The 57,671-nt window shown below is 56.0% G+C and carries 50 protein-coding genes, 2 tRNA genes, 1 other RNA gene and 1 CRISPR repeat array (2 of these 54 running past the window's edge); of the genes, 24 read left to right on the forward strand and 29 right to left on the reverse strand.

Features of this window, described 5'->3' with window-relative positions; all coding sequences use genetic code 11:
* The 4 genes in view from QS713_RS00670 to QS713_RS00685 are tightly spaced (at most 36 nt apart) and all read left to right on the forward strand, a layout consistent with a single transcriptional unit that may run on beyond the window.
* Window positions 1-465, forward strand: partial view of an ABC transporter ATP-binding protein gene (locus QS713_RS00670; protein WP_285470745.1) — the final stretch only. 1,284 nt of this gene lie to the left of the window's left edge; only the last 465 of its 1,749 coding nucleotides appear in the window; the start codon falls outside the window, past its left edge; the stop codon is at window positions 463-465.
* Between the two features lie 36 nt (window positions 466-501).
* Window positions 502-1,098 carry an MptD family putative ECF transporter S component gene (locus tag QS713_RS00675; RefSeq protein WP_285470744.1) on the forward strand — a complete coding sequence of 199 codons (597 nt, stop codon included), beginning with the start codon at window positions 502-504 and terminating at the stop codon, window positions 1,096-1,098.
* On the forward strand, window positions 1,091-1,777 hold the full coding sequence (locus tag QS713_RS00680; RefSeq protein WP_034370647.1) for an energy-coupling factor transporter transmembrane component T family protein: 687 nt from the start codon (window positions 1,091-1,093) through the stop codon (window positions 1,775-1,777). Before QS713_RS00675 ends, QS713_RS00680 begins: the two co-directional genes overlap by 8 nt.
* Entirely contained in the window at window positions 1,774-3,186 is a 1,413-nt protein-coding gene (locus tag QS713_RS00685) for an ABC transporter ATP-binding protein (RefSeq protein WP_313271613.1), read from the forward strand. The genes QS713_RS00680 and QS713_RS00685 overlap by 4 nt, the downstream gene beginning before the upstream one ends.
* A gap of 511 nt (window positions 3,187-3,697) precedes the next feature.
* On the opposite strand, the gene QS713_RS00690 is transcribed toward QS713_RS00685, so the two are convergent.
* Complete coding sequence (locus tag QS713_RS00690; protein ID WP_313271615.1) at window positions 3,698-4,921, reverse strand: MFS transporter; 1,224 nt, start codon at window positions 4,919-4,921, stop codon at window positions 3,698-3,700.
* Between the two features lie 93 nt (window positions 4,922-5,014).
* Here QS713_RS00690 and QS713_RS00695 point away from each other — a divergent pair, with 93 nt between their 5' ends.
* On the forward strand, window positions 5,015-5,716 hold the full coding sequence (locus tag QS713_RS00695) for a TetR/AcrR family transcriptional regulator (RefSeq protein ID WP_313271617.1): 702 nt from the start codon (window positions 5,015-5,017) through the stop codon (window positions 5,714-5,716).
* Between the two features lie 343 nt (window positions 5,717-6,059).
* Window positions 6,060-6,335 carry a glycerol-3-phosphate dehydrogenase C-terminal domain-containing protein gene (locus QS713_RS00700; protein ID WP_230205985.1) on the forward strand — a complete coding sequence of 92 codons (276 nt, stop codon included), beginning with the start codon at window positions 6,060-6,062 and terminating at the stop codon, window positions 6,333-6,335.
* Between the two features lie 425 nt (window positions 6,336-6,760).
* Here QS713_RS00700 and QS713_RS00705 read toward each other — a convergent pair.
* Window positions 6,761-6,834, reverse strand: a tRNA-Gly gene (locus QS713_RS00705).
* 116 nt (window positions 6,835-6,950) lie between these two features.
* On the opposite strand from QS713_RS00705, the gene QS713_RS00710 reads away from it, so the two are divergent.
* Window positions 6,951-7,373 carry an NUDIX domain-containing protein gene (locus QS713_RS00710; protein ID WP_313271619.1) on the forward strand — a complete coding sequence of 141 codons (423 nt, stop codon included), beginning with the start codon at window positions 6,951-6,953 and terminating at the stop codon, window positions 7,371-7,373.
* 118 nt (window positions 7,374-7,491) lie between these two features.
* Here the strand turns inward: QS713_RS00710 and QS713_RS00715 are convergent, their stop codons facing one another.
* Window positions 7,492-7,794 (reverse strand): branched-chain amino acid transport AzlD family protein, encoded by a 303-nt coding sequence (locus tag QS713_RS00715; protein WP_313271621.1) that lies wholly within the window; start codon window positions 7,792-7,794, stop codon window positions 7,492-7,494.
* Window positions 7,795-7,802: 8 nt separating this feature from the next.
* Entirely contained in the window at window positions 7,803-8,633 is an 831-nt protein-coding gene (locus tag QS713_RS00720) for an AzlC family ABC transporter permease (protein ID WP_313271623.1), read from the reverse strand.
* 147 nt (window positions 8,634-8,780) lie between these two features.
* Between QS713_RS00720 and QS713_RS00725 the strand changes: the two genes are divergently transcribed.
* Window positions 8,781-9,521, forward strand: coding sequence for a TetR/AcrR family transcriptional regulator (locus QS713_RS00725; protein WP_313271625.1), 741 nt, complete (start codon window positions 8,781-8,783; stop codon window positions 9,519-9,521).
* Between the two features lie 31 nt (window positions 9,522-9,552).
* Here the strand turns inward: QS713_RS00725 and trxA are convergent, their stop codons facing one another.
* From trxA to ybaK, 6 genes are all read right to left on the reverse strand, one after another.
* Entirely contained in the window at window positions 9,553-9,930 is a 378-nt protein-coding gene (gene trxA, locus QS713_RS00730; protein WP_313271627.1) for a thioredoxin, read from the reverse strand.
* Window positions 9,931-10,215: 285 nt separating this feature from the next.
* Window positions 10,216-11,250, reverse strand: coding sequence for an aspartate-semialdehyde dehydrogenase (locus tag QS713_RS00735; RefSeq protein ID WP_313271629.1), 1,035 nt, complete (start codon window positions 11,248-11,250; stop codon window positions 10,216-10,218).
* Entirely contained in the window at window positions 11,247-12,554 is a 1,308-nt protein-coding gene (locus QS713_RS00740; protein ID WP_313271631.1) for an aspartate kinase, read from the reverse strand. The genes QS713_RS00735 and QS713_RS00740 overlap by 4 nt, the downstream gene beginning before the upstream one ends.
* Before the next feature lie 140 nt (window positions 12,555-12,694).
* Window positions 12,695-13,291: a recombination mediator RecR gene (gene recR, locus QS713_RS00745; protein WP_313271632.1), complete on the reverse strand. Its 597-nt coding sequence runs from the start codon at window positions 13,289-13,291 to the stop codon at window positions 12,695-12,697.
* On the reverse strand, window positions 13,291-16,086 hold the full coding sequence (locus tag QS713_RS00750; RefSeq protein ID WP_313271634.1) for a DNA polymerase III subunit gamma and tau: 2,796 nt from the start codon (window positions 16,084-16,086) through the stop codon (window positions 13,291-13,293). Before QS713_RS00750 ends, recR begins: the two co-directional genes overlap by 1 nt.
* A gap of 88 nt (window positions 16,087-16,174) precedes the next feature.
* On the reverse strand, window positions 16,175-16,678 hold the full coding sequence (ybaK, locus tag QS713_RS00755) for a Cys-tRNA(Pro) deacylase (protein ID WP_313271635.1): 504 nt from the start codon (window positions 16,676-16,678) through the stop codon (window positions 16,175-16,177).
* Window positions 16,679-17,003: 325 nt separating this feature from the next.
* Between ybaK and QS713_RS00760 the strand changes: the two genes are divergently transcribed.
* Window positions 17,004-17,091, forward strand: a tRNA-Ser gene (locus QS713_RS00760).
* A gap of 149 nt (window positions 17,092-17,240) precedes the next feature.
* Here the strand turns inward: QS713_RS00760 and QS713_RS00765 are convergent.
* From QS713_RS00765 to QS713_RS00810, 10 genes are all read right to left on the reverse strand, one after another.
* On the reverse strand, window positions 17,241-17,552 hold the full coding sequence (locus tag QS713_RS00765; RefSeq protein ID WP_313271637.1) for a hypothetical protein: 312 nt from the start codon (window positions 17,550-17,552) through the stop codon (window positions 17,241-17,243).
* A gap of 59 nt (window positions 17,553-17,611) precedes the next feature.
* A CRISPR array of direct repeats spans window positions 17,612-19,286; the repeat unit is 28 nt; unit sequence GGCTCATCCCCACATGCGTGGGGAGCAC.
* 197 nt (window positions 19,287-19,483) lie between these two features.
* Complete coding sequence (locus tag QS713_RS00770) at window positions 19,484-21,556, reverse strand: HAD family acid phosphatase (RefSeq protein WP_313271639.1); 2,073 nt, start codon at window positions 21,554-21,556, stop codon at window positions 19,484-19,486.
* Window positions 21,557-21,736: 180 nt separating this feature from the next.
* Entirely contained in the window at window positions 21,737-23,668 is a 1,932-nt protein-coding gene (locus tag QS713_RS00775) for a phosphoenolpyruvate carboxykinase (GTP) (protein ID WP_313271641.1), read from the reverse strand.
* Window positions 23,669-23,949: 281 nt separating this feature from the next.
* Entirely contained in the window at window positions 23,950-24,885 is a 936-nt protein-coding gene (locus QS713_RS00780) for an aldo/keto reductase (RefSeq protein ID WP_313271643.1), read from the reverse strand.
* 113 nt (window positions 24,886-24,998) lie between these two features.
* A complete protein-coding gene (locus QS713_RS00785; protein ID WP_313271645.1) occupies window positions 24,999-26,573 on the reverse strand; it encodes a beta-N-acetylhexosaminidase in 1,575 nt (524 codons plus the stop codon).
* A gap of 103 nt (window positions 26,574-26,676) precedes the next feature.
* A complete protein-coding gene (locus tag QS713_RS00790; RefSeq protein ID WP_313271647.1) occupies window positions 26,677-28,005 on the reverse strand; it encodes a family 16 glycosylhydrolase in 1,329 nt (442 codons plus the stop codon).
* 2 nt (window positions 28,006-28,007) lie between these two features.
* On the reverse strand, window positions 28,008-28,835 hold the full coding sequence (locus tag QS713_RS00795) for a carbohydrate ABC transporter permease (protein ID WP_313271649.1): 828 nt from the start codon (window positions 28,833-28,835) through the stop codon (window positions 28,008-28,010).
* Window positions 28,832-29,764, reverse strand: a complete 933-nt coding sequence (locus tag QS713_RS00800) for a carbohydrate ABC transporter permease (protein WP_313271651.1) — start codon at window positions 29,762-29,764, stop codon at window positions 28,832-28,834. Before QS713_RS00800 ends, QS713_RS00795 begins: the two co-directional genes overlap by 4 nt.
* A gap of 2 nt (window positions 29,765-29,766) precedes the next feature.
* Complete coding sequence (locus QS713_RS00805) at window positions 29,767-31,065, reverse strand: ABC transporter substrate-binding protein (protein ID WP_313271653.1); 1,299 nt, start codon at window positions 31,063-31,065, stop codon at window positions 29,767-29,769.
* Between the two features lie 37 nt (window positions 31,066-31,102).
* Window positions 31,103-33,373: an ROK family protein gene (locus QS713_RS00810; RefSeq protein WP_313273684.1), complete on the reverse strand. Its 2,271-nt coding sequence runs from the start codon at window positions 33,371-33,373 to the stop codon at window positions 31,103-31,105.
* 143 nt (window positions 33,374-33,516) lie between these two features.
* On the opposite strand from QS713_RS00810, the gene ffs reads away from it, so the two are divergent.
* The 8 genes from ffs (at window position 33,517) to QS713_RS00850 (ending at window position 40,807) form a co-directional block, all read left to right on the forward strand.
* Window positions 33,517-33,612, forward strand: an RNA gene (gene ffs / locus QS713_RS00815) — signal recognition particle sRNA small type.
* Window positions 33,613-33,795: 183 nt separating this feature from the next.
* Complete coding sequence (locus tag QS713_RS00820) at window positions 33,796-35,703, forward strand: heavy metal translocating P-type ATPase (RefSeq protein ID WP_313271655.1); 1,908 nt, start codon at window positions 33,796-33,798, stop codon at window positions 35,701-35,703.
* Window positions 35,704-35,841: 138 nt separating this feature from the next.
* Entirely contained in the window at window positions 35,842-36,645 is an 804-nt protein-coding gene (locus QS713_RS00825) for an amino acid ABC transporter ATP-binding protein (protein ID WP_313271657.1), read from the forward strand.
* 13 nt (window positions 36,646-36,658) lie between these two features.
* Complete coding sequence (locus tag QS713_RS00830; RefSeq protein ID WP_313271659.1) at window positions 36,659-37,663, forward strand: glutamate ABC transporter substrate-binding protein; 1,005 nt, start codon at window positions 36,659-36,661, stop codon at window positions 37,661-37,663.
* Window positions 37,664-37,691: 28 nt separating this feature from the next.
* Complete coding sequence (locus QS713_RS00835; RefSeq protein ID WP_313271661.1) at window positions 37,692-38,405, forward strand: amino acid ABC transporter permease; 714 nt, start codon at window positions 37,692-37,694, stop codon at window positions 38,403-38,405.
* The gene (locus QS713_RS00840) at window positions 38,402-39,241 is read left to right on the forward strand and encodes an amino acid ABC transporter permease (protein ID WP_313271662.1); all 840 of its coding nucleotides are present in this window, start codon (window positions 38,402-38,404) and stop codon (window positions 39,239-39,241) included. Before QS713_RS00835 ends, QS713_RS00840 begins: the two co-directional genes overlap by 4 nt.
* Window positions 39,242-39,285: 44 nt before the next feature.
* Window positions 39,286-39,924 carry a LytR C-terminal domain-containing protein gene (locus tag QS713_RS00845; RefSeq protein WP_313271664.1) on the forward strand — a complete coding sequence of 213 codons (639 nt, stop codon included), beginning with the start codon at window positions 39,286-39,288 and terminating at the stop codon, window positions 39,922-39,924.
* A 52-nt stretch (window positions 39,925-39,976) separates the two neighbouring features.
* On the forward strand, window positions 39,977-40,807 hold the full coding sequence (locus tag QS713_RS00850) for a Sir2 family NAD-dependent protein deacetylase (RefSeq protein ID WP_313271666.1): 831 nt from the start codon (window positions 39,977-39,979) through the stop codon (window positions 40,805-40,807).
* A 201-nt stretch (window positions 40,808-41,008) separates the two neighbouring features.
* Here the strand turns inward: QS713_RS00850 and QS713_RS00855 are convergent, their stop codons facing one another.
* On the reverse strand, window positions 41,009-42,214 hold the full coding sequence (locus QS713_RS00855) for a variant leucine-rich repeat-containing protein (protein ID WP_313271668.1): 1,206 nt from the start codon (window positions 42,212-42,214) through the stop codon (window positions 41,009-41,011).
* Between the two features lie 153 nt (window positions 42,215-42,367).
* On the opposite strand from QS713_RS00855, the gene mgrA reads away from it, so the two are divergent.
* On the forward strand, window positions 42,368-43,441 hold the full coding sequence (gene mgrA / locus QS713_RS00860) for an L-glyceraldehyde 3-phosphate reductase (RefSeq protein WP_313271670.1): 1,074 nt from the start codon (window positions 42,368-42,370) through the stop codon (window positions 43,439-43,441).
* A gap of 80 nt (window positions 43,442-43,521) precedes the next feature.
* Here mgrA and QS713_RS00865 read toward each other — a convergent pair whose 3' ends face one another.
* Window positions 43,522-44,469 carry a phosphatase PAP2 family protein gene (locus QS713_RS00865; RefSeq protein WP_313271672.1) on the reverse strand — a complete coding sequence of 316 codons (948 nt, stop codon included), beginning with the start codon at window positions 44,467-44,469 and terminating at the stop codon, window positions 43,522-43,524.
* Window positions 44,470-44,617: 148 nt separating this feature from the next.
* Here QS713_RS00865 and QS713_RS00870 point away from each other — a divergent pair, with 148 nt between their 5' ends.
* Entirely contained in the window at window positions 44,618-45,934 is a 1,317-nt protein-coding gene (locus tag QS713_RS00870) for a hypothetical protein (RefSeq protein ID WP_313271674.1), read from the forward strand.
* Window positions 45,921-48,377, forward strand: coding sequence for a DNA 3'-5' helicase SftH (locus QS713_RS00875; RefSeq protein ID WP_313271676.1), 2,457 nt, complete (start codon window positions 45,921-45,923; stop codon window positions 48,375-48,377). The genes QS713_RS00870 and QS713_RS00875 overlap by 14 nt, the downstream gene beginning before the upstream one ends.
* A 240-nt stretch (window positions 48,378-48,617) precedes the next feature.
* Here the strand turns inward: QS713_RS00875 and QS713_RS00880 are convergent, their stop codons facing one another.
* The 6 genes from QS713_RS00880 to QS713_RS00905 all read right to left on the reverse strand — a co-directional run bounded on the left by QS713_RS00880 (window position 48,618) and on the right by QS713_RS00905 (window position 53,172).
* Window positions 48,618-48,989 carry an Rv3654c family TadE-like protein gene (locus tag QS713_RS00880; protein ID WP_313271678.1) on the reverse strand — a complete coding sequence of 124 codons (372 nt, stop codon included), beginning with the start codon at window positions 48,987-48,989 and terminating at the stop codon, window positions 48,618-48,620.
* A gap of 101 nt (window positions 48,990-49,090) precedes the next feature.
* Window positions 49,091-49,444 (reverse strand): hypothetical protein, encoded by a 354-nt coding sequence (locus QS713_RS00885; RefSeq protein ID WP_313271680.1) that lies wholly within the window; start codon window positions 49,442-49,444, stop codon window positions 49,091-49,093.
* On the reverse strand, window positions 49,437-49,652 hold the full coding sequence (locus QS713_RS00890) for a DUF4244 domain-containing protein (protein WP_313271682.1): 216 nt from the start codon (window positions 49,650-49,652) through the stop codon (window positions 49,437-49,439). Before QS713_RS00890 ends, QS713_RS00885 begins: the two co-directional genes overlap by 8 nt.
* Window positions 49,653-49,935: 283 nt before the next feature.
* Window positions 49,936-51,096 (reverse strand): type II secretion system F family protein, encoded by a 1,161-nt coding sequence (locus QS713_RS00895; protein ID WP_313271684.1) that lies wholly within the window; start codon window positions 51,094-51,096, stop codon window positions 49,936-49,938.
* Window positions 51,066-52,256, reverse strand: coding sequence for a TadA family conjugal transfer-associated ATPase (locus QS713_RS00900; RefSeq protein WP_313271686.1), 1,191 nt, complete (start codon window positions 52,254-52,256; stop codon window positions 51,066-51,068). Before QS713_RS00900 ends, QS713_RS00895 begins: the two co-directional genes overlap by 31 nt.
* Window positions 52,243-53,172 carry a hypothetical protein gene (locus QS713_RS00905; protein WP_313271688.1) on the reverse strand — a complete coding sequence of 310 codons (930 nt, stop codon included), beginning with the start codon at window positions 53,170-53,172 and terminating at the stop codon, window positions 52,243-52,245. Before QS713_RS00905 ends, QS713_RS00900 begins: the two co-directional genes overlap by 14 nt.
* Window positions 53,173-53,329: 157 nt before the next feature.
* Between QS713_RS00905 and QS713_RS00910 the strand changes: the two genes are divergently transcribed.
* From QS713_RS00910 to QS713_RS00920, 3 genes are all read left to right on the forward strand, one after another.
* The gene (locus QS713_RS00910) at window positions 53,330-54,208 is read left to right on the forward strand and encodes a hypothetical protein (protein WP_313271690.1); all 879 of its coding nucleotides are present in this window, start codon (window positions 53,330-53,332) and stop codon (window positions 54,206-54,208) included.
* Between the two features lie 89 nt (window positions 54,209-54,297).
* Window positions 54,298-55,590, forward strand: a complete 1,293-nt coding sequence (locus QS713_RS00915) for a transporter permease (RefSeq protein WP_313271692.1) — start codon at window positions 54,298-54,300, stop codon at window positions 55,588-55,590.
* Between the two features lie 33 nt (window positions 55,591-55,623).
* A complete protein-coding gene (locus QS713_RS00920) occupies window positions 55,624-56,502 on the forward strand; it encodes an alpha/beta fold hydrolase (protein WP_313271694.1) in 879 nt (292 codons plus the stop codon).
* Between the two features lie 12 nt (window positions 56,503-56,514).
* On the opposite strand, the gene nth is transcribed toward QS713_RS00920, so the two are convergent.
* Window positions 56,515-57,138, reverse strand: coding sequence for an endonuclease III (nth, locus tag QS713_RS00925; RefSeq protein WP_313271696.1), 624 nt, complete (start codon window positions 57,136-57,138; stop codon window positions 56,515-56,517).
* A 198-nt stretch (window positions 57,139-57,336) separates the two neighbouring features.
* Between nth and QS713_RS00930 the strand changes: the two genes are divergently transcribed.
* Window positions 57,337-57,671: the beginning of a Crp/Fnr family transcriptional regulator gene (locus QS713_RS00930; RefSeq protein ID WP_102217068.1), read on the forward strand. It continues 343 nt past the right edge of the window; only the first 335 of its 678 coding nucleotides appear in the window; it begins with the start codon at window positions 57,337-57,339; the stop codon falls past the right edge of the window.

A 57,671-nucleotide genomic window follows, 5' to 3' on the forward strand; every position in this document is an offset into this window, starting at 1 on the left:
GCCAATATTCGCCTTGGTAACCCAGAAGCTACCGATGAAGAGATTCGATGGGCGGCTGACCTGTCGGGCGTGACGGAAATCGTCAACCGCCTCCCAGACGGCTGGAATTCATTGGCGGGTGCTGGCGGGCGTGCACTGTCAGGTGGGGAACGCCAACGAGTGTCCATCGCTCGCGCCTTGGTGAAGAAAGCTCCGATCGTGCTGTTCGATGAGGCCACCAGCGCGTTGGACGCGGAAAATGAAGCCAACATTGTTGCGGCGATGAACGAGCTACGCAAGCGCTCCACACTGATTGTCATCGCCCACAAACTTGAAACCATTCGCCAAGCTGACCAAATCATTGTGCTCTCCCACGGTGGGCGTATCGCCCAGCGCGGGTGCCACGACGAGCTGGTCAACCAGCCAGGTCAATACCGCGATTTCTGGCAAGAACGCATCAACGCCGCCGGATGGCAACTCGTCTAAAACACAGCACTGTTCATAATCATGAAAGGAATAACTATGTCCACACCCACGTCCTCGCGCCTAAACACGCGCGACTTCATCAACATTGGCGTCTTCACCGCTTTGATGTTCGTCATCGTGTTTGCATTCGGAATGCTCGGGTTCATCCCCGCCGCCATGTATGCCGGTTTCTTGCTTTCTATCCTCGTTAACGGCATCGTCTTTGCGCTGTTCACAGCACGCACTCCGAAGATGGGGGCATTGACAATCATGCTGGTTATCATCGAAATCCTCTTTTTCGTGACCGGTCACTGGGTGGGCGGCATCGCGGTGGCCGCTGTATTTGGCCTGCTCGCCGACCTAGTCATCACCAAGGGGCCGAAGAGCGTGAAGGTTCGCGTTCCGCTGGCATACGCACTGTTTATTCTGCCGATCTACGTGTCACCGTGGATGCCGCTATTTATGAACCAAGACGCGTATATGTCGCAGATCGCCGAACAAATGGGCGCAGACTACGCCGCCAAGATGGCGCAGGTTGTCACGATTCCGATTCTGCTGGGCTTCTTCGTCGTGATGCTCATCGTTGGCTGGCTTGCTGGTCTGTTGGGAACCAGGGTCGCGCGCAAACACTTTGAACGGGCCGGTCTTGTCTAAACTTCCCGACCCGCGCACGATTATCGCAGCGCTCGTCATCGTCTCCACCACGATCTACAGTGCCTACTCGCCGTGGTTCGTGTGTGCTCTGGGCGGATTCGCCGCCGTGATGCTGGCGAGCGCTGCGATCAACCCCAACACGCTCGTGCGCCCGAGCTGGGTGGCCGTATACTTGGCCACGTTTGCGGTCCTCGGCGGGCTCGTCTTCGTGATACCACTGGTGTGGAAGTCAACGGCCGGCGCGTTCTTCGTGCTGTTTTTGCAGTTGATGTGGCGATTCAGTGTCAGCGCAGGAATGGGAGCCTACGCGATTGGCGTGATCCGACCCGCCACCTTGCAAAAAGCACTCGCCAGCTCGCGGATCCCGACCTGTTTCACGATCCCAATCTCTGTTGCCTTACGTGTGCTGCCCGTGATCGGCCACGAGGTTAAAGCGATCTCAGATGCCATGAAACTACGCGGGATGTCCGTGCTCTCACTGCGTGCGGCGCAATACTTCACAATCCCGCTGCTATCGACCGTGGTACGCAGCGGGGACGAACTGGCATCGGCCGCCCTCGTGCGAGGACTGGGCGGAACCGCAAAGTCCACCTCGGTCACAGTCGTGAAATTCCGTGTGATCGACGCAGTCATTCTGCTCATCGTTATCGGCTTCGCGATATGGAGAATCGTCCTATGACAACAGCCCAAGCCACCAGGGTCACCTTCACCTATCGAGGAGCAGACCATCCCTCAATCAACGACGCAACCATCACCATCACACCTGGAACCGTCACCTTGCTGTGTGGCGCATCCGGGTCAGGAAAAACCACCGCACTACGGCTATTTAACGGGCTCATCCCGCACTTTCACGACGGCGACCTCACCGGAAGCGTCACAGTCGACGACATTGACGTGGCACGAACAGATCTGCCACGCCTTGCCCACCACTGCTCGACAGTATTCCAAAACCCGCGCACCCAGTTCTACACCACTCACGTGCGTCAAGAACTCGCCTTCGGTCCAGAAAACCTCGGTCGCGACCCGCATGACATTCGCCGACGCATTGATGAAGTAGCCGCCGAGTTAGGTATCGCCGATCTGCTGGAATCCCGCGTCACACAACTATCAGGCGGACAGATGCAACGCGTGGCCTGCGCCGTCGCCATGTGCAACAACACGTCGCTGATCGTGTTCGACGAACCGACCGCGAACCTGTCAGCTGATCTTATCGACCAACTCGCCACACTCATCGCCAGGCTCAAAGCCGATAGACACACCATCATCATCGCTGAACATCGGCTGAGCTTCCTTTCCGGGATCGTCGACCGTGTCTACTGCTTCGACAAAGGTAACATCGCCCTCACCGCAACCGGCGAAGAGTTCTACGCTACCTCGGATGAGGAGCGCAAACAGCTTGGACTGCGATCCCTAGTGACTGTGCCCATGCCGCAGCTACCGCAACCGGCAGGATATGGGCTGGAGATCAGAAACCTCACCTTCGCCTACCGCCACGGAAACACGGTTCTCAACATCGACCATCTGCTCTTCCCGGCAGGGAAAATCACCGCACTGTTGGGCCCGTGCGGGTCAGGCAAATCAACACTGGCACGTATCGTCTGCGGACTCGAAAAAGCCAAAGGTGCATCCATCACACTCAATGGGCAAAAATTCACCAGCCGAGACGCATACCTCGTCATGCAAGACCCCACCCGGCAGCTATTCTCAGACACAGTCATTGACGAAGTCACGCTCGGGATAACGAGAGCCGAAAAACAACACATCGACGCCCGCACGATCCTTGAAGAACTCGATCTTGCGGAGCACGAGTCCGACCATCCGCAAGCGCTGTCTGGTGGGCAGCGCCAACGCCTGGTCATCGCCACCGCGCTTGCCGCGAACAAGAAGGTCTACATTTTCGACGAGCCGACATCGGGTGTGGGCTACAAGCACCTCGTCGCAATTTCTCAAGTGATGCGCAAACTCGCTGATACCGGTGCCGTCGTCATCGTCATCACCCACGACGCCGAACTCGTCACCGAGGTCGCCAACCATAGCGTCCGCCTCGACCAAATCAACGCCTGCTCAGACATGTGTCTACAGGAGTGAACGAGGGATTCACGAGCCGAGTTTCTAGAAGGGGGTCATCATGAGCGAGCATCACCACGATCACGGGCCAAGCGCGCAAGAAGCCGCCACAGATTCACACCTGCGAAAAAAGCTCGCCATCGCATTCGGACTCGTGTTTAGCATCGTTTTGGTGCAAGCTATCGGCGCGTTTATGACGGGAAGCTTGGCACTCTCCTGGTCGATGTTGTCCACTCGTTGGCTGATTCTCTTTCCCACTGCGGCTTCTTTTTGTCATGATCGCGTAAGCGCTCAACAAAGTTTTCTATCTTGCCGATGTAACACTAGGTATTCTCAATAGCTTCAGGATCATTACCAAGAAGAATATACACACCATTACAAGCGATTGAGCTGAATGCCCCCGTGTTTGCATGGGGTTTTTGAGACGTTTGAGTTTGTTTGAATCTCGCAGCGACTAGACATCATAGTTCTGCTGAAGTCAATACCGCTTTAGCAGGGATTTTTATGGTTTTTGCTTCTAATCATAAAGAGATTATTTGCGGAACTCGGGATGGTAAAAACTCAGCAAAACTGCCGCAGCTATCAGAACTGTGCAACATGTCATTGGTAGCCACGGAGAGAGTCCGTAAAGTGCGGTGGAGGCTATCGGTGCCACTACATAGGCTGCACCATTGTTAGCATTAATCAACCCGGCCAGCCCACCTTGCTCTTCGGGCTTCATTTGCAAAGTAGGCGCCGTGTTGTAGCCAGGCATCGCCAGACCTAGACCAAAGCCTGTCAAGATGCTGGCCACGATGAACAGTCCAAGATTTAGTGGATAAACCAAGAGCAGTAACCCGAGAAGAACGATTATTAACCCTCTTCTAAAGAGTTTTTTAGCACCCCAGTTTAACCTTGGAGCCACCAAGGCCTGCGCCAGTATCATCACCACACCCATTATTGACATGCACAAAGCGGTGAGCCCTGCTGTTGCGCCGGCCGCTAGCTTCAAAACATCCTGCAGTAAAAAGCCGAAAAGTGTAGCCACGGTAGAAAAAGCGGTAAACATTAGGAAACCGCAAGCCAGGAACACGAATACTCTTGAATCAAAATAGGAAACTTTTGCCGGTTGAGCGACTTTTTCTTCGCCACCTGTGGGTTTGAATGTTAGCAGTAAAACGGCAACGCCTAAAAGCATGACCAGAGGCATCACCAGCAGGGGCATCATGAAACCTCCTATAGCTGCAAGGCTGCCACCCAATAAGGCTCCAAGAATAGACGAGAATCCTTGTGCAGCGCCCAAGACTCCCAGACCTTTTACCCGTTGCGTCTCACTGTAGGTATGAGTCACAACGTAGGTTTGCGCGGCTGGGGAAACTGATGCGATGGCACCGCCGTACAGCACGCCCCTAGTTATGACTACTCCTATAATCAACGCTACGCCGGTGAGCAGACCCTTAAATCCTAGCCACACCACCATAGCGAATCCACCTAGAGCCAGGATTCCGGCAAGCATGCCAATAAGCAAGATACGCCGAGATCCCCATCGCAATGAGACCCGTCCCCACCTGGTGGAGGTAAGAGAAAACATTATGGCTGCTAACGAAATGGTGGCGCCAATGTGCCATTCCTTCAACCCGATTTCGCGCGATAGTGGAGCCAGAATTGGATTAAGAATCATCTGCCCCATATACGCCAGTAGCACCGTCAAAAACAGGGGAAACAGTCCCGTTATTTTTGATTCGACTTTCTCGTTTCGTTCATTAGTGGCGCACATTAAAACATCCTTTCCAAAGTGAGCAGCCAATCAAGCTGAAACAATACTAGAACAATGTTCTAGTATTGTCGAGGTTGAGGGTATGCTGTTTTCGTGGGAAATAAAGACAAGCGGGTAAACACGGGTAGACGCGCCTGGCTGACGCAGGAAAAGATCATGTACACCGCAATGGAACTGACCCGAGAGTGCGGTCTAGAAAAATGGTCGATTCGTGACCTTGCGCAGCGTCTGGGAGTAGTTCCCTCTGTCATCTACCACCATTACCAAAACCGTGACGCCATTACCGCTTCTGTAATCGGCGAAATCACTAGCACCATCGAGCTACCGGACGAGCAGCTGGAATGGAAAGATTGGTTCATCTCCCTAGCAGAAAATGTCAGACCCGTCTTTCTTGAATTCCCCGGAGTCACCGACAAACTGATATATGGACATATGGACGCCGCGTTTATACCAATCTTGGAGGTGGCTTACGAAAAACTACGGGACGCTGGTTTTAGCAAGTACATTCACATCGCATACTCAATTATCATCAACACGATGCTGTGGAGCATTACTGCTCGCAACTTGCGCAGCCCAACCAAGCAGGAACAGCGCCACGACCTAGCCCAAATGATTACCCAACTTCAGCCCCTAGCTGCCTGCTCTACAACGCTGACCGACATAATCCAGGGCTACTTAATTCCGCTAGCCAACCCGAAAAACGAAGACCGCATGAGTCAGGAATACTTTGAAATCATCATGGAAGTCGTACTCGCCGGTTTAGAGATAGCGATTTTGCCTCGCGAAAACACCTAACGAACCCGTGAACAAGAGAAATCATCAATACGCATAAAATATTGCCCAAAATCGCAAGGCATCCAGCTAAGAACAGAGCCTTTCAGCCTCTCACTCTATTTCCTGCGATTTTCCAATAAACACAAGAAAATCCACTATATCCAGAGCTTCCCAAACAACTGGTACGACTACATCAAATACGTCACCATCAATGAACTAGCTATCGCTCTTCACAGCACGCAGGCTTCTCCCAGGAATCCGCAGCCTATACCGAAGCCTAAGCCCAGCCTATTGCGTATGGACGAAGAGGAAACCTCCATCTCGACGTGCAGAAATAGCGTTTGGTGTTTTATATGAGGGTGTTTTGCATGTGGAAGACTTACTGGCGCGCCGCACCAGACTCTGTTACGAGCATCGGAATCGCGGATTGGCTGCTATTGACGAGGTTGCGAAAATAGCTGCGGATATTCTTGGCTGGGACGAGGCGGCCAAGGCGCATGAGATAGAAAACTACAAGGCCCGGTGTGATGCCGAAGAAAAGGCGGAGGGGATAGTTAGCGAAGACGAAGCTCAAAAGGTACGTGAGCAGGCGGTGCCTATAACCGAATTTGTTGATGTGGCTCCGCAAATTGACGGTTAAAGCCGTGGGGATTTTTGCCCTTTAAATCGCTGACTCTAAGGCCTTGGAGGCGTGTACTCCAAGGACTTAGACGTACTTAGGATGCCAATAGGCCCTCTCTGGCAACAGAGCAAAATTCAGTTTTAGGCGCTTGCTTTAAAAGCACTTTCGATAACGCGGTATTCGGGCTAATGCCCGAAAATAAGACAATATCATTCTAAGTTTACTAACCTAGAACCAACACCACTGATCCACCGTTAACGCCGGGTCACAGAGGCGCATTTTTCATCTCCGTTAGCGAGTTGAACCCCGACACCCTACCTGAACAGGGAAAACAGGATACTAGGTAACGGAAAACCCAAATCCGCTAACGCAAGCGATTTTCTTGACCCCCTTGGGGCGTACGCACTAACGCAAACGCCTACTTATCATTTTCGACGTCATGTTGGAGCGGGCGACGGGAATCGAACCCGCCTCTACAGCTTGGGAAGCTGTCATTCTACCGATGAACTACGCCCGCGCGGCTATTAGATTAACTATTAGCAGCACGTGTAAGTATAGCCGCATATGGGCCTCATGAGCAAAATCGGCCGCACCTGTGGTTCGTTTCGGCACGCACACACCTACAATTGGGGTATGGATCAAGAATCGCTTCAACCAGTTGTCGCCGCCGCGATCATCAACACCACCCACCATCAGCGAAAACTGCTTGCCGCGCAGCGTTCGTATCCACCCGAGCTTGCTGGGAAGTACGAGCTGCCCGGTGGCAAAGTTGAAGCTGCTGAAGCACCTCTTGCGGCATTGGAACGGGAGATCCGCGAAGAACTCAACTGTGCGATAAAGATTCACCGTTTTCTTCCTTGTCCAAATTCCCCTGAGGGAACCTGGCCGATCCTCGGAGGCCGGCGCATGTACGTGTGGGTTGCCCACCCACTGTCCACCCCTCAGGTTGGAAATTCGCATTCAAAACTGCAATGGGTTACGTTACCGCAAGCACGGGCTCTGCCCTGGCTTGGCCCTAACTGGCCGATTGTTGAAGCGGTATTTAACAACCTTTAACTCTGCAGTAGTGCCCGCATCTATTCAAAACCCAACCTGAAATCTTCAAATACTAGTCTGAGATCCGCCGACATTGCTTTCTAGCCTTAAATCCACCGACGGTGCTTTTAAGGAATTACTATAGTATCTGCAGCAATCCCGCATACACAGCCACACCAAGCACTATTGAAACCAAAGCGTTCCTACCAAAATAATGCACCGCCATAGTCGCGACAATCCCACCCACCGCAGGTAGCCACGCAGTCGGATCCCCCACCGGCAAATCCGCCAACGTGTAAAACACTAAGATGACCATCACACCGATAGGCATTGACGCACCGATCTCACGCAGAACCTCACTGTCAGCAAGACGCTTCAACACGACAAACGGTGCGGCCCGCAGAACAAACGTAACCACTGAAGCAATCAGTATCACAGACACTACGTACATCACGGGCCCACATCCGTTCTATCTGGAAACAAACGCGGTTCACTTCCACCACCACCGCGGGCAAAGTCGTCACCACTACGACCAATGGAACTATCACCGCGGCGAGCCGTACAGCTACCAAAATGGCAACGGAAGCGCCCACCCGGCAGCGCGTTGACACGCAAGGTTAAAACTAAAGTGAAACTCAACAACGCAACAATCAACATCAGGTCTTTACCTGCAGCCAAACCAATAACCGCACACACCACAGCCACCAGCAGAACCAGTGGACGCGGGTTCTGCCGATACGAATCCATTGCTAACACAACGAACAAAGCGGTTAGCGAAAACGCCATAAAACTCGCGTCAAAATGCATACCACGCATAAGCAAACCACCCACAACAGAACCAAACAGCCAATAAGAATGGTTCAAAAACTGGGTCCACAGCACCACTTTCCCAGTCAACTCACCCGGTTTACGCATAGTGAGCACCGCGTAAGTCTCATCCGTCAAAGCATGCACCCCATACAAACGCCCCAACTTAGACCGCACAAGTCGCAGCGGAAACGACAGTCCGTAGAAAACATGTCGGAACCCCACAAAAAACGCGGTGAACGCCACCTCAACTAAACCCGCGTGGGCAGAAATAAGCCCCGTGAGCACAAACTGCGTTGCCCCCGAATACACCAGCAGCGACATTGGGATAATCCACCACCACGAAATCCCTGCGGCCACCGTGTACATCCCATACCCAATTCCGAGTGGCAAATACCCAGCCGCAACCGGCAAACTCAGTTTCACCGCCGTACCAAACCCCGGGGTGGAAGAACTACTTGAAGAGCGAGCCATACCCTCAAGATTATTAAAAAGGCGTGAAGGGGGCGGAAGGAGTCTCAACTTTGGAACACCGCGCCAACTTCAACCGGGTGGAACTTACTTTCTATCTCACAACCCAAGCTTTACGGACGAAAAGGCAATAAGTGTCATAATACTGGTATGCCGAAAATTATTGGATCCTCCATAGGTGAGCACCGAGAGAAGACGCGACAGTCGCTTTTTGACGCGCTCTCTAGCTTGCTGCAAGAAAAACCGTTCGAACAGATCACCATGTCAGAGATTTCAAAAGTCTCCGGAGTGGGGCGCACGGCCGTGTACAACCACTTCAAAGACAAAGAAAGTCTGCTGCTGGCACTCATGAGTGCAGCCACCGAAGAATTCGCGACCGTCTTATCGCAAGCACTGCAGCTCTCGCGCGATCCAATTACCCAACTACGAATTTACGTACGCGCCCAACTGGAACTGAAAAAACGCTACCACCTAGCAGAAGGCACGTCGCTGCGCGGAGTTGCTATCGCCGGGTCCCACAGTGAACTCAAAGCTCACGGCTCACTGGTGGCGCACATCCTGCACCACCTGTTGAACAACGCGAAAACACAGCAGGCAATCACGGTGGAGCCGAACGCGCAGATCATCAACCTGATCCACTCTTGCTTAGCCGCGCAGGCTTTACCCCGCGATCAAAACGAACGCCAACGCGTGATGACGCAGGTGGAGAACTTCATTTTGCGTGCCGTGGGCGCCAGTGAAGAAGCCATTGGCCACGTCGACCCAGCGGTGCGTGACCTGCGTTTTATCGGTGAAGATGAGGACCTGGGTGACTCCGAACAGGCAGGCAACGCACGCGCTGGTGAAAGCACGTCCGCCACCTACCTTCGATGCCCAGTTATTGGAGCGTAACCGCTATTGGGCGTAGTGGCGAGTTAGCAGCTTAGCTCTGGTTTCCAGCTTGGTTCTGCGCCGCCACTTCCTCACGGACCTTATCCATGTCCAGCTCTTTGATTTGCTTGATCACATCATCAAGCGCGGCCCCTGGAATAACCCCGGAGTGGCGGAACACCGCAATCCCCTCACGGAACGCCATCAGTGTAGGGATCGAAGAGATCGACGCTACCGCCGCTAACTCCTGTTCCGCTTCTGTATCCACTTTTGCGAACACAACATCCTCATGGCGACCAGAAGCCTCATCATAAATGGGGGCGAACTGGCGGCAGGGGCCACACCACGACGCCCAAAAATCAATGAGGACAATATTGTTATCCGTAATTGTCTTCTCAAAATCAGCTGACTTCAGATCGATCGTTGCCATATCGGTTCCTTTCCACCCGTAGCGAATACGCTCAAACTCACGGCAAGTACGCGTAAACCCATAGCGAGTACGCACACCCCACAACGAGTACGCGCAAACAAACCCGCTAAACGCAAGGCGCTTCCACGACTATCGCCACCACTTGGCAGCAGATTCGCAGAACGCGCGTTGACGCATTCCCCAAAAGGGTGTTTACAGTATCGACTTTGTGCCTACCACTATGTACAACGTGCCCGGCGCGCGTCAATATTTCACAAACCCACCAGGTGTGAGTGGTACCACCTTCTATTGCGCCACGAGCTCCGTGATCTGCACCGTATTTAACGCCGCCCCTTTGCGCAGATTGTCGCCCGCAACCACGAACACTAGGCCACGCCCATCTTCAACGGCTTGGTCTTGCCGGATGCGCCCCACCAGAGAATTATCTTGCCCCGCTGCCGCTAGCGGGGTGGGTACCTCCACCACGGTCACACCGGGCGCGTTTTCCAACAGTTTTTGCGCTTCTTGAGGGGTTATGGGTTGGTTGAACTGCGCGTGAATAGTCAACGTGTGCCCGGTGAACACGGGGACGCGCACACATGTGCCAGACACCGCCAGGTCAGGTAGACCGAGGATCTTGCGTGATTCGTTACGTAGTTTTTGTTCCTCATCGGTTTCCGCGGACCCGTCATCAACCAGGTTGCCCGCGAGCGCCACCACGTCGAATGCGATTGGGGCGGCGTACACCTGCGGATCCGGCAGGTCTAGTGCGTGCCCGTCAGTGACCAGTTGCGTCAGGTCTTGTTCCACCCCGGCTTTCACCTGGCTGATTAGTTCGTTAACGCCCGCCAACCCGGATCCGGATACGGCCTGGTAGCTAGAGATGAACAGGCGCTCTAACCCCGCGGCGTCGTGGAGCGGTTTCAACACTGGGATTGCCGCCATGGTGGTACAGTTTGGGTTCGCGATAATCCCTTTGGGTCGGTGGGCGATAGCCTGCGGGTTCGCTTCGGTTACCACCAGTGGCACGTCTTTATCGCGCCGCCACGCAGATGAGTTGTCTACCACTACGGCTCCCGCGGCTGCGAATTTTGGGGCGTATTCGCGTGAGGCACTTGCGCCCGCTGAGAATACAGCTATATCAATACCGGAGTAATCCGCAGTGGCAACGTCTTCTACCACAACGGTTTTACCCGCGTACTCCAACTCGGTGCCGGCAGAGCGCGCGGAGGAGAAGAAACGGACGCTAGTGGCTGGGAACTTGCGTTCTTCCAGTATTGTTCGCATAACCCGGCCCACCTGCCCGGTGGCTCCCACGACTGCTAAGGTTAGTTCTTTCATCGTCCGCTCCCTCCATAAACAACGGCTTCACTATCGGTTGAATCTAGGTCGAATGCGGAGTGTACGGCTCGAACCGCGGCGTCTAACTGCTCGTATTTAACAACGACGGAGATGCGGATCTCTGACGTGGAAATCAGATCGATGTTAATACCAGCTTGCGACAGGGCGTCGAACAATTTAGCGGACACCCCGGGGTTCGTGCGCATCCCCGCACCAACTAACGAGAGGATGCCGATCCCTTCCGAATAGTGCATTTCTTTGAAACCCAGTTCAGCTTGCGCATCGCGGAGCACCCGCATCGTGCGTTCACCATCTACCTCAGGCAAAGTAAACGAAATATTTGCCCGCCCGGAACCGGACGTGGGCAGGTTCTGCACGATCATGTCGATATTCGCGTCCGCTCCCGCCACGAGGGAGAATAAGCGAGCTGCCGTGCCAGGCTTGTCATCCAAACCAATTATCGTGATTTTCGCCTGGGACCTGTCGTGGGCGATCCCGGAAATGATTGGAGCTTCCACAGCTTCCTCCTCTAATGCCGCGTCGGGGACGATACCTTCTAGTTCTGGGTGGGCGGGCTCGTTAGCAATCCAGGTGCCATCTAGTTTTGAAAATGAGGAACGCACGTGCAGGGGCACGTTGTAGCGGCGGGCGAACTCGACTGCGCGTAAGTGCAGGATTTTTGCCCCGTGGGCCGCTAACTCCAAAGTTTCTTCTTGGCTGATACGGCAAATCCGCTGAGCGGTCGGCACGATCCGTGGGTCTGCGGTGAACAGGCCATCCACGTCGGTGTAGATCTCGCACACGTCTGCGTGGAGGGCCGCTGCTAGCGCCACCGCAGTGGTGTCTGAACCGCCACGGCCCAAAGTGGTGACTTCGTCATCTGAGGAAACACCTTGGAACCCAGCGACGATCGCCACGACCCCATCGTGGATTGCGCGGGCCACGCGTTCTGGCACCATGCCGGTAACCTGGGCTTTCCCAAAGTGTTTATCAGTGAGCACGCCCGCTTGCGCCCCCGTGTAGGACATGGCTTTAACCCCCATGTTGTTAATCGCCATTGCCAGCAACGACATGGAGACGCGTTCACCAGCGGATAGGAGCATATCCATCTCTCGCATCGGCGGGTGCGGGTTAAGTTGACTCGCCAAGTCCAGTAGATCATCAGTGGTGTCCCCCATTGCCGACACCACCACAACCAGGTTGTGACCAGCCTTGCGCGCGTCCACTATGCGCTCGGCCACCCGCAGCATCGCCCGGGCATCTGCCACGGATGAGCCACCGTACTTCTGCACAATGAGTGCCACGCGTTCCCTCCTACCTCTTTCCTACAGTTCCGGCCGTGACCCAATTAGCCCGCCTCGCCGACTTGCACACCCGTGGTCCAACTGGGCGGCCTCGTTGGTCTGCATACACCTCGAGGGGTTGCTGGTCTGCGCGCAACCCGTCACCATTCCACGGTGCGGCGGCCTTCGAATGCGCGCCCGAGGGTCACTTCGTCCGCGTATTCCAAGTCCCCACCAACCGGTAGGCCCAGTGCCAGCCGCGAGGTTGGTACCTGCATTGATTCCAGCATTCGCGCCAGGTAAGTAGCGGTGGCTTCCCCCTCAATATTCGGGTCGGTAGCCAGAATGACTTCTTTAACCGCGCTTGACAACCGGGACATGAGCGAACGGATCCGCAACTGGTCTGGGCCCACACCTCTAATTGGGTCAATCGCACCCCCAAGCACGTGATAGAGCCCGCGGTACGAACCGGTACGTTCGATCACTTCCACATCTTTCGCTTCTTCTACCACGCAGATCACCGTTTGGTCGCGTCGCGGATCCAGGCATACAGAGCACTTCTGCCCCTCCGCGATATTGCCACAAATTTCGCAAAACCTGACTTTTTCTTTAACTTGCTTGAGGGCGTCCGCGAGCCGGAATACCTCATCTTTATCAGACGCTAAAATGTGGAACGCAATCCGGGACGCCGATTTAGGCCCAACCCCCGGGAGCGTACCGAGCTCTTCAATCAGGTCCGCCAAAGCACCTTCGTACACTATCTACCACCCTCTGGGTTTTCTGGGATTTCTTCAAGAATGCGGGCGTCCAACAGTTTTTCCACCACCGGGTAGCCTATCTGTACCGTGGACTCCACCGATGCATCATCCCTACGCGCCCCGCCCGTGAAATCCGTGTCATCCTTACTCACCCCACCCGTGAAATCCGCATCGTCCCTATGTGCCCCACCCGTGAAACTCTCTTCTATTTCCGATTCCGCGTGTTCAGCCTGGTCACTGAGCTGGGTTTGCGGGCTGTAAGCGGGTACTTCGCTTGGCAGAATGTCGTTCGCCTGCGATCGCGCGCTCGTAGCGAATGCTTCGCTTGGCGGAATGTCGTTCGCCTGCGATCGCGCATCTGCAGCGGATTCGCCCTCTGGTTTTTCTTCCGGCACATTCAGCGACGGTGCGGCAGGTTCGTCACTGGTTTGCGCAATGTTTTCCGCTAACCCAGTGCCTTCATCTTCCGCGGACGCGTACCTGTCTGACTGCGGGTTTTTCGCCACCTCCGTCGCGTTATTTTCCGCATCCCCTGCCGAGCCACTGGCGGGTTCGCCTGCATTATTTTCCCCTGAGGAACTACCTGGCTCGGGCGGGTTTTGAGGCGCACCAGTTTGCGCGGACCCCTCATGGGCGGAACTGTCTTGCTCTGCTGTGCGTGTGGTTTGGTTTCGTCCGCGCCCAGGTACCGCCACTGGCCCCCACCCGGAACTAGCCGGAGTCGCGGCACTACCAGAATTAGTTGATCCCTCGGGACTAGTCGAACTCCCGAAGCTAGCCGAAGCCTCGGGACTAGCCGCAGGCCTATTCCCCACTGGAGCACTCGCGGAAGAGGCGGCCGGCCTAGTTCTGTCCGTTTGATTCGCATGACCTGCTGGGGCACCGCTTGGTTCTTGCCCTTTAACAACGCCCTGAACGGTTTTTGCGCTGCCAGTCACCTGTTTAACAGCCTGAGCGATTATTGGCGCGTGCCCACTCATGAAGATGCGCACGAGCGTGTCGTTCATGAACCCGAACGTAACTGACTCCGTGTCTTCCGCCACCACGTTCGCGTTCTCCATCAGTGACCGCGACGAAGACCTAAGCGTCCGCACAGTTTCAAGGAACCGCTCCCAACTCCCCTGGACCGTGTCCCCACCCGTATCCTGCATCGGGGCGCGCGTCGGTTCCGGTCGCTGGGCAGAGCCCGTCGGTTCCGATTGCTGGGCAGGGCCCGTCGATTCCGGTTGCGACATAGCCGCAGCCGGTTTTTGCTCTGGTTGCGACATAGCTGCAGATGCTTGCGCAGGTTGCGGCATGGCTGCAGCCGGTTTTTGCTCCGGTTTTGGCATGGCTGCAGATGCTTGCGCGGGTTGCGGCGCTGTCGCACGGGATTGCTCTGGCTGCAAATCACCTGCAGACGTCTGCGCGGACTGCTGACGCTGGGGGGCCGGTTCGGACTGTTGCAGTTTCTCTTGCTGAGCACGCCGACGTTCCTCTTGCACCCGTCGCAACTCCGCCCTGGCAATCTGCGCGTTAGACAGCGGTTCCCCGTTTTCATCCGTTGCCCGAGGCTCTGCAGACTGCGGTCCATTCCCCCAAGACCTTGCTGGTCGCGCACGAGCGGCCTCAGACCCCGTGGGCTGCGCTCCACTACCCTGCGCTCCCGCAGGTAAATCCACACTTCCCTGAGAATGCGGCGACACCGCAGCTTGCGAGGCTTCCACCAAAATGCGGCCAACTAGCAACTCTAACTGCAGACGAGGTGACGTTGCCCCAACCATGGTGCGCAACGCCTCATCAGCTAAATCTGCTGCCCGCGACAACCGCGCCGGATTCCACTCTTTCGCCTGCTGGTACATGGCATCCACCTGCGCTTTAGGTAGCTGCCCCAGAATGTCGCGCGCGCCCTCACCGGCAACAGTGATAATCAGCAAATCCCGCAGGCGCTGCAGCAAATCCTCAACGAACCGGCGCGGATCGTGCCCAGAATCAACCATCCGCTCGACTGCACTATAAATACGGGCCCCATCGGATTGCGCTAACGCACCAACCGCGTCATCCAAAAGCGCGTCATCCGTGTACCCAAGTAGGGCAACCGCACTCTCATACGTTAACTGCGAATCCGCACTGCCGGCCATCAACTGGTCAAGTACTGATAAAGAATCTCGCACGGACCCACCACCGGCCCGCACCACCAGAGAAAGCACACCTTCTTCAACACTGATCGCTTCGCGGTCACACACGCCCTGCAGAAACGGCATCATGATATCGCCGGGCACCAGGCGGAACGGGTAGTGGTGAGTACGCGACCGAATCGTCCCAATAACCCGCTCCGGTTCCGTAGTGGCGAAAATGAATTTAACATGCTCCGGAGGTTCTTCCACCAGCTTCAGGAGCGCGTTAAACCCCTGCTGCGTAACCATATGCGCTTCGTCAAGAATGAACACTCGGTACCTGTCACGAACCGGCGCGAATGTGGCGCGTTCACGCAGTTCCCGAGCGTCGTCAACACCGTTGTGGGAGGCCGCGTCGATCTCTATGACGTCCAGCGACCCAGGGCCACCAGTGGCTAGTTCCACGCAGGACTCACATTTACCACACGGAGTGTCCGTTGGGCCTTCCGCACAGTTCAGACACCGGGCAAGGATCCGCGCGGAAGTGGTTTTACCGCACCCTCGTGGGCCTGAGAACAAGTACGCGTGCGTCACCCGGTTGGCACGCAAAGCCGCTTTAAGGGGTTCGGTGACGTGGGACTGCCCAATCACCTCATCAAACGTTTCGGGACGATACCGACGATACAGTGCTGTACTCACAGTTGAACTCTAACCTGAACTCCGACTCGTAATCATGTCTGTCTAACCACGGTAGCTTTCGGGAGGCTGGTTGGCGGGTATTTTGCATCTATCTGGCGGCAAAATCGCCAACTATTGCGTGGGTTGCTTCGATGAGATCGCGGGTTCGTAGCCGCACGGAAAGCCCCCGGCCACCCCCAGACACGATCATGTATTCAAGTGTTGTTGCGCGCGCGTCAACCACCACTTGGCAGGGGCGTTTTTGCCCGAACGGGCTGATTCCACCCACTACGTAACCGGTCCGCACCTGCGCTTTGTGGGGATCCATGAAACTCGCTTTCTTCCCTTTCGTCACGCGAGCCAGGTTCTTGAGGGACACGCGGTCTGCCGCACTGATAATCACCGAGTACGGTTCATTATCAACCTCAATGATCAAAGTTTTGAACACCTCCGACGGGTCGTAACCAAGCTTCTGCGCAGCTTCTTTACCGAACCCACCGTCGAAATTATTCTCGTGGTGGTACGCAAGTTCCTCAAACGCAATGCCTTTATTATGCAGCTCTTGCAGTGCCGCTGTGCTTTCTGAACCTGCTGCTTTCTTCGTTTTCGACACGTCCCCTCCCGGCCTGGTTATTCACGACGTGACGCCGACGCCTCGCCACAACTACCAACTACCAACTACCAACTACCAACTACCAACTACCAATGGTACGCCACAGGGCCCGTGGTTCCCTTCCGTGAAATTGCCGCTATTGATATGCGGATCGCTCGCTTTCTTATTCAATGTTGCGGATCTGACAACGGCGAGTTCGACTTACGTAGACACAATTAGCTACACTTTATGCTGTTGTGTTTTCGTCTGAGGCACTAAAGCACCTCTTCGGACAGTAAATAGTCCGTTGGGAGCAAGGTCTTTTAACAACGCAAACTCAACCACTGGAGGATTCGCCTAGTGGCCTATGGCGCTCGCTTGGAAAGCGGGTTGGGTGCAAGCCCTCGGGGGTTCGAATCCCCCATCCTCCGCCACGGCCCCGCTGTTTCCTTGAAATGGCGGGGTTTTCACATGGTTGGGGCTTGCGTTCTGGCGGGTTGAGAAACTCTTCATGCTCGGGTGGAGTTTGGTGTTAGAAGAATGGCGACGGTGAGTTCAGGATCACTGGCTTATAGTCCCTACCTCAGTTGCCGCAATTATTATCATCGCGTTTAGCCTGGGCAGCGAGCATGTCGTCAAGGCCCTCGCGGAAATACTCCAGCGCATAATCGTCGCCATCAACATCCGACCACGGGACAAGCTTGTCCCACGCCTCTAACAGTTCAGGAGAGAAAATAAACCCCCGGCTTTCAAACAACCCCGGTGCAGCAGACTCAACCGCACAAAACGGGTCCATCTCATAAAAAGAATTCCCGTAGTTGGCGTTCCACCTATACTCACTTACCTGTGCTTTTAGCTCCTTTATGGAGCGCTCCACAGCCTCATCAAAATCCATAACTAACCCGCTTCCTAGCTCTATCCACCGACATTGTAAACGCAGCACCCAGCAGCTTGTCCGCATCCCCACGTGCGTGGGGAACACGAAAACAAGCGTAGTATCTACGCTACACATAGCGGCTCATCCCCACATGCGTGGGGAGCACCTCGCGCTCACACCCCCGCCGGAACTATCTGACGGCTCATCCCCACATGCGTGGGGAGCACTGATTCCCCCGGTGCGGCGCGCTGGGGTGAATAGGCTCATCCCCACATGCGTGGGGAGCACGTGTTGCCGGCTGGTGTTGATCCGCTCGAGGGCGGCTCATCCCCACATGCGTGGGGAGCACCCTCATCAACGCCGCACTTGGGTCGAAGCAGCGGGCTCATCCCCACATGCGTGGGGAGCACACTAGTAATCTCCGAGCGTATGGCCTCGAGCTCGGCTCATCCCCACATGCGTGGGGAGCACCCACTGTGCTTCTGGCAGGGTGGATAGTACGGGGGCTCATCCCCACATGCGTGGGGAGCACAGCCCCTCGAGTGCTCTCATGAGTGTCTCGGTCGGCTCATCCCCACATGCGTGGGGAGCACTAATGGGTGAGTAGGCAAAAAGTCTGGCTGGAAGGCTCATCCCCACATGCGTGGGGAGCACCCATGCCGTATCGCGGCCCACATTCCATGGCGCGGCTCATCCCCACATGCGTGGGGAGCACCTCACGTGGAAGTGGTGGAGCAGGATCTTGGTGGGCTCATCCCCACATGCGTGGGGAGCACGCGCATGAAGACACTTCTGGCCCAACTAGTGAGGGCTCATCCCCACATGCGTGGGGAGCACGGGTTAAGCGGTGTTAGTTGCGCGGGCGCGCCCGGCTCATCCCCACATGCGTGGGGAGCACTCGATGCAGCATCGTATTCTGGGTTGCGGGGATGGCTCATCCCCACATGCGTGGGGAGCACTACTATACCCCACCAACAACACTAATGCAACTGGGCTCATCCCCACATGCGTGGGGAGCACATTCTCCCAATCCACCTGCACAGACGTAACATCGGCTCATCCCCACATGCGTGGGGAGCACTGAGAACCACCCCAAAATATGAGGTCACCTTTAGGCTCATCCCCACATGCGTGGGGAGCACAATTTCACGCCCAGGGCTGCCCCAGCGCGGCCGGGCTCATCCCCACATGCGTGGGGAGCACATGACCTGATCCGCCTAGTGTGGTCTAGCTACGGGCTCATCCCCACATGCGTGGGGAGCACGCGTGGCGGGACGCGATGATCAGCGCGATCGCAGGCTCATCCCCACATGCGTGGGGAGCACTTCGCTCACCCATGCGCGTGAGCGAATCCCCGAGGCTCATCCCCACATGCGTGGGGAGCACACTAAGAATGTGTTGGGCGCGACGCCTGTTGAGGGCTCATCCCCACATGCGTGGGGAGCACGTTCATAGCACCTATGAACCACGTTCACCCGAAGGCTCATCCCCACATGCGTGGGGAGCACGTTTGGACTATCCGTGTTAACACCATGGCGTTGGGCTCATCCCCACATGCGTGGGGAGCACTAGCACACAGCAGCATGGAGCGGCGCCTAGATGGGCTCATCCCCACATGCGTGGGGAGCACTTCATGGCCTTTATATTTCGCGCGGCAAAGGTAGGCTCATCCCCACATGCGTGGGGAGCACGCGCGGTATCACTAGCTGCCGTGTACCGCGCGGGGCTCATCCCCACATGCGTGGGGAGCACACTTGTTGATCAGCAGAAACGTCCTGTTACCTACTGGTTTTCATTTACTTCCGCGAGATAGACAAGGTGCGAGCAGCTTCCCTCCACCCTCATTATCGCATAATCAAGAACCGTTGCGAGATGGGTAGGTAAAACATGAGGCACCACGGTCCATCGAGTACCGCAGTGCCTCATGCGAAAAAGGAATTACCAACTAATCACGGTAGGTAGTAAGCGGGGTTCGGCACCTTGTAGGCGCGGTCAGAAGCGCCACCCTTCAGGTCCGAGTACTGATCCCCAAAGTTACCAACCACCCGGTAGCCAAGGTCGTTCTCAAAGTGCTTACGCACCGAAGACTTGTACTCAACTGTTGTGCACTTGTCCTGCGCGCAACTCACCCAATCCGGTAACTCAGCTTTCAACGAACTCGCCTTCAACACAAACTGGTCGAACTGCGGGTACCCAGCCTCAAGCAAGTTACGTTTCGTAACATCCGTCAACTGTGCCTCACGGCCAGTTAACACAGCTACCGAACAACCAGCGTTCTTCGCTTCCTTAACCACATCCACCATTCCAGGCACAGCAGGTAGCGAATGATAGTTAGTCTTCAAATAATCAATCTCAGCTTCATGCGACCAGTTCAAATCCATCGACTCCTGCATCGCATACGTCAACAACATCGTGTCATCCACATCGAACACCGCCAACGGCTTCTGGCCCTTAGCAACACCCGCAGCACAACGCTTCACCAAGTCCTCACCATTCTTCTTAGCAAGCGCCCGCGATTCCTTCGCATACTGGGAATCGTTCAAATCAGCAACCCGCTCACCAGCCTCATCAAGATGCGAACCGTAATACTCCCGGATCGTCGCCTTCACAATATCCATATTCGGCACCTGATCACCCGTAACCCCAGGCACACTCCCAGACGACCCATCCGCAGCCACCTGCCACGTATACTCCGCCGGAGCCATGCCCGCAGCCGCATCAGCCTGCTCCGCCTCTGGCAAATCCGGGCTCGGCAAATAATACGACGGATTCGGCAACTTCACCGCCTGCTGCGCGTAACCACCCTGCAGATCCGACCACTGATCACCAAAGTTACCAACAATCGTGTACCCCAGATCCTCCTGAATATGCTGACGCGTACCCGCCTTAAACTGAACCGTCGTACACTTATTCTTCTCCATGTCACAACGCCCCTGATCCTGCAAATACTGAGGCATCTGCGCGCCCTTATTGAACTTCGTGAAGAACCGATCAATATTAAACGCCGGCTCACCCTGCACATCCACATAACCAGCAGCCGCCAAATTATCCACCGTGTACTGCTTCTGCGAATCCGCCCGGCCCGTCAAACCAATAATCTCGCAACCAGCCTGCGACAAACGCTTCACCACATCCACCATTCCCGGTGTAGCTGGCATCTGATTACCATCAAACCATGCCTGCTGCTTATCTGGCGTGAACATGAAATGCATATACGCATCTTCCATATCGTAAGTGAACAGCGTCGTATCATCCGAGTCGAACACTGCCGCCGGCTTCTTACCCGCAGCCACCGCAGCTTGGCACCGATCCGCAACCTGCTCCGCTGCCTTACTAACCACCGCGGTCACATCCGAAATATAAGGCGACTGAGTTTTATTCGCAATCCCCTTATCATCCGCATTGTAGTAAGCCCGCACAGTTTTCTTCGCGATATCCCAGTTAATAATCTGCTCACCACTAGCCGTCTTCCCAGTCGACCCATCCGCCGCCAGCGTATAAGTAGCCTGAGGCTTCATCCAGCTTTCGTCCGCATCCGACCGTTTGTCGTTCGGATCGTTCCCGCTCGGTGGTTCCGACGGGTTCGAGCCCGGAGTTTCACCCGGTTTGTTGGTCCCCGGGCCGCTAGTACCAGGCTCGTTCCCCGCTCCCGGTTTACTACCGCCCGGCTTGTTTGCACCAGGGTCGGTTGCGCCCGGTTTATTTGCACCAGGGGCGGTCGCGCCCGGCTTCGACACCACCCCACCCGCGTTATCGCGCGCAGGATCGTAGTGGTAACCAGCTGGACACGCCTTCGCCGTTCCCGCTTGTTCAGCCGCATTTGCCTGAGGGGCCGCCAACCCCATCGGCACCAGAGCCAGCACCGCAAACGCAGCCACAACACCGAAGTTGCGCCGGCGCCTCAGGAGCAAAAAAATACCCGCTATCAACAAGATAGCGGATACGCCAGCCGCCCAAATGGCGGTGGAACCAGTGTGCGCAAGATTCGGCACACAATAATCGGGGACTTTTGCCAAACTCATGATCACAAAACCACTCCGTTCACATAGTAATAGTGGACACAAAAAGCATACGTCGCCACGCAGCTACTTCGCAGCCCCCTAACCATCTGTGCAAGCGGCAAACGGTTTCGACAATTGGGGCGCGCCACCACGGGGCATGCGTATCACCCGTGATGGCGCGCTTCAAAAATGCACCGCATGCTAGTTCTGAGCTGCCTCCATACGACCAGCTTCCATACGATCAGCCTCCATACGATCAGCTTCCATACGACCTGCCTTTACATGAGCTGCCTCCACCCCGCGCGCTACTTTGCGGTGGGCTTCCCAGATTTCCTCAGGCAAATTTTTAAACTGCAGCAAATGCTGCTCGCGACTCTTCATTTCTTGCGCCCACACCGCGTAATCGAGTGTCAAAATCTTGTCTAAATCTGCGTCACCACCTTCGTAACCATCCAGGTTAAGCTCACTCTTCTTAGGTAAGATCCCAACTGGCGAAACAACGCCCTCCGCATTCCCTTCCTTGAGGTCCAACAGCCACAGCAGCGCCCGCAAGTTGTCGCGGTAACCAGTCCACAAGAAATGCCCATCCTCGGGGTCGCGCTGGAACCAGTTCACGTGCGCAAAAATCGGCTTATGCTCCGCGCTACCAATCACGTTCAACCAGTGCTGCGCATAATCCCCCTCCGGATAAGACATGAATGGGCGCATAGACATAGGATCATAACGCATTACCCCTTCTTTACCTTCAGCTGCGAACGTGGCCTGCACCCCCATTGTCAACCCGTCGTACACACCTTCCGCCACGTCGGTAATAGCGCGGATCAGCGGTTCCCGGTCCGCAACCCTGCCCCCAAAAATGATCGCGTCAATCGGCACGCCCTGTGACCGCTCGTAATCCGGCGCCACATTCGGCACGTTCCCCAACTGGGTGGTGAACCGCGAGTTCGGATGCGCCCACTCATCCCCCTTCGCTTTAGAACGCTGCCGTTCGACCGGCCGGTTCGCAATCGGTTGCCCCTTCCAATCCAACCAACCGGACACGTCCTGCGGGTAATCCGGGGTCTTACCTTCCCACCAAACCTCTTGGGTGTGCGGATTGTAAGCCACGTTAGTGAACAGCACGTTCGTGCCCGGTTCAATCGATTCCATCGCCGTGGGGTTCGTTTTCCAGTTCGTATCTTTCGCCACGCCAAACGCCCCGTATTCAGGGTTCATTCCGTAAATACGCCCGTCGTCCCCCACACGCAACCAGACGATGTCGTCCCCGTAGAAATGCACTTCGTAGCGCTCCCCCAGCACTTTTGGCGCCAGCATCATCGCGAGATTCGTTTTTCCAGACGCCGACGGGAATCCGCCGCACACGTAGTACGTTTTGTTTTTTACTTTGTCTTTAATTCCGATGAGCATGAACTGTTCAGACATGAATTCACCCGACGCCCATCCGTCGTATGAGGCCTGGCGCAATCCGTGCGCGATTTTGCCAAGCAACGCGTTACCACCGTAAGAGGATCCGTAGTGCAATATTGTGCGCTCATCCGCCACCGTTGCAAACAGGCGCTGGTCTTGGTCCGTGCCATGCCCCAAGTTCTGCAAGTCGCCAGTGACATGCACCGCGCGGACGAACATACCCTCATCTTCCACATCATTTAGATACTGCACGCCCACACGGGCCATTCGGATCATTTGCAGGCACACGGTGCGGTTATCCGTAATCTCTACGCCCCGCGCCCACTTTTCTAACGGAGACCCAACCGGAGCCATTAAGTACGGCAACACGTACATGGTTTTACCTGCAAACGCGCCCGCCATGCGTTCTTTCTGCAGCTGCGTCACCCCGCTGGCATCGCGCCAGTTATTGTATACGCCCCTGTGCTGCGGGTTGTGCGTGGCAACAACCGTGCGTTCTTCCGACCGTGCCGTGTCCTTATAATACGATCGCGAGTAGTAACGCCCTTCCCCAGCCGGCGCAATCTCCCCAGCCGCTAGTGCCTCGTCAATTAATCGCGCGTCGTCCCCGGCGTCGATGACTTCAATTTTGTCTGGTTTAAGCAAACTTGCCCATTCGTTCACATACTCGGCTACAGACTGGTTTGTTAAACCGGCCTCGCGCAGCGTTTCAATTACGTTTTCCATGTGGTTCCCTTTCGCTATTTGTTTCCTGAGGGGCCTGCCCGGCGCAGAGCGACTGCCTGCCGCACGTGCCTCCTTGGGGCTGCGGTGGGTAAGCTGAGCTCCCTACACCCCTTCTGGATTCGACCCCTCGAACTTAACGTTAGGATATAGCGTTACATAGCGGCGCGGCAAGGACTGTGTACCTAAGGGGTTAGAAAATGGTTCAAGTAAAACGGCTGCGCACCCCTTAGGTGGGATGCGCAGCCGTTTGGTTCCGTTATTGGAGCTCTGTTGGAGTTTGGTTACAGGCCTTTCGACAGTTCAGTTAGAACAGTGAGGTCTGTGTCTGATAGTTCCAGTTGTGCGCCAGGCATGATTTGTTCTAGTTGCTCAACGTTGCGTGCGGACGCCAGTGGTGCGGCGACGGTTTCTTGGGCACGCAGCCATGCGAGAGCCACCGCTGCGGGCGTGACACCTTGGGCGGACGCTATTTTCCGTAGTGCGTCCACCACGTCGTACGCCTGGTCGTTCACGTACACATCTACCATCGACGCGCGGTCGCCGTTAATGGCGGTGTCCCGCTCGTATTTACCGGTGAGGAACCCGGCTGCTAGCGAGAAGTAGGGGAACACCGCAAGGTTCCATTTGCGCGCGAAGTCTTGCCGTTGTGCCTCAAAATCTTTTCGGAACACAAGATTGTAGTGGGGCTGCAGAGCTACTGGTAGTTTGTAGCCTTTATCTTTCGCTACTTCCATCCACAGTTCCAGACGGTCTGGTTCGAAGTTCGACAGACCAATTTCTTTTATGAGGCCTTCGCTGGCCAGTTCGGAGAAAGCATGTGCCATTTCGTCCATCGGCACATCTGCGTCATCTTGGTGAGCGTAGTACAGGTCAATCTGATCTATGCGCAAACGCTCTAATGATTCTTCGGCCGCTTTACGAACGTTTTCTGGGGCGAGCCCTTCGCGCCCAGGTTTTTGCGACACTTTGGTGGCGACCGCTAGTTTCTTATGGTTGCCCGGCTTTTCTAGCCACTGGCCCATAGCGGCTTCGGACTCACCGCCCTCGTTGCCTTCTGCCCAAGCTGAGTACACATCAGCGGTGTCCACGAGCGTGCCACCCAGCTCAACGAACGCATCTAAAATGTCTGCGGTTTGCGCGACGTCGGCGGTCCACCCAAAGGTGTTACCACCAAGCGCAATCCCCGTTGTCTTCAAATCAGAATCACCAATGTTCATACTTTTACACTACCAACCACATCAAACCACCGCAGTGTCAGAGGACACACGTGCAGAGTTCAGCACTTCACTAATTGCGGAGACGACACACGGAGGAAGACCAATCTGTTTTTCTATCTACTCACACACGGCTCTTCCTCAAGAAGCTCCCCATTCGGCCGTTTGCGAAAACCACCGCCAACCTGCCAAGGCCTAGGCCCTTCAAGCGGACGGTAGTTTACCCCCGAAGCATTCAAGCGCTCCAAATGCTTCTTAAGCCTGGAAAGGAAAGCTGCGTAACTGGTTTTCTTCTCGCCGGACCAAACTATCTCGGAAAACGCACACCCTCGAGGCCACGCAGCGTACTCCACGCCCCTGTAATCGGGTATGTATTCGGTCCACACCTGGAACTGTGATCCCCAAACGAGGTGTTTCTTGTCTTCCGCAATAGTAGACAAAGGATCGAAACTATATGCCTTCTCCAAAGGAAGATAACTCCCCATAGAATATGGTTCCTTCATCGATTTTGATTGATAGTAGTCAAAATACGTAAAAGCACGCGGGGTCATTATAGTAGGCATATTGAGTGAAGTGGACTTCCATCCTCGCTGACTACTCTGCCATGCTTGGCAAACAAGGCCTTCTATCCTTCCCCCGTTAATAACCTCATCCCACCCAATAGGCTGCACTCCCCGTTGCTTCAACCAGTCGGTCAAGTAGATCGTAAACCAACGTTGCACTTTTGAAGGGGCATAGCCATGCTTCCGCGCAAAATCTATAACATGAGCATTATTCTCCCATTGCGTGGTAGGAACCTCATCACCACCGATATGGGCATACTTGGCGCCAGTTAACTCGAGAATTTCATTCCAAATCGTATGTACAAACTGCAGCGTTTCTCGTGAAAAATTGATTACGTTCTCGTGCACCCCCTTACTACCGCTCACATCCGCTGCCTTCGGAGATGCACCTAAATCTGGATAGGCCGCTAATGCTGCGGTCATATGACCTGGAAAGTTAATCTCGGGAACAACCTCAATGCCCAGCGAATTAGCGTACCTGGATATCGCTCTTATTTGGCTCGGCGTATATAACCCTCCGTGCGGCGCCTGGTCACCACCCCATGCGTCCGTAACAGTTTCAGGGCGCCAACTCGCTATCTCCGCTAACCTCGGATACGAATCACTAGCAAAACGCCACCCTTGATCGTCAGTCAAATGCCAATGGAAGACATTAATCTTATGGCGAGAAAGCCATTTCAAAAATACCAACAAATCTGAATAAGGAATGAAATGACGAGCCGTGTCCAGCAAACCACCACGCCAAGAGAATGCTGGGTAATCTGCTATTTCAACCCCTTGGAGCTTCCAGGTTTCTCTTACGAAAGGAGCAGCAAATATCTCGGGATCAGCAAGCTGCAGCAAGGTCTGGGCCGCCCAAATAGCGCCACGCAAATCTGCAGCAAAGATTTCCACCTTCCCATGTTCAACATTCAAACGGTAGCCTTCGGGTGGAAGGCTCGTCTCACTCGTAACCTCAATATCCGCACTATTGGATTTTGAAAGCGTAAAACCGGTTGTCTCAGCAAGAATGTGTTGAACAGCATCACAGATCTCCGAATCTGTCGGCCCTATTGTTGATGCTTTAGTTAATAGAAAGCTATCTTCTCGCCATTTCACGCTAGCGGGATGGGGGACTAATGAACGCATATTTTCCTCAAGAACTATGGCTTTAGTAGACGGTCAAGGTGACTGGAACCGTATGTGGAAGCAGAAAGGGCATGCTTCCACATACGGCTGCTATTCGGACAATTTAGTCGGCATCGGACTCTGCCACTGTTAAGTTGCCGAAATCTGGTGCAGGTCCATGCGGATTATCTACACTCACTGCGTTCAAACCTTCTTTGAGAGCTACACGAACTTGCTGCTTAGCAAAGCTTCCCTTAAAGCTGCCTGTATTAAGTCCGCTGAAAACCGCAGTAGGAGTGTTGTTAACAAGTACCCTAAATCCTCTCGGATCTTTACACCTGTATTCAAAAGTGAGTACATACTCACCCGCTTTGGGCACCCATATGTTAGTCAATGTAGCATCATTGTTTGCACCACCTAACCACCTGGTTACCCACCGATCCGATCGAGTATTGCCACGCAAGTAGCCATCCGCGATTGTTCGCTCGTATGGAAGCGTAGGTTGTTTCTGATAAGCACGGAAATAATCAATCTCGAACTCCTTTGGATATGGAACACTCGGATCATACTGTCCGTTCCACCCTCCTCGTTCGTTTTCATATATTCCCAACAGGGTTAACATAGGGTACCCAATCGTGGAGCGCGTTTTCGCAACCAATTCTCCATCAACCTGCATTGCCATCCCAGACTCATCCCAGTCAAACTCGAATACATGGAAGTCATCAGCAAAACTTTCTTCACCGGGTAATGAGAATCTTTGCTTAGTTGGAAACACACCAAGAGTATCCTCCCACGGATGAACTGAAAACTGGCCACCTGTAGCATCCTTAGCACCCAAAATTTCGAAAACATCCACTTCCCCAGTTTCGCGCCCATCAGCATTTGAATGCTCGGCTTCTCCCTGGTTTGCACCTATCATCCACCACGCAGTATGTGAACCGCTTCCCCTTGCTACACGCGCTCTCAGCTCAAAATGACCATACTTTTGCAGGTGCCCACGAAAATGCTGAACTTCACGAATAGGCCCTTCGTAATCGGCCCACCTGTGCAAGTCATCTCTTTCGTAAGTTTGGATCGAAGACACTTTAGTACCAGGGTCTTTAATTGGATCCCAACCAGCTCGGTTCTTCGTTAACCGCAGTTTAAGCGTTCCATTATTCACAACATAGTCTGGTCGTGTTTCTCCGTTAGACCAGTGCGGTAAATACTCATCAAGGAAAAGTGCGTGGTTAATATCCTTCGTATTAAACTCATCCGATGCGAGTAGCACATACCCTTCCTTTTGAGGGGTATCTCGATCTATGCGCGCTTCGAAAGGTGGTAGAGCACTATAAGTGGATAGACCCTTATTAAGCTCAGCTGCATCGGTATCACCCACCACTGCTAACGTCGATACAAACGCGGCAGACATCAATACAACAGCAGATTTGAATACTTTCGAACGTAACATCATTCTTATCCCTTAATACCTGTGTAGGCTAATCCTTCTATTACGTGTTTTTGCATGGAGAAAAAGAGTGCAAAAATGGGAAGCATTGCAAGCGTGGACGCAGCCATCATTAGTGCATACTCAGAGACGCGATACCCCGAAAGGGTAGCTATTCCAACCGATAGCGGCATGGATTCCGGTCGGCTGGTAACCACCAGAGGCCAAAGTAACTCATTCCAAGACCACAGAACGGTTGTTATACCCACCGCAAAAAGCGATGGACGCACTAAAGGCAGCATTATTTTCCAATAGATCCGAAGATGGCCTGCACCATCCACTCGTGCTGACTCTTCTAATTCTTTCGGTAAAGCTTCAAATGCTTGCTTCATTAGGAATGTTCCAAATGCCGAGAAAAGACCCGGCATGACAATTCCCGTAACTGTATCCAATAATCCCAAATTCTGTATTATCTGGTACTGGGGAATCAGATATATTTGCCCTGGCACCATCAGAATTATGAGCAGTAACGCGAAGAGGAAGTTCCTGCCGCGAAAGTGCATTCTCGCGAATGCGTACCCAGCCATAGAACACAGTACTAACTGCGTAATCGTACGTATAACTGTGATCAATACTGAAGTCACAAACTGGTTTCCAAATGGGATTTCCTTGAAAACATTCGCATAGTTCTCAAGATGAACAGAATCTGGTATCAATGTCGGTGGAACAGATGAAATTTGAGCATCTGTGGAAACCGACATGAGCAACTGATACAGGAATGGGAACGCCATTATGAAACCGCCACCCAGCAGAGCTGCATGGACAAGAAAAAGAGACTTATTACTACGTTTTCTCATTGGTCAATCCATTTTTTACGGATGTGAAATTGAATAGCTGTGACTCCACCTATTATCAGAAGAATAATCACTGCCACTGCCGCCCCCATACCTTTGTCGTTGTTGGTGAATGCCTCAGAGTAAAACAAGTACACCAATGATTTAGTATGTGGTAGCGCTGGGTTATTAGTCCCCATAAGTGCAAATAGAGCATCGAATAACTGAAATCCACTGATGGTCTGCACGACGGTCAAGAGAAAAATTGAAGGAGCCAGCAACGGAACAGTAATTGAGAAGAATTGCTGTCGCTTTCCTGCTCCGTCTAGCGACGCTGCTTCATATAACTCATGGGGAATACCGGATATCCCAGCTGACAGTATGATGACGTTAAAGCCTATCGATGCCCAGACCCCAAATAGACACACTGCTGCAAGTGCAAAACCGGGGGTAGTCAACCAGTAAGGAGGATTCTCAACACCAAACTTCGATAGAGCTTGGTTTACCAAACCAAAATCACCGTTAAGTAGCAGTTTCCACACAAGGGCAACCGCAACGGGCATTGCTATATAGGGCAAGAAAAACATGCCTCTATATATGCGTGCCCCTTTCAGCCCTGGAGTTGCTAATAGTGCTGACACCACCAGTGCGAGTGGTATGCCTAGCAGAATCGCCGCTACGTAAACTAGGTTGTTCACCAGCGCTGAGCTGAAATCTGAGTTCGCGAACAGGTTCTTAAAGTTCTGCAGACCAACCCATTCAATGTTGTTTCCAAAGGCGCCTGATTGCGTGAAGGAAATGTAAAAGTTCTTTACAATCGGGTAGTGGTAAAAAACAACCACTCCTAGCATCAGCGGGCCAATGAATAAGAGGGGCCACCATCCATCGGTTTTCTTTTTCTTGGCGTGGGAGGCGCTTACGCTCCTCCCACGCCCATTAGTCGTTATTTTCATAACTACTTTTCTTTAGCTAAGAGATCATTCATCTCTGAAGCAAGCTTCTTAGCGGCGTCCTCCATTGAACCGCCTGCATCAAACGCGGGCACGAGAATTTCATTTTCTTTCTCGTTCCACGCCGATGTATTTTTTGAAACGGGGTATGGAACTGAGTTATTCTCCGCAGAGTCGATAAAGCTCTTGAGATTCCAATCCGGAGCAACCTTGAGCCACTCATCTTGAGTTCCTTCATATGCCGGAATTGCTGTTCCCATTTGCGCGTCAACGAGCTGTGCCTCTTCAGACCCTAGGTATGCAGCGAGCGCTTGAGCTGCAGCCATTTGCTTGGTTTTTGACGATACGGCCCATGACATGCCATGAATAACTGTCGACATGTTCTTAACTTTTGGTAAATAAGCTACGTCGTAGTTGTCAGCATCATCACCAAGTTTATCTTTAAGAGGGCCAGCTACCCAGGAACCATCCCACAGCATTGCCGCTTTACCGGACGAGAAGATGTCTATTGGCCACGTGGTAGACATCATTTTAGTTTGCGGCATACCCCCATCGTGAATGAGATCTGCCCACAGCTGCAGGCCTTCAATGGTTTCTGGCGAGTCGTAACCAGACTTCCCATCCTTCAGAATAGATCCTCCAGCCGCCGGCACCGTGTTGTAATAGCTGGTTTGCCCCGACCCCACAATATTCGTCACAACTCCGTGGATACCTTTGTCTTTGAAATGCTCACCCGCTTTTACTGCTGCATCGTGGAACTCATCCCAAGTCCAGTTATCTTTTGGCTCGTCAACTCCAGCCTCTTTCAAGAGCTTCTTATTATACCAAACGCCGATGGTATCGAAGTCCTTAGGAACGCCATACAGTTTATTATCGTAGGTGTATAAATCAATTAATGCCTCAGGGTACTTACCCTTATCTACTTGCTTATTCTTAGCAAGCTCTTCGAGCGGAGCAAGTTGTCCATTTGATGCGTAAAGCTGGAAATTTGGACCGTTCATCCAGAAGACATCTGGGAGATTGTCACTCTCAGCTTGAGTACGCATTTTTAGCCAGTAGTTGTCGTAGTCCTCTACCGACGGTTTCACTTCGATCTTCGGATACTTTTTGTTGAATCCTTCAATCATCTTATTTAGCGATGGAAGCTGGTTCTTGTCCCAAATGGAAATGTTCAGCTTAGCTTTTGTGTCCGCGTTAACGTCCTGAGTCTTATCACCGCCGGCATCACCTCCTCCGGAACACCCGGCAAGAAGCAGCACAGTCGCGGCGACCGCGCAAACTCTACGTAATTTAGGGAAAAACATCTTTGGTCCTCCTGTTAATTAATTATTGTTTTCCTTGTTATCTCATCGGCGAGATTGCTTGATTATTCGCGTAGTATTGCAAGAGTTTTTCAGGCAGTTCGGGTACGGTTTTTAGTTCTGAGTTGTTGCGTAGTGATTGGGTTGCTAAGTCTCCTACTGCGACTGCGTTCCACGCGTTTATTGGGTTCGCGTCAATAGAGGCGCGTCCGCGGATAAAGTTAATGAACTCAGCTATTATCTTTCTGTCCGCATCATTGTGTCCCCGCTCGTCGCCCACAATCGGGATTTCCAAATCCGCTTTCGCAGAGTAAGTAGTTCTTTGCGTCCAAACCTTCACCACTCCACCATCGGAATCACCGAAGTTCTCCAACCGCCCAGCCGTGCCAATCACCGTGTAATTACGCCAATAATCGGGCGTGTAATGGCACTGCACATACGATGCCAACACGTCATTATTGAACCGCATATTCACCGTATACAAGTCCTCCACATCAACAATTTCGTTGAGGCCCTTCTGACTCAAAGGAGGCCAGTTCTCTAACGAAAAGAACTCCCCCATCAGCTGGTCACTCCGATCCGCCCGGTCTTCAATCTGCGAATATAACGACTGCTGCCCCATCGCCGTAACCGCTTTCGTGTAAGAACCACCCAGCCAATGCATCACGTCAATATCGTGCGCACCCTTTTGCAACAGCAACGAATTACTCTTCGACCTATCCGCATGCCAATCCTTAAAGTAATAATCACCCCCATTCCCAACAAAATGACGACACCAAATCGCCTTAATATCCCCAATCACACCGCTCGTAACCACATCACGCATAGCCCGAACCACCGCCATGTGCCGCATATTATGCCCCACGTACAGACGCGTCCTCGTCCGATACGCAACCTCAAGAATCCGCGTTGCATCCTCAACCGAAATCGCCATCGGCTTCTCCAAATAAACCGCAACCCCAGCCTCAAGAAGGGCAATAGAAATGTCAGCATGCGTGTAATCCGGCGTCAACACAAAAGCGCAATCAATATCCGCATCAACCACCTCCGCAATCGTCTTAACCACAGGAATATCCCGGCCCAACTGCTGCCTAACCCGCTGCTTCGCCAGTGGATGCGGATCACACACCAACACAATCTGCGCATTCAACTCCGCGCGCTCCACCTCCAACGCAAACGAAGAACGCGCCCCCGCACCAATCACCGCAACCCGCAGCCGACGCTGCGAACCCACCGGCGCGCTCAAAGCAACAGACGGAAACGCCGCCCGCACCGCACTCACCGACTCCGGTTTCAACCGCACCACCGCAGGCGCACCAAACAAACGCTGAACCAACTGCTCAACCCCAAAAACCGTGGCCCCAACCAACGCCGATTCAACCCCAAACGCGTTCCCCACAATCGGAATCGACGGCGCCCCATTGCGATGCATCCGCGCTAACTCACGCTTCACCTCCTCAACCTGCTCACCATCCACCAAATCCGCAGCCCCCAAAACCACACACTCCGGCCGCACCACCGCACACACCGCACCAATCGACAACGCGATTCTTCTGGTACGAGTCAACGCATCCGCCTGCCCCGCATGGGCATTAAGCTCTGCCCCCAGGAAGTCCGCTATCTCCCCAGCGCTGCCACCCACGCCCTCATGAATCCGCCCATCAATAACCAAACCCGTGTTAACAGCCTGACCAATATCCACATACAACAAACTCGAATCCGCCCCGCCCGACCGCGCAGAATATTCCGCCAACGCCACAAGATTCAGATTGTTATTCACCAACACATCGCAGTTAAACACATCTTCAAGCCGCTTCTTGAGGGGAAAATTTGCCCACTGCGGCACCATCTCAGAACGACTAACAACTCCCCCATCAACCACGCCAGTTACCGCAACGGAAACCAACGCGGGGTCATCGCCTTGCAAAAACTCATTCGCAGCCTTGACTACGCGCTCAAACCGCGCCTCACGCGACAATGTCGAATCCAACGCGCCCGTATGAACTCGTAAAACCGCCCCATCCAGACCCGCCAGAGAAAACCCGATCCGATTGTCCATCAACCACACCCCAAGTGTGAGCATCGAACCAGCGACCAAACGGTACTTCGAAGCGGGACGCCCAGACGTAGCCACGTTCTCTTCCAACTCATCCACCACACCACGCTGAATCAACGCATCCAACGCCGCTTTAACAGTAGGTCGCGAACTATCCAAACGTTCCACCAACTGGCTTATAGTGGCAGATCCTCGCGCGTGCAAAACCTGGGCGACCGACGCCGCAGCAGGGCTAATTTCTTCCGCGAAACCCATCACAAACGCTCCCTTACGTTAGGTTCTTTCGATAGTCGGCAACCGCTTATGGATACGAGTTTAACATGGGTTTGGTTCAGCCGTGCTCACTTAAACAACACACGCAGCATCGCACCAACCCCACCTGATCATGTACACTGGAGGCCGATCCCTCGTGTGACGGTATCTCCTGAACCTCCCCAGGGCCGGAAGGCAGCAAGGATAGGGTAGCTCTACCGGGTACATGAGGGATCCTTTTACACCTCAAGGCCCATGATTTCCCTATTCGGCATTCTGCGCCAATCAGCCTCTAAGCACACTACGCATTACACCCAGCCGCGCCTTACCTAACTCATGTTAGGATATCCTTTGCTTTGCTATCACGCGGTTAGCCCAGCCTTTTCTTGCTAGATATTCTGCTGGTTTTCAAGAACAATAAGAATATGCAAAGAATTGTTAGCTTCCTAAAACGCTACCCCGAACTAGCGGCAACCCTCGCGGTCGGAATCACCGCAGCCCCCATGGCGTGGGCGCACCTACCGTGGGTCCAATGGTACGTATCCGCATTCGCACTCATCATGGCTGCAATCCTTGCCTGGAACATGGTTAAAGAAATCATGGCTGGCGCATGGGGCGTCGACCTGCTCGCAATCACCGCAATCATCTCCACCGTCCTCGTAGGCGAATACTGGGCCGCCCTAATCGTCTGCCTCATGCTGTCCGGCGGTGAAGCCCTAGAAGACTACGCTGGCCAACGTGCCCGCAGCCAACTCACCGGGCTCCTCGAAGGCGCTCCCACCACCGCACACAAACTAGACGGCAACGACATCCCCACCGACGTCGCGATCGAAACCATCGAAATCGGAGACCGCCTCCTCATCCGCCCCGGTGAGGTAATCCCCGTGGACGGCACTTTGCAATCCGACACGGCACTCACCGAAGAATCCTCCCTCACGGGCGAACCACTTCCCGTCGAACACAAAAAAGGCGACAAAATTCTTTCCGGCGGAGTAAACGGTTCCGACGCCATCACCATCACCGCCAGCGCCCGCGCCGCAGACTCCGAATACCAAAAGATCATCGAACTCGTCCAACAAGCGCAGGACTCACAAGCTCCCGTGGTGCGGCTCGCAGACCGCGTAGCTGTTCCCTTCACCATCATCGCGTTCATAATCGCAGGGGTAGCCTTCTGGATCTCCGGAGACCCAGTGCGCATCGCCCAAGTGCTCGTAGTAGCCACCCCCTGCCCACTCCTCATTGCCGCGCCCGTCGCCTTCCTCGCAGGCATGAACCGGGCCGCAAAAGAAGGCATCATCATCAAAGACTCCGGCACCCTCGAACGCCTCGCAAAAATCCAAACCATTGCGATCGACAAAACCGGAACCTTAACCTACGGACACCCCGAACTCGTCCGCATCCTAATCGACCAAAATTTCGACGCCCAAGACGTGCTCGCAAAAGCCGCGGCAGTAGAAACTCACTCCTCCCACCCGCTCGCAGCCGCAATCGTCACCGCCGCACAAGAACTCGGCACCCCGACTCCACCCGCCACCGGCGTGTCAGAAATAACTGGCAAAGGCGTAACCGGCACCGTCAGCGGCCAACTCGTAGAAGTGGGCTCTGGCCGCTGGCTCGACCAAAACCAACGCGCCCCCGAACCTCAAGCCGGACAAATCCTCATCCACATACGCATTGACAACCAGTGGGCCGGCGCTTTCGTAATGCAAGATGTGTTACGCAAGGATGCGAAAACCACAATCGAAACGTTCAAAAACTCAGGGGCGGAGCACATCATGATGATCACCGGTGACGGCGAAACAACCGCAAAATCCATCGCCCACGAAGTGGGAATCGACGAAGTGCGCGCCTCCCTACTGCCCAAACAAAAAGTGGAAGCCGTTAAAACCGCTCCCCACCCCGTAGCTGCAGTTGGTGACGGCGTCAACGACGCCCCCGTACTCGCCACCGCAGACGTGGGAATCGCCATGGGGGCGCGCGGCTCCTCCGCCGCCTCCGAATCCGCCGACGTAGTAGTAATGCACGACGACATCTACCGCGCATCCCGCACCATCACCATCGGCAAACGCACCATGCGCATCGCCATGCAAGCAATCGGCATTGGGATCGGCCTATCGATCCTGCTGATGATCATCGGTGCCGCCGGCATAATGCCCGCCGTGGTCGGTGCATTCATGCAAGAAATCGTTGACCTCGCATGCATCCTCTGGGCCCTGCTCGCAGCCCGCCCCTCCAAAGAAGAAATCCCCGTTGAAGACGTGCTGGCTGCCAACTCGCAAAACACGAAACGAACCGAGTACCGTTCCCTGTCCGAACTCGTTGAACGCGCCTAATGTCGGCACCAAGCGGAAAGTCTAGTACTATCACTGACAGCGAAAAAACCGCGCCAAATCAACCCATAATCGGGTGAGTTACCGCTCAAAACGCGACCAAATCGCGCATAAACCACTGTTTCGTGCCAAGGTTTAAACATGGGTAGAAAGCAGGCAGACACCACGCGGAGAACGCAACCAAGCACTCCTTTAGTGCAGATTCGAAACGTGCATAAGAGCTTCGGTAACTTCGAGGCCCTCAAAGGTGTGGACCTAGATATTCACGAGGGACAAGTCGTCGCCCTAGTGGGCGCCTCCGGTTCCGGCAAGTCCACACTCTGCCGCTGCATCAACCGGCTCGAAACCATCACATCGGGTTCCATTGAAGTAGACGGAAAACCACTGCCTCAAGAAGGAAAAGAACTCGCCAACATCCGCGCAAACATCGGAATGGTATTCCAATCCTTCAACCTGTTCGAACACAAAACGGCGCTCGAAAACATAACGCTCGCCCCTATCAAAGTGCGCAAACAAAAACCCGACGCCGCCCGCGCAACTGCCCGCGACCTCCTAAAACGCGTGGGCCTAGCAGACCGGGCGGACTCCTACCCCTCGCAACTATCAGGCGGGCAACAGCAACGCGTCGCGATCGCCCGGTGCCTCGCAATGAAACCCAAAATAATGCTGTTCGACGAACCCACCTCGGCGCTAGACCCAGAAATGATCACCGAAGTGCTCGACGTGATCTCCGAACTAGCTGACGACGGCATGACCATGCTGATCGTCACCCACGAAATGGGATTCGCCCGGCACGTAGCCGACAAAGTCGCATTCATGGACGACGGACGTATCGTAGAAATAGACACGCCCGACAACTTCTTCACCCACCCCAAGAGCGAACGCGCCAAAGATTTCCTCTCCACCATCTTGGGGCACTCAAACAACGCAAGCAAAGACAAATAGGAAGGAACAAGAGATGAAGTTACGCAGAGTTACCGCTGCCGCCGCAGCCGCAGCACTCACCATGATGGGACTGGTCGCTTGCGCCGGCCCCACCGAACGCCCCCAAGCCCAAGACGACCCCAGCGCAACCTCACAAAACGAAACCACCAAAGGTAAACGCATAACCGTCGACGAATTCGACCAACTCGCCGCCCAAGGCCCCGTTGCGGAAGACGACGAAATCGAAAACAACCCGTGGGCCAAAGCCATTAAAGAACGCGGTAAACTCCGCTACGGCGGGGTCTCCACCTCCCCCATCTTCTCCCTCCAAGACGTCGCCACCGGGCGCGACACCGGATTCGACGCCGGTATCGCCCACCTACTCGCCCACTACATCCTCGGCGGTGAAAATGCGGACATCGGCAACCAAGCCGACATGACCGTCATGACGCCCGACACGCGCGAACCCTCCCTCCAAAACGGGGCGGTAGACGCCGTGATCGCCACCTACTCCGTAACCCCAGAGCGGTTAAACAAGGTAGATTTCGCAGGCCCCTACTACTCCTCCGGCCTCGCGATCATGGTGAAATCCGACAACGACAACATCAAGAGCCTAGACGACCTCAAAGGCAAGAAAGTTGCTGCCCAATCTAACTCCACTGCCATCCCATTCATCCAAGACAACGTTGAGGGAGCGCAAGTGTCCACATTCGCAGACAACGCCGCGTGCATGACTGCGGTGCGGCAAGGCAGCGTAGACGCATACGTGCAAGACCAAGCTATGCTGCTGTCCGCAGTGGCGAACGAGCAGAACAAACAACTGAAAGTTGCCAGCCAACCATTCACCGAAGACCTCTACGGCATCGGCCTGCCCAAAGACCAGCCGGAAGCCAAAGAGTTCGTCAACAAGTTCCTCAAAACTATTGAAGAAGACGGTTCGTGGAAACGCCTGTGGGAACAAACAGTAGGGCCCTTCATGGAAGGTAACGCCCCGCAACCACCCACCATCGGGGACTTCGGGAAGGCCGCACAAAAATAACGGCCACAAGAGAATTAACGGTACCTAGATGCAGATTGTTCTAAATAACGCAGACCTACTGTTAGCCGGGCTCGGCCGCACCCTCGCGATGGCCGCGCTCGGCTACATAGGTGCCCTAATCTTGGGAACCATAATCGCCATTTTTCGGGTCAGCCCCGTTCCCGTCCTGAGGGGGTTCGGCACCCTCTACGTGCAATTTTTCCGTAACATTCCGCTGCTGACCCTCATGATCCTCACGGTTTTCGCACTCCCCGACGCGGGCCTGCAACTATCGTTCTTCACCGCCACCACCCTCGCCGTCGTCCTATCTTCAGCTGCGTTCGTGTGCGAAACCATCCGGTCGGGCATCAACACGGTCTCGGTTGGGCAGTCGGAAGCCTCCCGCGCCCTGGGGATGAACATGTTCCAGCAACTGCGTTACGTGATCTTACCCCAAGCGTTCGCATCGATGATTCAACCACTGGTTAACGTCTTTATCGGAACAGTTATTGGTACCTCACTGGCATCCGCAGTGGGAGTTGCGGAACTGACGAACATCACCCAACAACTGAACCTGCGTTATGCCGAAGCGGTACTCATGTTCGTGGTCTCTGGCATTTGCTACCTGGCGATCGCGTTCGGGGGCGGCGCATTAGGCGTGTGGCTTCAACGCCGCGTAGACCGGCGGTTCTCCCGCCCCACCAAACGGGAAGGCCGCGCCGCGGTGGAACGGTTCCAACAGGAACAAGGAGAGATGGCATGAGCACACGCAACGCCAACCTCAAGAACAAAACCGGCCAAGGGCGCAAAGTGACGCCCACCCGGATTCTCTTTGACGAACCCGGCCCCAAAGGGCGGCGCAACATTCTCATTGTCTCCGCCGTGTTCATCGTCCTACTCGCCCTCGCGATCGTGGGCGGCTGGTACCAACTGTGGTGGAACTACCAGCTGGAACCCGACAAGTGGCTCCCATTTCTACAGCCCGACCTGCTGAGGTTCTTTGGCCGCGGCGCACTAGGCACAATCACCGCCACCCTGGTGGCCGCCGTATTCACCTTCCCGCTGGCACTACTGCTTGCCCTCGGGCGCCTGTCAAAAAACCGGGTCGTATCCCTAGCTGTAGGCGGTTGGGTGGAAGTGTTCCGCTCCCTTCCCCTCCTGCTGCTGGTGTACGCGTTCTTGCTTGCAGCGCCCCGGTACGGGCTTAACCTCCCCACGTTCTGGGTGCTGGTTGTCCCCATGATCATCAGCTGCTCCGCCACAACTGCCGAAGTGTTCCGCGCCGGCATTCAAGCTGTTCCACGTGGGCAAACTGAAGCTGCGCTATCACTGGGGATGAGCTCGAACCAAGTGTCGTGGCTCGTCGTGATTCCCCAAGCCCTGCGGCTAGTGGCCCCCAACCTGCTGACCCAGCTCGTGTCGCTGCTCAAAGACTCCACCCTCGGTTTCGTCGTCTCCTACGCCGACCTGATGCACCAGGGGCAACTGTATTCCGCGCAGTCAAACTCCTACATTCAGACCTACGCGCTGATCGCAGTGATTTACGTGGCCATTAACATTGCCCTCACTCAGCTGGCTAACCGGTGGCGCGCCGCTTAACCTCCAGATCAGGTAAATCCTCCAGATCAGGTAAATTAGGATCCGTGACTGCACCGAGCAACAACACCCCGACCCCTCCTGGTAAACCCGCGCCCACACTAACGCCGCGGCAACAGTATCGAGCGTTCCGCGAAGCCCGCCAAAGCAAAGTGTTCACCGTAATCGCAGTCGTGATGCTTGCGGTTACCCTCATCTCCATCCTGGTTCTAGCCGGTACCATCCGCATCCCCTTCATCTCAGACTTTTCTGAAAGCACCGAGTACGTTGAAAAGAGCGGAGACGTACCCTGCCCTCCAGAAAATGCGGCGAACGTAAAACTAGACGGAACCAAAGCAGTTATTCTAAACGCCACGTCTCGATCTGGGCTTGCGAACTCGGTGCAAGACGCACTTAAAAGCTACGGGGTGAAAGTTACGGACACGGGCAACTACGTTGGGCAGTTCTACGGGGCCACGCAAATAACGGCAGATGCCGACCACGTTGCGCAGGCGTACTCACTGGCCCGCGTGTTCCCAGATGCGAAAGTGAAGTTCTCGGCCTCCCCCAACGACAAGCTCACGATTCTGCTTGGCGAAAACTTCTCTGACATGCTTCCTCCAGAGCAGGCGAAAACGGTGCTGCAAGACAAGAACGCGCAAATCAGCAAACCAGAAAACTGTAAGCTCCTACCCGGCCAAGAATAAGCCCCCGGAGCGGGCAAAACCTCCAGTTCTTATTTGTGCCTATGATGGGGATATGACCTCAACAACACAAGAAGCGGGTAAACAGTTAGCGGACTTAATGCGCGGGCGCACCACCATGGTTGTGGCGGGTGCGGGCATGTCAACAGACGCGGGACTGCCCGATTACCGCGGCACCGGATCTTCCGGAACCCCCACGGTAGATTACGACCTGTTCATGTCCGACAAGAAGTGGCAACGTTGGGTGTGGCAGCGAAACCAGGAAACTTGGCGTGCCGTCACCCGCCTGCAACCCACGCCCGCGCACCGCGTGGTGGCGAAGTGGCAGGCCGAAGGGCTCGTTAACGGAGTGGCGACGCAGAACGTGGACGGCTTGGATGCGCGCGCTGGGATAAAGGATCCGATGCTGCTGCACGGCACGTTCGCCCTGGTGAACTGCACTGGTTGTGGTTCGCAATTTCCGCGTGAGGACGTGGATGAATGGATGCGGAAGTTGAACCCGAATGTGGTGGACGACCCAGACCCGGCGCACTGCGCGATTTTAGCCGAGGCAGACGAGGCAGGTGCGGATGCGTCCACTTTTGAACCGGCACCTTGCCCAAAGTGCGGTGGGGTATTGAAACCGGACGTCGTATTCTTTGGGGAAATGCTGCCGATGGAAGCCATGTCCCGCGCCTACGCAGCAGCCGCAGCCGCCGACGTGGTACTCGCCTTAGGCACGTCACTTCTGGTTGGTACCGGGTTGTGGGTAGTGTCTGAGGGCCTGCAATCTGGCGCGGACTTCGCGATCGTGAACCTGGGGCCCACAGCGGCCGACAACTACGCAACCTTGCGGATTGAAGGCAACGTGTCCGACATCCTCCAAGCTGCCGACCAAGCGCTCTAGCAAGCTAGCGGCCGAGACCCGGGCTGACTGGCCCAAGTTGACGGGGTTCGTGGCTACGTGCTGACCGGGCCCGGGCCTCCGGGGCAAACGAAAGATACCGCCTCGAGCTGGCAGGGGTCGTGGCTACATGCACGACCGGGCCGGGACCTCCGAGGCGAAACGAAAGATACCGCCTCGGGCTTGCTGGAATCGAAACGACAGTTACTGTCCCCAGGGGAAGGCGTTTTCTGCGATTTCACCATCGCTGCCGCTGGCCCACCCTTGGCGTGAAACCGCGAATGACTTCCCAGTTTTCGTATTCCAACAGCTCATGCCTTTAAACCGGGACACGCACGCGTAGTTACCGAACGTGGCGGCCTTGTCGTAATCCAAAAGTTTAATGTCGTCTGCCAGCCCCAGGTCACCGCACATGGACCGGCTTCCATCTTTAGTGCCTTCCACTGCGAACCCGCCGGTACCACCACAGATTTGCCCACCGCCAATCGGATCCTCAACAGATTCGTAAACTTGGCACGCCATTTTGTCTTGATCGGCAAGAATCGTGCACCGGATATTCTTCGACGGCGTGTAAAAAGCAGCAGCCCGCACCGCTCCCGCTGGAGCCGGATACCCCGGTTCTTTACTCGAAGGGCTTTCCGACGGCTCTGGCGTTTCTTCCTCTTCAGTGGCCTGCGGAGTTTCGGGTTCCGAAGTGGGTTCTGCCGACGCGGACACCGACGCTGCCGGCTGTGATTTGTCTATTTTGCCCCACGTTAAATATCCCATCACGGTCGCTACGAACAACCCCAGCATCACCGCTGCAACCACCGAGAGGACCGCGATAACCACCGCTATCCGGGTATTCGACGAACCGCTCTGCGGGGCCTCCTGGTACTGCTGCTCCTGCCCCGCTGCGGCCGCCGCGTACTGGTTGCTTTGCGGATACTGGCCCATCTGGGTCTGCTGGTACTGCTGCGCATCCGCGTACTCCCGCTGCGTTCCCTGCGGGTAATATGCCGGCGGGTACGCTTCCGTTTGCCCGCCCTCACGATCATCCACGGGCGGTAAAAACGTGGTCTGTTCCACGTCCTGGTCGCGTTCCTCCACTTCAGCTTCCTGAGGTTCTTCACCCCACTGAGGTTCTTCGCCCCGCTGAGGTTCTTTAGTCCACTGAGGTTCAGCAGACTGCGACGCGGAATCAGCTTGTGCGGGTTGATCGGCTTCTTCAGTGCCAGCACGCTTGCCTAGCGCAGCGTCAATCTGTGGATCATTCAGCTCTCCGAGCCACTCAATCAACGCGGGATACTCATGCGCCGTCGGGTTACCCGCCACCTGGGGACGCAACTTTGGATGCGCAATTGCAATATCGTAAAGCTCGTCGAGCGGCGTGTTCGGATCAGCGGCCTTCTTCGCAAGCTTGGGATCCACAGTATTCTCCTTCGAGTTCGCATGCTACCGATGCCAGGCTATCGCCTCAACACATTAAACTATAAGGGAACAGGCGTTATTCGCCACCCACATTCTTATAAAATAGTAAAAAGAATAAGAAGTTAAGATGTCGACAAAATAAGGGAGGACTCCATGATTCCACTAACAGAAAGTGCCGATCTCTACAAAGCTTCTGACGATAGGTACGATAAAATGCCCTACCGCCGCCTCGGCACAACCGGGCTGAAACTCCCCGCCATTTCACTTGGGTTCTGGCATAACTTCGGTGACGACAAACCCCTCCAAACTCAACGCGACATCGTCCACTACGCATTCGACCACGGCGTCACCCACTTCGACCTGGCGAACAACTACGGGCCCCCACGCGGCTCTGCAGAAAAGAACTTCGGCCGCATTTTCCACGAAGACCTCGCGCACTACCGCGACGAAATCGTGATCTCCACAAAAGCCGGGTGGGACATGCAACCCGGACCCTACGGATTCGGGGGCTCACGCAAATACCTACTCGAAAGCCTGAACCAGTCCCTCGACCGCATGGGCCTAGACTACGTGGACATCTTCTACTCCCACCGCCCCGACGCGGACACGGACCTGGAGGAAACCATGCTTGCCCTCCATACCGCGGTGACGAGTGGGAAAGCCATGTACGTTGGGATCTCCTCTTACTCCGCGGCGGACACGAAACGAGCCCAAGCGATCATGCGTGACCTGGGCACGCCCCTGGTGATCCACCAGCCGTCCTACTCCATGCTGAACCGGTGGATTGAAACCGATGAGCTACTAGAAACCCTCGCGCAAGAAAACATGGGTGCCATCACGTTCTCCCCACTTGCGCAAGGCATGCTCACCGACCGGTACCTAGATGGTATTCCTGAGGATTCCCGCGCAGCAGCAGGGAAATCACTCGACCCCGACTGGCTGTCGGACGCGAACTTGAAACACATTCGCGCGCTCAACGACATCGCGAAAGAACGCGGTCAGTCACTCGCCCAAATGGCGCTCGCCTGGGTGCTGCGTGAACGCGGCGGTGTTCACGTCGACTCCGCACTCGTGGGAGCCTCTTCTGTGAAACAGTTAGCTAACTCCCTGGGCGCGCTCGAGAACCTCGAGTTCTCAGACGAAGAAATCAAACAGATTGATCAGCATGCCACGGACTCTGGGATCAACATCTGGAAGAGCGCAACCGAGTCCACCCAGGAGCGGTAAAACTCAACCGAGTCCACACAGGAACGGTAAAACTCGGCTCGCCCCACCGGGGCGCCGCGCCCTCGTGTCAGTGCGTTGTTCTACCGGCTGGAGCGCTGGGATTTAGCGTTGGTGCGCCGCGGTTTACTACCCGTATTCCGCGGCGCATTTACGCGTCCGCTTTGCAAATAAGTGATGAACGCAGGCAGAAAAACCACGCTGCTTAGGGCGAAGGCAATCAGTTCCACACTCAGCGCAACTGCGGGCCAATGATGGGCCTTCACCGCCTCTTCCACCCATTGGCCGCCCTCAACCGCGTTCACTACTGGCCAGTACAAACTGTTCGCCAACGTCAATAGGCCCAGCAGCACAATCATTAATGCCCCCGAAGCGGTGAGCATCGCCGTTCCCGTAGGGTCGCGTTGCAGCGTCGCTTCTTCTTGAGGTACCAGCACCAGCGCCCACAAGGCCACCACAATTACTGCGCCAACAATATCTGCGGGCCGATGCCACCCCACCCCCATGATCGCGATTGCAACCAGGGCGTTCACCAGGGCGGCGATTAAAGCAACTAGAGACCTAATCCGCTGCTTGCACGCGATTACGAGGGCAAGTGATAAAGACAGTGAAACAGTCATGTGGCCTGAGGGAAATGAGTTCGGTAAATCCACCCCAATATGTAAGAACGGGCGGGCGATAACCCACGTTTTCAGAACCTGGGTGGTGACGTTCGCGCCCACCACCAGCACCCCCAGGCGCAGTGCAAGCGCAGGGCGGCGCACCACTACTGCCACGAGCATCACCAGAACGGTGCCAACCCCAATTGTGATAGGTGACACGGACCGTTGCATAATGGCCGACACCCATTGAAACCGCGCGCCCGTTGCCGCAACCGTATCTAGCGCCACCTGATCCAGGGTCTGCCCCAACTGGCTGCGCACCGCGAACATCGTTAAAGCCACAAGTAGGACTAGCATCAGCACAAACGACGCCACGCGTAGGTTCCGCCGGCCTTGCGCCCTAGAGCGCATTATTTGTGCCATTGTCATTAACCAGATCCTCCTAAAACCCCTTCAACGCGCATAACGCAAGCAACTATTCTAGCCTGAAGAAGGGAGGAAGCCTCCCCTTAGTTGTAACGCTAAACTAGTAACGACATTATTCGAACGACCGAAATTCTCTTGGAAAGGAGTGACGATGGTAAATAAACCCCATCTGAACCTCCACCAACTCCAAGAGTTTCTAAACAGCAGTGTAATCGACCTGCCTTTCAAACCCCACGAAGACGGGTTCGTGTTCGAAACCTCCGACGCAGTAATCACCATCCGTATCGCCGCCCCTTCCGTACTACAGATCCGCGGGCGCTGGCGTGGGATAGCGCAAGATTTTACTAGTTTTGAGGCACTCGCCCAACAGGTGCGTAATTGCAACCGCATGCACCCGATCCCAAAAGCGTACTTGGAGCACGTGGACCACTACCAGTACCAGTTATGCGCAGAAGCGAACTCACTGATTACCGATGGCTCCACCGGCACGCACATTATTCACACGCTCGAGCGCAACATGCCGCTCATGGTCGCCTTCTTCGCCAATGTGAGCCGCGAACTGGGGAACAAGCTCGAAGACCCCACCGCCAATGCCGGAACGGGAACCCACGCACCGACGGTAACTACTTTTGGGACAGACACCCCCTCAGGAAAATGGAACGAAACCCACCCGAGTGGAGGGGAAGTCAACCAGGTTCTGGGACAAACTGGCCCGCTCCAAAGAGGAACCGTTGGAACGGAGCCGGGCGGGGCGGAAACGATCGGAACGGAACCGGACGCCAGCGTGATGAACGCGGGAATAGGTGAAGTTTCCATGGGCGCGCGCATCTACCCGGTGCCGAACTTGCGGGTAGAACAATCCAACCCCCGTACGCGGGATCGGGTAGAACAATCCAACCCCCGCACGCGGGATCGGGTCGAACAACGGAACTCACACGCACAGGGGCGGACCAACCCGCAGGTAGTCACGGAACAAACTCGCACGCCCGTAACCCTCGCGCGCATAAGCCACGCCGCCGAAGACCTCGGAGGCCTATTTACCCTAATCGGACCCAACATCGGATGCGTCGAGTTGAACGGTTCCTCATTCGCAATCTCCCTGTGCCCCGCCACCAACTTCATGTCAATGCGCCTGGTGTGGCACACCCAACTCGCGCCCGCAGAAAAATACGAACCCGCGATCTTCACCAGCGCAGACGCGTGGAACCGTAAAGAATTCTTCCCAACCGTCTACACGTGCCCCAACGAAAACGGTGTCAAAGTAGTGGCGAACTACGTGGCGGACGTGGGCGCAAACATGACTAACTCGCAACTGCAAACCCACCTGGTGGTCGGCATGTCACAAACCTACGAAGCCATCGACTTCGTCCGCAACACGGTGTGGTGGGTGTTCAAAAAAGACCGAGCACAAAGCCACGGGTGGATGGGATCTTGCGAAATCGAAGGCCCGGAACATGGCTGCTGCTGAACAGCGGCCCGGACGCGATGACATACTTCAGGTACTCACCCGCATCGCGGACGGTTCTGACCGTCTGATCACCGCGATTCACGTTCCTCAACGCGACGGGCAGGCGCAGCCGTGGCCCGCGTGGGTGCACCCAAAGGTACGCAACCGGTACGAAACCCGCGGTATCGCGAAACCGTGGGCCCACCAAGTAAAGGGCATGGACGCCGTGTGGAACGGCCGCCACACCGTGGTCGCAACCGGCACGGGATCTGGTAAATCACTGGTTGCGTGGGCACCGATTCTGAGCGCGGTCGAACAGGGGGATTCCACGCGCCTATCCGCACTGCACGCCCGCCCATCGGCCCTGTACTTAGCGCCTACGAAAGCGCTCGCGGCCGACCAGATGCATTCTTTGCACGCGCTTGCCGGTAACCAGCTGGCGGCCCGCATTGGGCTTGCGGATGGGGATACGGCTGCGGAGGCGAAAGACTGGGCACGAGCCCAAGCGGACATCGTGTTAACAAACCCCGATTACCTGCACCACGTGCTACTGCCCGGCCATGAACGGTGGACGCGTTTGCTCGCCCGGTTGCGTTACATTGTGGTGGACGAAATGCATTACTGGCGAGGTGTTCTGGGGTCGCATATCGCGATGGTTCTGCGCCGACTACTACGACTTGCCCGCCATTTAGGTGCGCAACCGGTGGTCGTTTTCCTGTCCGCCACCGTCGCGGAGCCAGCATATGCGGCGGCGCGTTTAATTGGGGTTTCTTCCGATCAGATTACCTGCGTGGATGAGGACACTTCCCCCGCTGGTTCGCACGATTTAGTTTTGTGGCAGGGCGCGCAGCAGATGCTGGATGAAGTTCCGATTGAAGAGTACCTGCGTGCCGTTGCCGCGGCGCAAGACGGCACGGGCGTTATGCGCGGTGAGTTCCAACGCCGTTCCGCCACATCTGAAGCCGCTGTTCTGGTGAGTGCCCTGGTGGAGCGGGGTGTACGCCTGCTGGCTTTTGTACGTTCGCGCGGGGCGGCGGAAACGTTGGCGGCACAGGCGGGAGAGCAGTTAGCGGCCCGCGGGTGTGGGTTCCAGGTGGCGGCTTACCGGGGTGGTTTTTTGCCTGAGGAACGCAGGGAACTCGAACAGTCTTTACGCACCGGTTCCCTGCGGGCCTTGGCGACGACGAATGCGCTTGAGTTAGGGATTGATATCTCTGGGTTGGATGCGACCATCACCGCTGGCTGGCCTGGGACCCGCGCGTCCATGTGGCAGCAGGTGGGGCGTGCGGGCCGCTCCGGTGACGCGGGGGTTTCCGTGTTGATTGCGTCCGATAATCCCCTGGATTCTTTTTTGGTTCACCACCCGCAGATGCTGTTGGAGCAGGTGGAGGCGTCTACGTTTGATCCCGCTAACCCGTTTGTGCTTGGCCCGCATTTGTGTGCGGCTGCGGCCGAGTTGGCGTTAACACCGGCTGATGCGCAGCTGTTTGGTCTGCCGGACGTGTCGTATTTTGAGGAGTTAGCGGCTCATGGGTATTTGCGGCGCCGTCCGGCGGGTTGGTTTTGGAATGTTGCGTTGCCGATGCGGCCGTCGGATTTGACGGACATCCGCGGGTCTGCTGGGGAGGTGCAGGTTGTGGATGAGTCCACGGGGTCGGTAATTGGCACTGTGAATGCAGATCAGGCGCATTCGCAGGTGCATCCGGGGGCGATTTATGTGCATCAGGGGCGGACGTATCAGGTTAGTGAGCTCACCCGAGTGCCGGCCACCCCGGGGGCGTCTGGTTCGTCTGCGGGTACTGGTGGGGGCCGGGTAGCGTTGGTGAATGCGGTGACTACCCGGTTGCGGACGCGTCCGACTGTGCATCAGAGCGTGGAGATTTTGAGTGAGACAGACAGTTGGGTGAGTGCGGACGGGTCGGTTCGTTGGTGTGTTGGTGATGTTGAGGTTACGAGCCAGGTAACTGATTTTGACACGCTGCGCCTGCCGGGGTTGCAGTTTGTGACTAATACTGCGTTGGCACTACCTTCGGATACGCTGCGGACAGTGGCGGTTTGGTGGGAGATTGATTCTGAGGCTGTGCGCGCGGCGGGGGTTGCGGACCGGGATTTACCTGGGGCGCTGCATGCTGCTGAGCATGCGTCGATCGGGATTTTGCCGTTGTTAGCTACGTGTGACCGGTGGGATTTAGGGGGTTTGTCAACTGCGGAGCATGAGCAGACGCATGCGCCCACTGTTTTTGTTCACGATGGTTACCCGGGTGGCGCTGGGTTCGCTAACCACGGTTGGTTGCATGCCCGCCAGTGGGTTGAAGCGACGCTGGATGTGGTCGCCACGTGTGAATGTGAGGCCGGTTGTCCGCGCTGCATCCAATCCCCTAAGTGCGGTAACGGTAATGAGCCACTATCTAAACCGGGGGCGTTAGCTCTGTTGCGTTTCTTAGTGCAGCACTGCCCCGAGTGAATGCGCGTGTTTTGTTTTTGTGCGAGTCGTTTTGCACACGCGGTTTTGTGCCCCGTCGCGGTGCGACTGGTGCGCGGTGGGTTTTGCCGGGGAATTAGGTGAGGATTCCACCCCAGCTCTCCCTTCCAGGATGGAATCCCCATGGACGCAAATGTCTTATGGCACTGCGTCTGAAAAGAATTTATCATCACTGGCTCCTCGCGGTGATTTAAAGGTGTGCACACACCGGGTGCCCCTACTCTACTGAAAGCCTGTTTGCGCTGGTAAACCGGCTTTTGCCCGCACTGTTATGGGGACTGTTTGGCCGAGTACCTCAAAGGTCCGCGCCCCGGTTAACCACACGTCATTTCCGTCACTGACACATTTCGTAAGTGCGATTTGGTTTCGGCTGGCGATAGTTTGCCCACGCGCACACTCGTCACCGCGCCCACTGAGCATGGCGTCGGCCGCCGCGAGCGCCGCCATGTCTATTCCTGCGCGTGCTTTCGTTTTCACCGCGTACATCATGGCGGTCGCAACCACCAGCCCTCCTATTATGAGGACCACGAGGATTACCGCGAGCGCGTAGACCGTCCCCGACCCAGCTTCTTGCTCCTTAGTTTTGTCGCGCATGTCTCTGTTGCGCATGGTTCCGGGTGCCTCAGTTCTGCTGCACATGGTTCCGGGTGTCTCAGTTCTGTTGCGCATGGTTCCGAGTACCTCAGTTCTGCTGCTCACGGTTCCGGGTCCTCTTTGGAGGAAACGACTTCGCAGCGCGCGGGCATGACTGCCGCGAACGCGTGAGATGCGGTGACTGTCGCCACGTACGTATCTCCTTGTTGAGCGATTGTTACGGAAGTGGGGCGGGAGACGGATCCGCGTCCCATTTGCGCGGCAGCGCCAGTGGTTTGCCCGATCGAGGCTTCCCGCGCCGCGGTGCGCGCAACTTGACAGGCATCAGCTTTAGCTAATCCGACTGTGGCGGCGCCTAATACTAGTACTAATACGGCGAGGACAGCGGGAATGGTGACTGCGGTTTCGGCACTCACCATCCCCTGCTCTCCCCTGTCTGAGTAGACGTTAGACATTAAGTGCCTTCGAAATGATGCCCTCGAGCAGACCCTGCACGCTCCCGGATTTAACGACCGCCAGCAGGAGCCCCGCGAAGGCGACCGCCGCAATAATCCCCACGGCGTATTCCGCGGTTACCATCCCCGCTTCGTCATCATCCAAGTGATGCGCAATCGGCACTAATGCAGCATCTTTCTGCTCGGTTGTTTGCTTGTTAATACGCATAGTTTTACCTTTCTGTTTTGTGTGTTCTTGCGTGTGTGCCTGGTAATCCCGATATGTTCACCAGTTTCGTGTGCTTATCGAGATGGTTTTATTGTTTCGAGTTTCCAAACAGTCGGTCCGCGCGGTTTTCTCCGACGTGCACTCTTGAGGTGGTGTATAACTCTTGTCCACAGGCAGTTTGTAAGCGTGCCTCAAACTGATTGCAGCGGTTTTTGCCAAAACTATAGGACAGCTATGGGACGCTCTTACGCCTACTGCGACAAAATGGGTGCAAAGGCGGTGCTTACACGGCTGTGAACAGCATGATCACGATAGGCACTACCCCTATACACACGAAAGCGGGCAAAAGACACAGGCCTAGGGGAAGCACGAGTTTCACTCCCAGCTGCTGGGCTTGCTCTTGTGTTTGCGTCAACCGGTTTTTTCGTATCGCCTGGGCCGCCAGAGTTAAGAGTTGCATTGGGGATGCACCAGCGGACCAGGCGGGCCACAGGGCGTCGCAGATTTTTGCGTGATACTCATGAGGCGTTGGCATCTGCGTGCGGGGAGCTCCTAACCGCAGTAGCGTCCCCATGTGGCTAAGAGGCGGATCCGCGCATGCGTGCGCAACTGTGTCCAATGCGTGGGGGATGGATGAGCCGACCCGCAGCGCCGACGCCAGCAAGTTGATTTCTATCACCGGGTCCACGCCCTCAGAGTTGGTCTGCTCTGCGGCTCGTACCATTTTGTGCGTCCACCGGTGCCCGGCGATCCACAGCACGATTCCCAGTGCTAACGCGAGGGAACCTGCGGCGCCGTCGAAGAGTATGCCAGGCAAGTCTGCGCCCAGTAACCAGGCGGCTACCAACCCCAGCGCGGGGAGCCACAGGAGGAGCCGCGCACTCAACCGCGGACCTGCCTGAGCCACGCGTCGCGCCCGATCTGCCACTTTCGCGTCTTCAATACCCTCAAGTACCACTTCAAGGGTCTGTGCCAACGGGGTACCTAAATCGTGGCTTAACTGGCACGCCGCCACGATGGAACTGCGGTAGGGTGCGAACGCCGTGTGGTTACGCACTAGCTCAGGTACGCCCAGGTCGTCTACACTCGCCGCGACACTAATTTCGGCCCCGCCCTCAGTTGGTACATTCTTTCGCTGCGTCCCCGATTGCGCACTGTTTCCCCAAGCTCCCACACGCACTTCCGTCTGCGTGCCCGCGAGCGCTCCCGCCCAGGCGTCTGAGGTTGACAGGCCGCATTTCAAGCGCGAAACCACGTGGGCAAGCAGAACCGCTGGGTCATCGACGCTCTGCGGTTTCACGCTCTCCTTGGGTCGATCCCACCAGTAGGAGCGGAAGCGCCGCGCCCGCATAACCTCGAGAGAAACGATACTCACGCTCACTAGTGAGGTTAGGGCGAGACTGAGCACGAGCATCATGTCAAAATCCGTTTCAACTGCTGCCACGCCTCATCTTTTCGCCCCATTGTGAGTGCTGGGACGGCCTGTAACGGCAAGTGTGGTTCGAACACGGACACCTGTGCGACTTTGCGCCCCTCCGGAGTTCTTTCCACGTGTATCACCGCGTCAAAAGCGGCAACTGCCTGCCTGTACACCGCGTCCTCCGTCATCCCGGCGAGAGCCCCCAGGGCCGCGAGGCGCGCCGGCACATCCGCGGGATCGTTGGCGTGAAGCGTAACCCAGCCACCCTCATGCCCCGTGTTTAACGCTGCCATTACTTCGCGGATCTCCGCGCCGCGGCACTCACCCAGAACGATCCGGTCCGGACGCATACGCAATGCCGCGCGGACCAGTTCTGTTAATGAAATCGCGCCCTGTCCCTGCACATTTGCGTTCCGAGAAGTCAAACTAACCACGTGCGGGTGGTGGGGAGCTAACTCCGGGACGTCTTCGATACAGATGATGCGTTGATCGTCGGGCACCAGGCTGAGGATTGCGGATAGTAACGTGGTTTTCCCACTGCCGGTAGCTCCCGTGAGGATAACGCAAGCACGGGCTTTAACCAGCTGCTCAATGGTTTGAGCGGTGAGGGGATCCACCGTGTTGTTTGCAATCAGCTCGCGCATAGTGAAACTGCGAGGGCGTTTGGTGCGCAGAGAAATCACCGGCCCACCCTGCGCCGGTGGTGACAAGACCGCGTGCAGCCGCGTTCCGTCCGGCAGCGTCCCATCGGCGATTGGAGCAGCGTCATCTAAACGAACCCCTGCAGCCGCAGCCATCCGCACGGCCAGTGCCCGCACATCCGTAGCGCGCGGAAGCTGCCCAGCTGGCTCTAACTTGCCGCCGCGTTCCACCCACACTCCCGCGGGGTTAACGAGCACGTCCGTGACCGCCGGTTCAGCTAGCAACCGCAGCAAGAACGGGTCTGGACCCGCAAGGCTCGCATTCACCTGCGCAAGTTCTTGCAAGAGTTGACGGGTGGAGGCCAGCCGAGCCATCCCCTCATCTACCGCACCGGCCGCGCAGGTTACATCTGCCTCGTACCCGTCAGCTTTGCCGGCTAAGCCCACTATTTGTTTATCAGCCCCACCAGCTGACACAAGCGCACGCCTACTACTTGCGCTCTTGCGGCGCGCTAACGCTTGTCTAACTTCACGGATTCCCATCAGTAGTCTCCTGCACTACATAACGTCGATACATTGGGGTGGAACGCGTAACCGCTGCGGTTAGTGCTCCGTGTTTTCGGCCCACGCGCCGTACTTTCCACGGACCTAACACGGCGTGCACGCGGTGCCCAGCTAACCGTTCCAGTGCGCTGCGGGTCCGCGTCAGATCGCGCGAAACCAGGCAAATCAATGGATCTAAGGCAGGCAGTGCCCGCAAAAGCTCGGGTCGTAACGCGCCCGCGTCAATCACCAGTGGCATCGCAGCAGCCACACCCCGTGCCCACCGAGCAAAACCAGCATCAGTTAGTTGCGGCGGTGCTTGCGATTGCGTGCCCACCACCGCGATCCGCCGGTTCCGTATTCTGCCCGGTAGAGGGGGAGAATCGAATTCGATTTCGCGACTCGCAACATACTCAATTTCCTTACCCACCCGCCCTACCCGCGCGACGAAACCCGGATCATCACTGCAGTCCACTATCGCCAGCGGCCCCGTCAAGTACGCCGAATCGGTAGCAACCCGAGTGGTTCCCGCCCGCCCGTGCGCACCCACCACCACCAGTGGGTGCCGGTTCCCCGCCCCGTACTGACGCGTTAACAATGTCAGAAACTGTTCTTCCTCCCCGGGGAGTTGCACGTCCACACCCAGGCGGATAATCCGTTGCGGACCCGCGGGCTCAGCTGAAGGTGCTGACGTTGCGCCTTTCTGTGCTGAAAGTACAGGAGTTGCACACGCCTCGGCTGAAGGTGCAAGAGCTGCACCTGCCTCGAAAGTAGCAGCATGTGGTTCTTTACCATCAGTTATGAGCGTGTATGGCTCACTCGCCTGCGCGCGTTCAACTACGCGTTCACCCGCAAGTGTTACCAGCGCTTCCACCTGTTCTCGTTTGGGCGCCCCAACTTCTACAACCACGTTCATGCGTCCACTCAACCACCCGCCGCAAGTTTTTGAGATAGGGGTTTTAGGTGCTTGAGGAACCGCGTGGGTGTGGACAGATAGTTTCCACAGGCGCCGCAGTCCAGTGAAGACCAGCCGGAGGTTTCCTAGGCTCGAAAGCTTGGCATAAGCTGAACACATGAGCAAAACTAGCGCCACGCAATGGGGGGAACCCAGGTTCCTGTTCAACCCCACCGAACCCGTGCGCCCAGCGATCATCGTTACGCTTAGTTTTGTTCTGGCCCCCGCTGCGTTCCTACTACTCTTTACCTCCGTGGGGCGGCTGCTAAACGCCGGCGCGGGCGGCACTCCCTTAGCGTCCCCCACCGGTCAGCTAGGGGTACTGGGCAGCGCTATCCTACTGCTCCTCATCGCGCACACTGTGCGGTGGTCTAACGCCGGCATGGGGGTACTAACGATCTGGTCCGCGGCCCTCACCCTCATCTATGCCGCCCAAGGACTACTGGGTGCCAGCTCGTGCACTCAGGCACTAACGCGCTGGACCCAACTGCCTTTATACGCGTGCAGCATCTGCGTGGGGGTAACGCTCATGACCAAGTACATGACTACCCGCGCTCCTCAACCCAACCCGCGAATCCCCGCCTGGCTCGCGTTCACCTGCGCGTTTGTCCTGTCCGGAGCCATTGTCGGCATGCTCTACGTCCTCGCACCCCGCAATGTGGACGCCATCCGCCTTGGGGACGCGTCGCTACTACCGGCCCGCACCAGCGGTGAAGTTGCACTGATCGTCCTCACCTGCCTGGGCGCAATGGTATTAGCCCTCCTGGCGAACATTTCGGTTGGGGCCGTGCAGGCAGCCGCGTGGATTTTCTTCCTCATCCCCGGGTTAATCGTGGTGCCAACCGTGACGACCCTAACGGACGTGACCGCCACCCCGAGTAACAGTGCCATAATTGCCTGGCAAATGACGATGCCCGTGTGCGCCACCATTGGTGTGCTCCTAGCCACCACCACACACGCCATCGCCCTTGCCCACAACCCACAAACCAGTGGATAACATGAGGTCAAAGTGTGTTGTGCGGGCGCGCCAAAACGACAATCACCGCACATGCCACTAGCGTGGAATCATATATTGAGGAGGTTCCTATGAGTGATCCGAACGCTAAACACCCTGAACACGATGATGCCCCCACGTGGGGACTAGCCCCCAACGACACCGATCAGACAGACACGCATTCAGATCTGATCACCCCGTCAGCAGACGATGACGCTCCCACACGCACCTCCTCACCGGCATCACAATCCCCTATGCCAGCTTCACAGGCTCACACGGAGGACACCAACCCGGTTGGCACCGCTGCTGAACATACCAGCACCTCCATTCCACACTCCAACCTCCAAACGGACGAAACACTGCCCGCAACCGGGGGTGGTATCCCTCAAGATGTCTTGGCGCGGCGGCTCGCAGACGAGGAACCTCCCGAAGTTGAACCCGAAGAACCTGAGGAACCCCGGCCCCTCGTCTACTCCCAAGACCCGCACGAACTAGACCTGGATGAACCCGCCACCCAAGACCTGCGCGCAGACGTAGAAACCGACGCGCAAAACACGCATGCAGAGGAGTCAGCGGCAACGCAGTCAGACGCGAACGCGGATACGCAAATGCAAGCCCCAGATACAGGGTCTGCAGAGGACAACGAAGAACTCGCCGTAGACGGGGAGGACGAAGAGGACGACCTGGAGTCCACCAAAGTGCGCCGCCAGTCCCTACTCAAAGTAGACCCGGAACCGGAACCGCAAGACACTCCCGGCACCACCGCGTGGCACCCCCGCCGCTTCCCTGAAGAAGAAGCGGAATACTCCCTGTTTGACGAAGCTTCCGTGGTTCCCGAACTGCCATCGCGCGTGGGAGCACGCGTGCTCTCATTCTTCCTGTATCTAATCGGCTTACCACTCGCGTGGTACCTCCTGTCTGACGCCGCAGCCCGCTTTACCCTAGCGCCCGGCAACGCGATGGACAGCGGCCACATTAACCCCGCGGCCCTCATCGAATTTGCCGGCGGTGGCATAGTGGTCATCGTGCTCGCCTGCCTGTGCATCCGCTCGTCACTGGGCGCACTCATCGGTGGTGTCATCATGATGGCCGGAGGTCTCCTCCCCCTCGCCGTGCCTTCCCTTACCAGTAACTACCTGCAACGCGCACAATCGTGGCTGGAATCATGGAACGCGTTCGGCGCAAACGTGTCCCACCACCTGCAATACACGGGTTTCAGCGGCACCATCTTCACCGCCGGGCTAATCACGTTCCTCATCGGCCTCATCGCGATCCTCGCGCGCCGCGACGGCCGCAACGAACAGCAGATCCGCACGCAAATCGAACAGATCTCACCCACTACCCTAAACAAAGGCCACGGCCACAAAAATGAGGAGAAAAAGTAGGCAGTGACCTCCAAGTTTTCAAAACGACCGGCCATGTCCAACACGATGGGCCGGTCGTTACTCATGCCCTCCGGCCCCTGGTCGCACCGAACGGTCAACGCGGCAGGCGTGAACTTCCACGTCGCCATTCACGGGCCCGAAGACGGTACGCCCGTCCTGCTGCTCCACAGCTTTCCGCGCACGTGGCTGTCTTGGAAACACACGCTCGTTAGCCTCGGAGACGCCAACTGGCGGGCAATCGCCATGGATCTGCGCGGATTCGGTAACTCCGACCTGCAACCCCACGGGCAAGACCCACTGCGCATGTCCGCAGACATCTCCGCCGTAATCAGCGCCCTCGGCTACACCAACGCGCACGTAATCGGCGCGGGCCTCGGGGGAATTCTCGGCTGGATCCTAGCGTCCACCACGCCCAAACGCGTGCGCTCCCTCATGTCCGTGTGTAGCCCCCACCCGCTGTGCGCCACCACGCTTAACCACCCGCCAGCGGTGATGAAGCTTCTTGCCCTTACGCGCGCCCCGTACCTCAACCGGGCGCTACTGAAATCAGGCAGACTTATTGATATGGGCGCGCAAACGCTGTGCGCCCCCGGCAGTCACTTCCCCCTGGACCCGTACCACTACGCGTTCTCCCGCCCCTTCGCAGCAGAAACCGCGTTGGAAGCCACGATCCGTGCGCACGCGCTCACACACAAAACTCGTTCGCGTATCGACACCACAATCGACCGGCCCGTATCCACCGTCATGGCGCGCGAAGATCCGCTGCATACGCGGGCCGCATACCTACGGGACCAGCAGTGGGTACAAGATCCGATTCAAACGTTTGAGGTTCCAGGGGGCCATTACGCCACAGAAGAAGCACCGGCGGAAGTCACCAAGGCTGTGTTCAAACACCTCGAACCGTACGCGTGAACACCGCTGCCATCAGATGGCGGCGGATGGGCATAGCTGCGCCAGTTCGCAGTGCCCACAATCGGGCTGACGCGAATGGCACACGCGCCGACCGTGCTCAATTAACCGGTGGCACAGAACTGTCCAATCCGCATCCGGCAGAACCCGGGCAATATCTTTTTCCACAGCCAGCGGGGCTTTGTGTTTACTCCACCCCAGGCGGCGCGCTAACCGTCCCACGTGCGTGTCCACAGTTATTGCCCGCATCCCAAACGCGTTGCCCATCACCACGTGCGCGGTTTTACGGCCCACCCCCGGCAGGGATTCCAGTTGCTTACGTTCACGCGGTACCTCACCGTGAAAATTATCTTCCAAAGCTGCCCCTAACCGTACCAACTGGCTGCTGCGACGGTTTTGGAAGCCAAGTGGGCGGACAATGCGCGCAACCGCATCCGGATCCGCATTCGCTAAATCTGTGGGCGTGGGATAGTGGTCAAACAGCTGCGGGGTGACCGTATTAACCCGCGCGTCCGTGGTTTGCGCCGAAAGCACAGTGGCAACCAGCAGTTCGTAAGCGTTGCGGTGCACTAGAGCGCAGTGGGCATCGGGGTACAGGTGAGCCAACTCATTTGCAACCGCAGGGGCGTTCGTGTGCATACCCGCCAGCCTAGCTTAAAACCGTGAATTTAAAACAACCGGTTGGAAACCGCAGGTTTGGAACCACGCAGCAGTCAGATTGATAGCCTCAACTGCATTTTATGTATAAACTTGTTAAAGGCATCACAAGAGATTTCAGAGCGCGGCTCAGTCGCGCGCAGTCACAACACCGTTTACAGCGGAGATGGAAGGGAAATCGTGGAGAGTAACTACATCAGTCAGGTCCCACTGTTCGATGGTCTAGATGAACAGCAGCAGACTTCACTGCGTCAGCGGATGGGACAAACAACGCTGCGTCGCGGTGAAGTCCTATTCGAAGAAGGCGACCAAGGCAACCGCCTGTACATCATCACGGAAGGCAAGATTAAACTGGGCCACACCTCGCTCGATGGGCGGGAGAACCTGCTGGCAGTGCTAGGGCCCGGTGAGATCATTGGCGAACTCACCCTCTTTGACCCGGGTGCGCGCACCGCATCAGCAACCGCTGTTTCCCCGGTGACGCTCCTGTACTTGGAGCACTCGGACCTCGTGGA

The sequence above is a fragment of the Gleimia hominis genome (genome assembly GCF_032085515.1).
GTDB lineage: Bacteria > Actinomycetota > Actinomycetes > Actinomycetales > Actinomycetaceae > Gleimia > Gleimia hominis.

What these genes read in the sequence shown, in the direction of transcription:
- QS713_RS00770 (WP_313271639.1), bottom strand. Translation starts at nt 21,556, where the DNA reads ATGAGTTTGGCAAAAGTCCCCGATTATTGTGTGCCGAATCTTGCGCAC.
- QS713_RS00850 (WP_313271666.1), top strand. Translation starts at nt 39,977, where the DNA reads ATGACCTCAACAACACAAGAAGCGGGTAAACAGTTAGCGGACTTAATG.
- trxA (WP_313271627.1), bottom strand. Translation starts at nt 9,930, where the DNA reads ATGGCAACGATCGATCTGAAGTCAGCTGATTTTGAGAAGACAATTACG.
- QS713_RS00880 (WP_313271678.1), bottom strand. Translation starts at nt 48,989, where the DNA reads ATGCGCGACAAAACTAAGGAGCAAGAAGCTGGGTCGGGGACGGTCTAC.
- QS713_RS00920 (WP_313271694.1), top strand. Translation starts at nt 55,624, where the DNA reads ATGTCCAACACGATGGGCCGGTCGTTACTCATGCCCTCCGGCCCCTGG.
- QS713_RS00690 (WP_313271615.1), bottom strand. Translation starts at nt 4,921, where the DNA reads ATGTGCGCCACTAATGAACGAAACGAGAAAGTCGAATCAAAAATAACG.
- QS713_RS00890 (WP_313271682.1), bottom strand. Translation starts at nt 49,652, where the DNA reads ATGCGTATTAACAAGCAAACAACCGAGCAGAAAGATGCTGCATTAGTG.
- QS713_RS00805 (WP_313271653.1), bottom strand. Translation starts at nt 31,065, where the DNA reads ATGTTTTTCCCTAAATTACGTAGAGTTTGCGCGGTCGCCGCGACTGTG.
- mgrA (WP_313271670.1), top strand. Translation starts at nt 42,368, where the DNA reads ATGATTCCACTAACAGAAAGTGCCGATCTCTACAAAGCTTCTGACGAT.
- QS713_RS00910 (WP_313271690.1), top strand. Translation starts at nt 53,330, where the DNA reads ATGAGCAAAACTAGCGCCACGCAATGGGGGGAACCCAGGTTCCTGTTC.
- nth (WP_313271696.1), bottom strand. Translation starts at nt 57,138, where the DNA reads ATGCACACGAACGCCCCTGCGGTTGCAAATGAGTTGGCTCACCTGTAC.
- QS713_RS00685 (WP_313271613.1), top strand. Translation starts at nt 1,774, where the DNA reads ATGACAACAGCCCAAGCCACCAGGGTCACCTTCACCTATCGAGGAGCA.
- QS713_RS00785 (WP_313271645.1), bottom strand. Translation starts at nt 26,573, where the DNA reads ATGCGTTCATTAGTCCCCCATCCCGCTAGCGTGAAATGGCGAGAAGAT.
- QS713_RS00875 (WP_313271676.1), top strand. Translation starts at nt 45,921, where the DNA reads ATGGCTGCTGCTGAACAGCGGCCCGGACGCGATGACATACTTCAGGTA.
- QS713_RS00765 (WP_313271637.1), bottom strand. Translation starts at nt 17,552, where the DNA reads ATGGATTTTGATGAGGCTGTGGAGCGCTCCATAAAGGAGCTAAAAGCA.
- QS713_RS00675 (WP_285470744.1), top strand. Translation starts at nt 502, where the DNA reads ATGTCCACACCCACGTCCTCGCGCCTAAACACGCGCGACTTCATCAAC.
- QS713_RS00775 (WP_313271641.1), bottom strand. Translation starts at nt 23,668, where the DNA reads ATGGAAAACGTAATTGAAACGCTGCGCGAGGCCGGTTTAACAAACCAG.
- QS713_RS00790 (WP_313271647.1), bottom strand. Translation starts at nt 28,005, where the DNA reads ATGATGTTACGTTCGAAAGTATTCAAATCTGCTGTTGTATTGATGTCT.
- QS713_RS00865 (WP_313271672.1), bottom strand. Translation starts at nt 44,469, where the DNA reads ATGACAATGGCACAAATAATGCGCTCTAGGGCGCAAGGCCGGCGGAAC.
- QS713_RS00840 (WP_313271662.1), top strand. Translation starts at nt 38,402, where the DNA reads ATGAGCACACGCAACGCCAACCTCAAGAACAAAACCGGCCAAGGGCGC.
- QS713_RS00710 (WP_313271619.1), top strand. Translation starts at nt 6,951, where the DNA reads ATGGATCAAGAATCGCTTCAACCAGTTGTCGCCGCCGCGATCATCAAC.
- QS713_RS00915 (WP_313271692.1), top strand. Translation starts at nt 54,298, where the DNA reads ATGAGTGATCCGAACGCTAAACACCCTGAACACGATGATGCCCCCACG.
- QS713_RS00795 (WP_313271649.1), bottom strand. Translation starts at nt 28,835, where the DNA reads ATGAGAAAACGTAGTAATAAGTCTCTTTTTCTTGTCCATGCAGCTCTG.
- QS713_RS00885 (WP_313271680.1), bottom strand. Translation starts at nt 49,444, where the DNA reads ATGTCTAACGTCTACTCAGACAGGGGAGAGCAGGGGATGGTGAGTGCC.
- QS713_RS00725 (WP_313271625.1), top strand. Translation starts at nt 8,781, where the DNA reads ATGCCGAAAATTATTGGATCCTCCATAGGTGAGCACCGAGAGAAGACG.
- QS713_RS00810 (WP_313273684.1), bottom strand. Translation starts at nt 33,373, where the DNA reads ATGGGTTTCGCGGAAGAAATTAGCCCTGCTGCGGCGTCGGTCGCCCAG.
- QS713_RS00820 (WP_313271655.1), top strand. Translation starts at nt 33,796, where the DNA reads ATGCAAAGAATTGTTAGCTTCCTAAAACGCTACCCCGAACTAGCGGCA.
- QS713_RS00735 (WP_313271629.1), bottom strand. Translation starts at nt 11,250, where the DNA reads ATGAAAGAACTAACCTTAGCAGTCGTGGGAGCCACCGGGCAGGTGGGC.
- QS713_RS00830 (WP_313271659.1), top strand. Translation starts at nt 36,659, where the DNA reads ATGAAGTTACGCAGAGTTACCGCTGCCGCCGCAGCCGCAGCACTCACC.
- QS713_RS00905 (WP_313271688.1), bottom strand. Translation starts at nt 53,172, where the DNA reads ATGAACGTGGTTGTAGAAGTTGGGGCGCCCAAACGAGAACAGGTGGAA.
- QS713_RS00720 (WP_313271623.1), bottom strand. Translation starts at nt 8,633, where the DNA reads ATGGCTCGCTCTTCAAGTAGTTCTTCCACCCCGGGGTTTGGTACGGCG.
- QS713_RS00900 (WP_313271686.1), bottom strand. Translation starts at nt 52,256, where the DNA reads ATGGGAATCCGTGAAGTTAGACAAGCGTTAGCGCGCCGCAAGAGCGCA.
- QS713_RS00780 (WP_313271643.1), bottom strand. Translation starts at nt 24,885, where the DNA reads ATGAACATTGGTGATTCTGATTTGAAGACAACGGGGATTGCGCTTGGT.
- QS713_RS00800 (WP_313271651.1), bottom strand. Translation starts at nt 29,764, where the DNA reads ATGAAAATAACGACTAATGGGCGTGGGAGGAGCGTAAGCGCCTCCCAC.
- QS713_RS00835 (WP_313271661.1), top strand. Translation starts at nt 37,692, where the DNA reads ATGCAGATTGTTCTAAATAACGCAGACCTACTGTTAGCCGGGCTCGGC.
- QS713_RS00825 (WP_313271657.1), top strand. Translation starts at nt 35,842, where the DNA reads ATGGGTAGAAAGCAGGCAGACACCACGCGGAGAACGCAACCAAGCACT.
- QS713_RS00870 (WP_313271674.1), top strand. Translation starts at nt 44,618, where the DNA reads ATGGTAAATAAACCCCATCTGAACCTCCACCAACTCCAAGAGTTTCTA.